This window comes from Microbacterium invictum (assembly GCF_034421375.1).
Classification (GTDB): domain Bacteria; phylum Actinomycetota; class Actinomycetes; order Actinomycetales; family Microbacteriaceae; genus Microbacterium; species Microbacterium invictum_A.
In genome coordinates, this window is the sequence record NZ_CP139779.1 from 3230455 (window position 1) to 3288125 (window position 57671).

The window sequence follows — 57671 nt, forward strand, 5'->3', positions numbered from 1 at the left end:
TCGAGCCCGCCGAGCTCCCCGACGCGTTCGACGAGCCCGATGCGATCCCCTTCGGCATCCGCCAGGACACCATGCAGCCCGTCGCGCTCGACCTGGCCACCGGCGACCCGCACCTGCTCGTCTTCGGAGACAGCCGCTGCGGCAAGACCACGACCCTGCGCGGCCTCGTGCAGGGCGCGATCGACCGGTTCTCGCCCGAGGAACTCGTCGTGGGGCTCATGGACGCGCGCGGCGAGCTGGCCGCCGACGTGCCGGACGCGTACCTCGGCGGCCACGCCACCTCGGGCCGTCAGGGGCGCCAACTGGCGGAGTCGATCGCGACCGAGCTCGAGAAACGCGCACTCGACCGGTCGGCGCCGGGCCCACGCATCCTCGTCGTCGCCGACGACTTCGACATCCTCGCTGCCGGTGGCACCGAGCCGCTCCGCCCCCTGCTGCCCTACCTCGCCTCGGCACGCGACCTGCGCCTGAACGTCGTGGTCAGCCGGCCGGTGGCCGGGGCGTCGCGGGCGATGTTCGATCTCGCGCTTCAGGGGATCCGCGACACGGGCGGGACGGCGCTGATCATGTCGGGCGAGCGCGCCGAGGGACAGCTGCTCCCCAAGCTCTACGCCGAGCCGATGATCGCCGGCCGCGGGCGACTCGCCCGCCGGGGCGAACGGCCGACGCTCGTGCAGGTCGCACGGTTCGACGTGGGCGCCGGGGCGGAGCCCGCGCTGACGCAGCCGGCGGCGCCGTCGGTACCCGCGCCGGCATCCGAACCGCAGCCGGAACCGGGCCGGGAGCCCGAGACTGTCGCCCCGGGCCCCGACGTCGACGGAGGATGTCCGATGCCCCGTAGCAGCGTGGTGCTCACCCCCGACCCGGTCGACGCGGCCGCGATCGGGCGTGCCGCGGCATCCGTTCACGACCGGGTCGCCGGTGATGACAATGTGGTGCTCGAACTGCGGCCGCTGGACGACGGCGCCGTGCTGCAGGTCGTCGCCGACGGGGTCGTGGTGCTCTCGGTGCTGCGCCCGCGTCCCGTGCCGGGCGCCCGTGAGCTGGCGCGCGTGCTGCCCGGGGTGATCCCGCCCGAGACGACCCGCTGGTGGGCCGAGGCCTACACGCCCTGGCATGCCGGTGGCGCGCTCGGGGTGGCGATCCTCGACGCCCTGGACGGCGTCGCGGTGCACGGGGCGGCGCGCGGTGGGGTGGGCCCGGTGCCCTAGCCGGCGCCGGCGAATCCGCACCAGCTCGACACCCAGGTGAGGATGTCGCCGCGGAGCGTGTCTCCGACGAAGAGCTCGATCTCTCCGGGCTCGCCGTCGAGGCTCAGCAGGATGTCGAAGATCGTGCCGCGCTTGTCCTCCTGCACCGCGTGCGGATCGCAGCGCGACGGGACGATCGGCACGTCGACGACGGTCGTGCCCAGGGCACCGGTCACCTCGAGATCGAGCGGGAAGGCGCCGTCGACCGTGGCCGCGCCGAAGTCGAGCAGGTTGGTCGCCTGCACCGCGACGATCGTCGCCGCGCCGCGGCCGGTCGGGGTCACCGTCAGCGCGAGCGTCGCCGGCTCTCCGGGCGGCGACGAGGTGAAGCCGGTGAACGACAGCGTCGCCGCCTCGGCGAGCGCGGCCGCCCGGCACTCCCGCTCGTGGAGGGGCGCGAGGAAGCCGAGCGGGTCGGCGGCGACGACACGCGCCGTGCCCTCGACGCCGCCCTCCGCCGCGAAGGCGAGCTCGACCGTGGGCTCGGCGGCCGCTCCGTCCGGCGCCGGACACGCCGGGTCGGTCAGCTGCACGCGGATGTCGACCTCGCCGCCCGCGGCCACCGTGCTCGTGCGCCCGGCGAGCACGCGGGTCGCCGGGGCGGTGAAGCGGGGATCATCGACGGCGACCTCGCCGATCTGAAGGTCGGTGTCGCCGCCGTTGACGACGTGCACCTGCGCCTGACGCAGCGCGACGTCGGCGCGGAGCTGGACGATCTCGACGGTGACGCCGGCGGGCAGGGCCGTCGAGCCGTCGGACGCAGGCTCACGCGCTCCGCCGCCGCTCCCGCCCCCGCCGACACAGCCGGTCAGGAGGAGCGCAACGGCGAGGGCGACCGAACTCCTGCAGAATCGGCGAGCGCGCCCCCTCCGCACGGCGTGTCGACGCGTGAGACCCTCGATCTGCAGGAGTGGGGGACGCCGCATCAGCGCTACCGCCGGATCTCGACCCGCTCGACGGTGACCTCGTCGAGGAACGCGCGGTCGATGTCGACCCCGAGCCCCGGGCCGGTGGGCACCCGCACGTGGCCGTCCTCGAGCACCGCGGGCTCGGTCACGATGTCGCGGTGGTAGAACCGGCTCGCCGCCGACACGTCGCCGGGCAGGGTGAAGCCAGGCAGGGCGGCGAGCGCCGCATTCGCTGCCCGGCCGATCCCGGTCTCGAGCATGCCGCCGCACCAGACGGGCACCCCCGCAGCGACGCACAGGTCGTGGATGCGCACCGCCTCGAGATAGCCGCCGACCCGGCCCGCCTTGATGTTGATGACCGACGCCGCCGCGAGGGCGAGCGCATCGCCGGCGGCCTTGGCCGAGACGATCGACTCGTCGAGGCAGATCGGTGTGTCCACCCGCTCGGCCAGCACGGCATGGTCGACGAGGTCGTCCTCCTGCAGCGGCTGCTCGATGAGGAGCAGGTCGAACGCGTCCAGGGCGGCCAGCGTGTCGATGTCGGCGAGCGTGTACGCCGAGTTGGCGTCGACCTGCAGCGGCACCTCGCCGAACGCCTCGCGCACCGCGGCGGTGTCCGCGACATCCCGCCCCGGCTTGATCTTGATCTTGATGCGCAGGTAGCCCTCCGCGAGATACCCGCCGACGGCATCGACGAGCGCGGCGGGGTCACGCTGCACCCCGACCGACACCCCCGATGGCACCCGGTCGACCGCCGCGCCGAGGTAGTCGCCCATCGAGCGCCCGTCGGCGCGCAGCGCCGCGTCGACCACCGCGAGCTCGAGCCCGGCCTTGGCCATGCGGTGCCCGATGAACGGGGCGAAGACGCTCGGCACCTCGTGCGGGGCCAGGCGCCCGCGCCCGAGCAGCGCGGGCGCGAGGAACCGCGTCGCGACGTCCCAGGCGCTCTGCGTGTACTCGCTGGAGTAGAGCGGCGCCGCCCCTGTGACGATCTCGCCCCATCCGTCGCCGTCAGCGGTGAGGGCGCGTACGACGATCACCTCACGGACCGTCTCGGTGCCGAACGACGTCGTGAACGGCGACACCAGCGGCAGGTGCAGCACGCGCAGCTCGAACCCGTCGAGGGACACGGATGCCGCGGGCCGAGCGATGGGCATGCTCAGCCGATCGCCCGGTCGAGGTTGACAGCGGCGCTGATGAGGGAGAAGTGCGTGAAGGCCTGAGGGAAATTGCCGAGCTGCGCGCCGTCGAGGCCGACCTCCTCGGCATAGAGGCCCAGCGGATTGGCGTAGGTGAACATCTTCTCCAGAGCGAGCTTCGCCTCGTCGAGCCGCCCCGTCCGGGTGAGGGCCTCGACGTACCAGAAGGAGCACATCGAGAACGTCCCCTCCTCCCCGTCCAGGCCGTCGGGGGAACGGGCCGCGTGGTAGCGGAACACGAGGGTGTCGGTGACGAGCTCCGCCTCGATCGCCGCGAGCGTCGAGCGGAAGCGCGGATCGGAGGGCGAGACGAACTTCACCGCGGGCATGAGCAGCAGCGAGGCATCGAGGACGTCGCTGCGTGCGTACTGCGTGAAGGCTCCGAGCTCGGCGTTCCAGCCGTCGGAGAAGACCTCGGATGCGATCTCGTCCTTCACCCGCATCCACATCGTCTGGTCTCCCGACAGGCCGCGGCTGCGCGCCATACGGATGAGCCGCTCGAACGCCACCCAGCTCATCACCCGGGAGTAGGTGTGCAGCTGCTGCCCGCCTCGGGTCTCCCAGATGCCCTCATCGGGGCGGCCCCAGTTCTCGGCGAGCCAGTCCGCGGCACCGGTCAGCTTGACCCAGTCGTCGTAGCCGATACCGTCGCTGTGCTTGTCGTAGAGGTAGACCGAGTCGATGAGCTCGCCGTAGACATCGAGTTGCAGTTGATCGGCCGCGTCGTTGCGCACCCGGACGGGCGCGCTGTCGCGATGGCCGCGCCAATGGTCCAGGGTGAACTCGCCGCTGGTGGTGTTGCCGTCGATGTCGTACATCGACCGGAGCGGCCCCATGCCGTCGTCGCAGTGGGCTCGGTCTTCCAACCGGTCCATGAGCCATCCAATGAACCCCCGTGCCTCGTCCACGAAACCCAAGCGCAGGAGGGCGTACATCGAGAAGGCGGCGTCGCGCACCCAGACGTGACGGTAGTCCCAGTTGCGCTCTCCGCCGATCACCTCCGGGAGGGAGGTGGTGGGGGCGGCGATCACCGCCCCCGAGGGTTCGTGGGTGAGCAGCTTCAGCACCAGTGCCGAGCGGTGCACCGCCTCGCGCCACCGACCCCGGTAGTGCGACTGCCCGAGCCATGTCTGCCAGAACCGCACGGTGGCATCCACCAGCGGGCGGGTCGGCCCGACCGGCGCATCGGGTTCGTCGGCGGGCGACCCGACGATGAGCACCGACTCGCACTCTTCGCCGACGGACACCGTCAGCTCCGCGACCGCGGTTCCGTCGACGATATCGAGGGCCAGCGGGGTCTGCAGGCTCAGCCTCGTCTCCTCGTCGGCGAAGACCGCGCCGTCGTCCGAGGTGGCGACGTGGTGCGGCCGTCGCCCGTAGTCGAACTGCGGCGCGAACTCGAATCTCATCTCGACGCTGCCGCGAACCCCGACGACGTTGCGCACGAGGCGCTGCCGGTGATGGGGGTCTCGCGCGCGTTCCACGATCATCGCGTCCCACACCTCGACGACTCCGCCCGCGGTGGCGAAGCGGGTGACGAGGACGTTGGTGTCGGGCAGGTAGAACTGCCTGCTGGTCGCATCGGGATCGATCGGACCGATCCGCCAGTGTCCCCCGCGCTCGGGGTCGAGGATCGCGCCGAAGACACTCGGCGCATCGAAGCGGCCGGGACAGAACCAGTCGATCGTGCCGTCGTCGCCGACGAGCGCCGCGGAGCGCATGTCTCCGATCAGTCCGTGCTCACTGATGGTTCGAGGCATGCCCGCGCCCTTTCGTCGTCGTGCGAGTCGATTCTCGCAGGACGACGAAGGTCTCAGGCGGTGCGCGCCGCGGTGAGCGGTCGGAAGGTGGAGCGGGCGCGCCGCGGACGGAGACGTCGCGCCATCCTCGCGGTCAGGCGGCGGCCGGCTCCCTGGGCCTCGGTCGGGAAAAGCGTGGTGCGCAGATTCATGTCGGACTCCCCTGTCGATGACGCCTCCTGCGTCATGAGCAGAGAGTCGCGACCTGCGCCGGTGATACCCGCTGACTACGGCCGCACCAGCAGGTATCCGCGAGGGGCATCGAAGCCGCCGATCACCAGACCATCGGCGAGGTGCGAAAGGAGGGCCTTGCGCACGTGACGGCGCCAGGCGGCCGCCTCGGCCGGAGTGTCAGGGCGAATCGCGGTGATATCAGCGGGCACCGGCACCTCGGCGACCACCCGGTCGTCGGCCGGCGTCGGCACCGGAGGCGCAGCGAGGGCCCACGACACCATGATCCGGTCGGTCTCGTCACCGCGGTTGACGCCGTCATCCATGGCGCCGTAGTGGTTCACCAGGTACTCCGTCACCCGCGTGCCGAGCACCCGGAGGTTGAAGTGGGCGTTGCGGGCGACGAGCGGATCGAAGGTCCACGTGATGTGCCCGACATCGCGCGCGAGCGCCCACTCGCGCTGATGCTGCTTCAGGATGCGGCCGAGACCCTGACTCTGACGCCCGGGCAGCACGCCCGTGATGTGCGAGTGCATCGACCGGGCAGCCGGGGCGGCGAAGAACGCCACTGACGCGCCGACCATCCGGTCGTCCTCGTAGAGACCCATCGCGTAGTTGCCGGCGTGGGCGAGCGCCCGCAGCAGGTTCGGCGGCATTCCCGATCGGTCACCGCCCCACACCTCCGACAGCACCGCCGAGGCGGTGTGCACCTGGGCCACCGTGTCGAGCGGGCGAAGGGCGATTCCGGGCGGGGTGGGAACGGATGCCTCGGGCATGCCGCCCAACATACTCGCGACCGCGAGTAGCCTGACCTGATGCGCGATCGAGCTGAGGACAACCGGAAGAACCTCAGCCGAAAGCCCCGACAGGGTGCGATCGTCGCCGTGTTGGCGATCGCGGGACTGGCGTCATCCTTCATGTTCACCCTCGTGGTGCCCATCCAGTCCAAGCTGCCCGAGCTCCTCGACGCCAGCCGTGAAGACACGGCGTGGGTGGTCACCGCCACCCTCCTCGCGGCCGCCATCAGCACACCGGTGGCCGGGCGCCTCGGCGACATGTACGGCAAGCGCCGCATCGTGCTGGTGCTCCTCGTCCTCCTCGTCGTCGGATCGGTCATCGCGGCGCTGTCGCCAGGCATCGTCGGAGTGATCGTCGGGCGCGCCCTGCAGGGGGCGGTGACCGGCGTCGTCCCGCTCGGGATCTCGATCCTCCGCGACGTGCTGCACGAGAATCGTGTCGATACCGCCATCGCGCTCATCAGCGCCACCCTCGGCGTCGGCGGCGCGCTCGGCCTGCCGATCAGTGCGCTCATCACCGAGCGCAGCGACTGGCACGTGCTGTTCTGGATGTCGGCGGGCCTGGGCGTGGTCGTCTTCGTCCTCGTGCTGTGGATCGTGCCGGTGAGCACACTGCGCACCGCGGGACGCTTCGATTTCGTCGGCGCAGCGGGCATGTCGATCGGTCTCCTCGGCGTACTGCTGGCGATCTCCCGCGGCAACGAGTGGGGATGGACCTCCCCGGCCGTCCTCGCGCTCGGACTCGGCGGGCTCGCGATCCTGGTGGCATGGGGATGGTACGAGTTGCGGATCAGCGACCCGCTCCTGGACCTCCGCGTCGCCGCGCGGCGCCCGGTGCTCCTGACCAACATCGCCTCGATCGCGATGGGCTTTTCACTGTTCGCCTCGAACGTCGTCTACCCGCAGATGCTCGAGCTCCCCGTCGCGACGGGCGGCTTCGGGCTCTCGCTCATCGCTGCGAGCCTCATCGTGATGCCCGCGGGCCTCATGATGATGCTCCTCTCCCCCTTCTCGGGGCGTCTCGCGCGCCTCTTCGGCCCGCGCCTGCTCCTCGTCCTCGGCGCGCTCGCGCTGATCGCCGCCTACGGCTATACGCTGCTGTTCTCGAGCGAGGTGTGGGAGATCCTCGTCGCCAACATCCTCATCGGCGTCGGGATCGGATTCGGCTACGCCGCGATGCCGATGCTCATCATGCGATCGGTGCCGCAGTCCGAGACCGGCGCGTCCAATGGTCTGAACGCCCTCTTCCGCTCGCTCGGCACGAGCACGGCGGCTGCGGTCATCGGGGTCGTGCTCGCCACATACGTCACGCCCTTCCAGGGCGTCGACGTGCCCACGGGTACCGCCTTCCAGGTGTCGTTCATCCTCGGCGGGGCGGCCGCTCTCATCGCCCTCGTCGTCGCCCTCTTCATCCCGCGCCGCCACGACGCGCACGAGCGCCACCCCGCACTCCCCGAGCACGAGCGCGTCACCGGCTGAGACGCGTACGATCGGCCGGGGCGAGGACATTTGACCCTCGGATGTACGCGGCTCGGCCGGGTTTCCTCGTGCCGGCGAAATCGTCCCCACGGTCGGAGCACGCGGGCGTATCGTCGTCGCATGGACAGCGACGACCGCGACCGGGCACCGGAGCAGGTGCCCGTCGGACCCCCGACGGGCGCGACAGCGGCCGCGGATCCCGACGCCCGCACACGCGCAGGACGGCGCGCCGCCGATGACAGCGGTACCGACTCCGCCGCCACCTTCGGACGCGGCGAAGGCGACCGCGACACCCGGTTCTTCGGCCAGCCCTGGGCACTCGCGCACGTCTTCGGTGTGGAGATGTGGGAGCGTTTCAGCTTCTACGGCATGCAGGGCATCCTGCTCATCTACCTCTACTACTCCACGACGCAGGGGGGCCTCGGCCTCCCCGAGACCGTTGCGGCGGGGATCGTCGGCGCCTACGGCGGGTCGGTCTACCTGTCCACCATCCTCGGCGCCTGGATCGCCGACCGCATCCTCGGATCCGAGCGGGTGCTGTTCTACAGTGCGATCGTCATCATGGCGGGCCATATCGCGCTTGCCCTGCTGCCGGGGTTCCTCGGCGTCACCGTCGGCCTGATCCTCGTCGCCCTGGGCTCGGGCGGTCTGAAGGCCAACGCCACCTCGGTCGTCGGAACGCTCTACACCGCCGACGACCCGCGCCGCGATGCCGGCTTCTCGCTGTTCTACCTCGGCATCAACCTGGGCGCGTTCTTCGGCCCGCTCCTCACCGGTCTGCTTCAGACCACGATGGGCTTCCACTGGGGCTTCGGCCTCGCCGCGGTCGGCATGGCCCTGGGACTCATCCAGTACTCCTTCGGTCGCAAACAGCTCCCTCCCGAGGCGAGCATCGTGCCGAACCCGCTCCCCCGTCACCGCTACGGCCTGTTCGCCGGCATCGCCGCCGCCGGGCTCGGGCTCATCGTGGTGCTGCTGCTCGTGGGCGTGATCACGGTCGACAACCTCTCGCTCGTGGTCATCGTGGTGACCCTGGGTGCGACGATCGCCTACTTCTTCGTCATCCTCTCCAGCCGCCGCATCACCTCGACGGAGCGCTCGCGGGTGTGGGGGTTCCTGCCGCTGTTCATCACGAGCGTGGCGTTCTGGTCGCTGTACCAGCAGCAGTTCACGGTGGTGACGATCTACTCCGATCAGAAGCTCAACCGCGACATCTTCGGCTGGACGATGCCGGTGTCGTGGGTGCAGTCGATCAACCCGATCTTCATCATCATCCTCTCGGGGGTCTTCGCCACGCTGTGGCTGAAGCTCGGCACCCGCCAGCCGTCGACGCCGGTGAAGTTCGCGATCGGGACGATGATCATGGGCGTCGCCTTCCTGCTCTTCCTTCCGTTCGCCGGCGGAGGGCCGAACTCCACCCCGCTCCTGGCGCTCGTGGGCATCCTGTTCGTCTTCACCGTCGCCGAGCTGCTCGTCTCGCCTGTGGGGCTCTCGGTGACGACCAAGCTCGCCCCCGAGCTCTTCCACACGCAGATGGTGGCGCTGTTCTTCCTCTCCGTCGCCCTCGGCACCTCGATCTCGGGCTGGCTGGCGCAGTTCTTCGACGTGAACAACGAGGGCCCGTACTTCGCGATCCTCGGCGCACTCGCCATCGTCGTCGGCATCGGGCTGCTGGTGTCGGTCAAGCCGGTGCTGGCCCTCATGAAGGGCGTGAAGTGATCGGATGACTCCGGGCTCGCGTCATCCGGGACTCGCCGGCCGCGTGGTGGTCGTCACCGGCGCCGCCCGAGGGCAGGGGGCCGCCGAAGCGCTCCTCCTCGCCCGCGAGGGAGCGCGCGTGATCGCGACCGATCTCGCCGCGGAGGCTCCCGCTCTGGCGGGATCGGGCGTGATCTACCGCACTCTGGATGTCGCCGACGAGGGCGCCTGGGGTGCGCTGGCGGCCGAGCTCGCCGACGGCCCGCCCGTGCGGGGCCTCGTCAACAACGCCGGCATCACCCACCGCGCGCGTCTCGGCGAGGTCGCCCGCGCCGACTGGGACCGGGTGCTCGCGGTGAACGTCACGGGGGCGATGCTCGGCATCCAGGCGCTCGCGCCTCTCATGGAGCAGGGGTCGTCGATCGTCAACGTCGGCTCGATCGCCGCGGTGAGCGGCCACTATCCCGTCGCCTACACGACCTCGAAGTGGGCGCTTCGCGGGCTCACCCATGCCGCGGCGACCGAGCTCGGGCCCCGGGGGATCCGCGTCAACATCGTGCACCCGGGGTTCATCGAGACGCCGATGACGGCGAGCGCGCCCGCGGCGATGCGCGAGGCGCAGCTCGACCTCACGCCGCTCGAGCGCACCGGCGAGGCGGAGGAGGTCGCCGAGGCGGTCGCGTTCCTGCTCTCGGATGCGGCGGCCTACGTCACGGGCGCGGAGATCCCGGTCGACGGCGGGTTCGCGTCATCCGCGGGGGCCAAGGTGCTCTCCGACCGGCTGCGGTTCGGTGTCGGGCACCCCTGACAGGATGTCGGAGTGCTCACCACCCTCGCCGTCGCCGGGTACCGGTCGCTGCGCGACCTGGTGCTCCCGCTCGACGCGCTGACCGTGATCACCGGCCCGAACGGGTCGGGCAAGTCCAACCTCTACCGCGCGATGCGCCTCCTCGCGCAGTCCGCCACGGGGTCGCTCATCGCGGCGATCGCCCGGGAAGGGGGGCTCCCCTCTCTGCTGTGGGCAGGACCCGAGTTCGGCGGAACCCAGGGCACCGTGCGGCGCGAACCGATCGCCGTGAAGCTCGGGTACGCCTCGGACGAACTCGGCTTCCTCGTCGACCTCGGCATCCCGCAGACAGATCCCCGGAACCTCTTCAGCCGCGATCCCGAGATCAAGCGCGAGCAGGTGTTCGCCGGGCCGGTCGCGAAGCCCGCCGCGCTGCTCATCGACCGCAAGGGTGCGGCGACGCGCGTGCGCGAGGATTCCTGGACGACCCTGGCTCAAGCGCTCGCGCCGTGGGAGAGCATCGTCACCGACCTCGCCGACGGCGACACGGGGCCCGAGCTCCTGACGCTCCGGCGCACTCTTTCGGGCTGGCGCTTCTACGACCACTTCCGCGTCGATGCCGACGCCCCCGCCCGAGCGCCGCAGATCGGCACGCGCTCGCACACCTTGGCGCACGGGGGCGAGAACCTCGCGGCGGTCTGGGCGACGATTCACGACGCGGGGTTCGGCGCGGACCTCGATGACGCCGTCGCCCGCGCCTTCACGGGAGCCCGGGTGCAGATCGAGGCGGTGGACGGTCGATTCACCCTCTCCATGCGGCAGCCGGGACTCCTCCGTCCCCTCGCGGCCGGCGAGCTCTCGGACGGCACGCTGCGATATCTGCTGCTGTGCGCGGCACTCCTCCCCGCCCGCCCGGCGCCCCTCCTGGTGCTGAACGAGCCCGAGGCGAGCCTCCACCCTGACCTGCTCGACCCCCTCGCGGAGCTCGTCGCCGCGGCATCCGGTCAGTCCCAGGTCATCGTCGTCACCCACGCCGACCGGCTGGCCGGAGCGCTCGAGCGGGCGGGTGCGCTCACCCATCGATTGGAGAGCACGGGTCGCGGCACGCAGGTCGCGGGGCACGGGGTGCTCGACCGGCCTGCCTGGAACTGGGGCTCGCGGTCGTGACCACTGACGCCGGTCAGAGAGTGAGCGTCTCCATCTCGATGTCGTCGAAGCCCATCGCGATGAGGAACGACAGCACCGCAAGCACGAGGCAGACCGGCGTCATCGTGAACCGCTCCGGCCTCGAGCGGGACAGCGCGTTCATCACGATCCCGAGCGCGAAGTAGCCGAAGACGACCCACATGCCGACCTCCGACACGACCGGCGCGATGAGGTCGATCGCGCCGACCCGGCTCCAGGCGATCAGCACGATCACGGCATAGATCAGGATCGACACCCCGCTCCCGATACGCAGCCGGGTCGGCAGTACGCGGTGGTGCCCGCCCCAGGCGAAGTGCCCGAGCGGGGCGCCGGCGGCGAGGGCCAGCTGGAAGGCGCCGAGCAGAACGAGCAGGACGGTGAGGGCGACGGCGAAGGACACGCCCTCACGCTAGCGGGGCTCGCGTCTTCCACACGGTCAATGCACGACGACGACCTTCAGCAGCGCCATGATCCCGCCGAATGCGGCTGTCATGGCCGAGCCGGCGAGGCTGCGCGGCACGGAGGCGCCGCGGCGACGGAAGGCGATCCACCCGAGCGCTGCCAGCAGCGCCGTTCCCGACAGCAGAGCCGCCCAGATCGCCAGCTGGTCATCCACGAGGCGCGCGGTACCGAGCAGGAGGATGGCGCACGGGATCAGCGCGGACACCAGCAAGCCGTTCGACTGCCGCACCGCTCGACGGAACGCGTCCGACAGTGGGCGCGAATCACGCCCGAGGCCGTGCCCGGCGACCGTCCCGGCGTAGACGTGGGCGCCCCAGAAGACGATGACGGTGCTGACGACGACGACGAAGACGCTGAGGCTCGTCGGATCTCCCGCGCCGCTCATCACGATCATGCCCGACACCAGGATCACGCCGTACACCGACTGCTCGGTCACGAAGCTCGAGGTCAGTGCGGCCAGGGGAGTGAGCGCCGGCCGATCGGATTCCCCAGGGGTGGATGTCATCGTGTCAGCTCCTCAGGTCACACCGGCAAGAATCCATCCGATCAGAACCAGGCGAACGGCACCAGGGCGGTGAGCACCGCGGCAACGGTGAAGATCGTCATCCCGAATCCGATGAGGATCCACTGGATGCGACGGCGCTTGACGACCGCGGCGATACCGAGGAGGAACAGGGTGATCGCCATCAGCACCGTGTTCAGCTGCAGCCGATCGCCGAAGGTGTTGTACTCCTCGGCCGTCTCGAACAGGGCGATGCTGCGGTCGTCCTCTTCGGCCCAGGCGCCGAAGCGGGCGCCGAAGTATTCCTCCGACTCGAAAGGGCCGACGTAGTCGCCGGTGGTGGTGGTCTCCTCGTCCGACCAGGTGATGGCCGCATCGAAGATCTCGTCGACGAGCACGAACTGCAGCGTGTCGAACTTGGCGCTCGCCGCCTCGGCGACCACGGGATCGGGACTGTCCATGTCGACGGACAGCTCGGTGAGCCGCCCCCAGGTCTGGACGTCCTGCACATAGGTCTGGTTCGCCTCGAGGTAGAGCGATTCGGCCTCGGTCTGGCTGTTCTGCGCCTGCGAATACGACGAGGCGGTGAGCCCGTCGTACAGCGTCGACTGGAACGAGGTGTAGGCGGTGGCGACCGAGACGATGCCGAGGAGGATGACGACGAGCAGCTCCATGTCGCCGAAGAGCCCGGACAGGCGTGGCTGGTCGGGTGGCGTCGCGGTGGCGGGTGCCGGGCTCGGGGCTGGCGCAGTCATCGTGTCAGAAACTCCGCAAGTCCTTCGAGGAGGCGATCGACGTCGTCGTCGCTGGTGTACGCGGCCACGCCGATCCGCATGCCCGCTTCGACGGGGAGGCGCAGCGCCCGGAAGGTCTCCCACGCGTAGAAGCTGCCGGAGGGAGCGAGGATGTCGCGTTCGGCGAGGAAGTCGGATGCCGCGGCGGCGACGCGGTCGCCGAGGGTGACGTAGAGCGTCGGCGTGCGCCTCGCGGCGCGCGAGTGCACCTCGAGTCCGAGCTCGGTGAGGCGGGTCTCGATGCGTTCGCGCAGGGCCGTCTCGTGCCGGTCGATCAGCTGGTGCGCGGCGACGAGGCGCTCGCGACGAGACCGTTCCGGCGGGGCGATCCCGGCGATCACGTCGACGGCCGCGGTGACGCCGGCGAGGGTCTCGTACGGGAGGGTGCCGAGTTCGAAGCGCTCCGGCACCCGATCGGTCGAGGGCACGAGCTTCTCGGGGTGCAGGGTCTCGAGCAGCGCCGGGTCGGCGACGAGCACCGCGCAGTGCGGGCCGAAGAACTTGTACGGCGAGCACACGAAGAAGTCGGCCCCGAGTGCGGTGACGTCGACCGATGCGTGGGCGGTGTAGTGCACGCCGTCGACGTGGACGAGCGCGCCGACCGCGTGGGCGCGCGCCGCGATGCGCGCGACCGGCGGCACGGTACCGAGGAGATTGGATGCCGCGGTCACCGCGACCATCCGGGTGCGCTCGTTCACGATCTCGTCGAGGTGCGACAGGTCGAGGTCGGCGGTGGCGGGATCCAGCGGCAGCCACCGAACCCTCACGCCCCGCGCCTCCGCCGCCTGCACCCACGGCCGGACGTTGGCGTCGTGATCGAGCTCTGACACGACGATCTCGTCGCCCTCGGCCCACGAGGCCGCGAGGGTGCGCGAGAGGTCGTAGGTGAGCTGCGTGGCACTCCGCCCGTACACGACACCGCGGGGGTCAGCGCCCAGCAGATCGGCCACCGCCGCGCGGAACGCGGTGACCGCGTCATCCGCATTCCGTTCGCTCCGAACCGACGAACCCCGGTTCGACAGCGGTGACGTCAGCGTCCGCGTGATCGCCTCGGCGACCGCAAGCGGCGTCTGCGTTCCACCGGGGCCGTCGAAGTGCGCGATGCCGGAGGCGAGGGAGGGGAACTGGGCGCGGAGCGCCTCGACCTCGAGACTCATGAACCCACTATGGCTCAGCGCACCGAGACAGCCTCCGCGCCGCGCAGCTGCTCGATCGCCTTGCGCGCCCCGCGCACCGCGATCGCGGTGCTCATGAGGGTCGGGTTGACGGTGTTGGCCGTCGGGATGAGGCCGTTGCCCCCGACGACGAGGTTGTCGAACCCCCAGACGCGCGACCAGGGATCGGCGACCGAGGTGCCGTCGTCGGTCTCTCCCATCCGCATCGTCCCCATGTAGTGCAGGCTCGATCCGGCCGGAAGCAGCCGCGGCTCGGCGACGAAGTGGCCGAGCGCGTTGCCGGCGCGGCGCAGGCGCTCGGTCGCCGCGGCGATCTCGCGTTCCTCGTCGCCCGTGAGGGCGTACTCGATCGTCATGTTCGGGAAGCCGCGCCAATCGAGCTCGTTGTCGTCGAAGCGCACTCCGTCTTCGACGCGCGGGCGCTTGCGCAGGCCGTAGCCCATGTTCACGTACCCCCACTCGTTCTCGGCGTGCGGAGCACCCGGCTCCATGGGGAAGGGCGTGGTCTCGGAGTACATCACCTGCAGCGAGAAGGGGTGGTCGGGCTCGGAGAACGGGATGCGGTTCACCGCGGCCACCGGATCGACGGGGTTCACCGCACGGCGGGCCTTCTCGTCGGCCAGGTCGGACTCGTCAGCGAAGCGCTGCATCTTCTCGGGGTCCAGGGCGACGGTGGAGATCACGACGGGATGCTCCGTGAGGTACCGGCCGAGGGCCTGCGGCCGGATGCCCGACGCCCACAGCAGCTGCGGTGAGCGGAAGGCGTCCGCGGCGACGACCACGAGATCGGCGTCGACGGTGGAGCGCTCACCGGTGCGGAGATCCTCCACGGTCACTCCGGTCGCACGCGCGCCGTCGTGCTCGATGCGGCGGACGAGGGTGAGGTCGCGCAGCTCGAATCGGTCGGCGAGAGGATTCCCCCGCTCGATGAGCGGTCCGAGCACGACGTCCGCTCCCGCCCATCGCATGGTCCCGTCGGGCTGCGGATCTCCGGCGACCGGCAGGGTGCTCGGGCCGAAGCCGTCGGGCAGCTCTGCGCCGAACTCCTCGTCCAGGAGAGAGCGGATCGCCTCGCCCACGCGCGAGTCGGCGAATGCCGCGCTCTGCACGTGCAGCAGGTGCCCGGCCTCGGCGATGAGCTCCTCCCACTCCGCGTCGCCGATGAACGGCACCCGCTCGCTGAACTGGGGCGCGGGCGTCGCGCAGGTCCAGTGCGCACCCTGCCCGCCGACGTTCGTCGCCGCCGCGACAGCGCCGAACGTCGGCGCATGCGCCGACCCGGGGCCGCCGAAGTCGAGCAGGTGCGTACCCTGGCGTGCCGTGAACATGCCCTCGACGACCACCGACTCGGGGATGCCGAGCTCGGAGCGGAAGGCACCGGCCTGCGGCCCCTGCGACTTCTCGCGCGCCCGCGCCTTCTCGTCGGGGTCGACGATGTTGCGGACGCTCTGACCGGGGATGGGCGTCAGCTGCGGTCCCGCCTCGAACATGACGACGCGAGTGTCGGGCGATCCCTCGAGGATGGTGCGGGCGTAGGCGCTGCCGATGGGGCCGCTGCCCACGATGGCGACGGTGCGGGTGTCGGACATGATGACTCCTGGGTGGTGCGGGGCGGGGTTCAGGGTGTGGAGACGCGTTCGACGTCGACGGGGATGTCGGCAGGCGACTCGTCGGAGAGGCGGCCGCCGGGGAGCAGCAGCGCGGCGATGATCCCGAGGGCGTAGACGACGGAGAGGGCAAGGAAGACGGGGGCGAGCACGTCGCGGTAGATCCCCGCGACCTCGGCCTGGATGAGCGCGGATGACCCGCGCACGACCTCGGGCGTCAGACCGCTCGGGTCGATCGCCTGCGGGAGGCGGCCGGCGACACCGAACCCGACGACCCCGCCGATGACCGCGGTCGCGACGGTCGAACCGACCTGCCGCACGAGATTGAGGGTCGCGGTGATGCTCCCCGTCTGGCTCCGCGGCGCCGCGGACTGCACGACGGCGATGACGAGACTCATGAAGCTTCCGGTTCCGAGGCCGACCACGAACATGACGACCATGGGCACCCACAGCGGCGCACCGACCGGCAGCAGCGACATGGTGAAGAGCCCGGCCGCGCCGAGGATCGTCCCGATGATCGGATAGGGCCGGTAGGTGCCGCTACGGCTGGCGAGCCACCCCGTGCCGAGGTTGGCCACCAGCATCCCGAACACCGTGGCGATCGGAACGAGCCCCGACACGGTGGCCGTCACCCCGTAGGCCATCTGGAAATAGGTGGGGAGGTACGCGGTCACCGAGAACAGTCCGATTCCGATGATCGCCGAGAGCGCCATACCGGCCGATACCGCGCGGTTTCGGAAAGCGCGAAGCGGAAGGAAGGGCTCGGCGACACGGGTCTCGACGACGAAGAAGGCCGCGAACGCCACAGCGGCGATCGCGAACGACACGGTCACTGCGAACACGGCGGCGGGGTCTCCGAGCCAGGTCACGGCGAGGACCAGCGAGACCATCGCCACCGTGAAGAGGATCGCTCCGACGATGTCGAATCCCCGGCGGCCGGACGGTTCGACGTGCGGCACCGCGACGACCGCCAGGACGAGGGCGATCAGCGCCACGGGCACGTTGATCCAGAAGACCCACGGCCACCCCCAGAAGTCGGTGATGAGGCCGCCGAAGAGAGGGCCGACAACGATCGCGACGGGGAAGGCCGCCCCGATGATCGCGAGGTAGCGGGGTCGCTCGCGCGGTGTGGTGACGTAGGCGATGATCGTCTGCGACATGAGCTGGAGCCCAGCCGAGCTCGCACCCTGCAGCACCCGGGCGATGACGAGCTGGGTCATGTCCTGCGAGAAGCCGCACGCGAGCGACGCGACGATGAAGACCACGAGGGCCGTGAGGAACACCGCACGAGGACCGAGGATGTCGCCGAGCTTGCCGATGACCGGAAGGAGCACCGTGGCCGCCAGCGTGTAGCCGACGACGACCCAGCTCATGTGTTCGAGGGCGCCGAGGTCGCCGGCGATGCTGGCGAGCGAGGTCGCCACCACCGTGTGGTCGAGGGCCCCGAGAAAGGCGGCGGTGAGAAGGGAGATGACGAGGAGGCGAAGCCTCGCGCGGGAGAGCGGCATGAACGATGTGCCCGATCGATCGGGCCGTCGACGCGACTCGGTGTGCCCCGTCCGATCCATCACGGCGGGAACGGGTCCAGAGGACCCCGACGTCAGGTCCACTTTATGCCACCTTCAGTCGAAAAGCAACTAAAGTGGCCGGTGTCGCAGCCTTGGACGCGGACGCGCGCTCGGCAGATCGGGCGCGGGCACGTAGTCGCCGACCCGACCGCTCAGCTCGCCCAGGCTCTCGACCGACATCGTCACGACATCGCCGGGCTTGAGCGGCGGGGGTGTCAGGCCGCCGTTGCGTCCCCACAGCTCGCCGAGGCATCCGCCGTTCCCGACCGTTCCCGATCCGAGCACGTCACCGGGGGCGACCCGCGAGTTGCGCGAGGCGTAGGCGACGAGCTCGGGAAAGGGCCAGCCCATGTTGGACACGAGGTCTTCACCGATGAGCTCGCCGTTGACGCGCACCTCGGCGCGGATGGCGAGGAAGCCGTCGGCGTCGACATGGTGGGCGAGCTCGTCGGCGGTGACGATCCAGGGGCCGAGGCTCGTGCCGAAGTCCTTGCCCTTTGCGGGCCCGAGGCGCACCTTCATCTCCCGCGCCTGGAGGTCGCGGGCCGACCAGTCGTTCATGATCGTGTACCCGAAGATGTGCGCCGCCGCCTGCTCGGCGTCGAGGTTCGAGCCCGTCGACCCCGCCACATCCCCGATGACGACCGCGACCTCGAGCTCGAAGTCGAGGCGCTCGGTGACAGGCGGGTCCACCGTCTGACCCGGGCCGAGGATCATGTGCGGATTGGTGAAGTAGAACGTCGGCGCCTGGTACCACTCGTCGGCGACGTTGCTCTTGCCCTCGACCCCGGCACTGACCCCCTCCACATGCTCTTCGAAGGTCACGAAGTCGCGCACCGAGGCCGGCTGCAGGGGCGCGAGCAGCGTCACGTCCTCGATCGGTCGTCCGTGATCGGCGATCGTGCGGCTGTCTGTGACGCGGTGGTGGAGCGCATGCGCGAGAGGAAGCCCGCCCGCGAGCACCCGGGCGACGGTCAGGCCGTCGGGGAACGGCACGACGCGGTCGCCGATGATGAACCCTTCACCGGTGTCACCGGCATGGCCGTCGCCGATCCAGCGCGCGATCCTCATACCTTCACCCGCGTTCGAAGCAGCTCGGCGGCGTTCTCCGACACGATCCGCCGGGTGACCTCGTCGGAGAGTTCCGCGTCGTGGACGAACGAGACGGGGTCGTCGAGGCCCATGTCGAAGGGGTAGTCGCTGCCGAGCACCACCCGCTCGGCGCCGGCGACCTCGACGAGGGCCCGCAGCGTCCTGGCGTCGTGCACCACCGTGTCGAACCACAGCTTCGACAGGTACGTCGACGGCAGGTGCGCGCAGCGGCGCGCGTCGGGGCGCACCCGCCAGGCGTGGTCGGAACGCCCGATCACCGTCGGCAGGTACCCGCCGCCGTGCGCGGCGACGATCTTCAGATCCGGATGCCGGTCGAGCACGCCCGAGAAGATCAGGTGCGACAGCGCCACCGCGTTCTCCACCGGCTGCCCCACCGTGTTGGCGAGGTAGAACCGGTCGAGTCGCTCGTCGAGGCTGCAGCCGAAGGGGTGGAGGAAGATCACCACGCCGAGTTCGGCCGCGCGTGCCCAGAACGGCTCGAGTCGCTCGTCCGACAGCTCGACGTCACCGGCGAAGGAGGAGATCTCCACGCCCGCGAGCCCCCGGCCGAGGACGGCGTCGTCGAGGCACTCGAGGATGCGCTCCGGATGCTGCAGCGGAACGACTCCCAGCCCAGTCAGCCGATCGGGGGCCTGAGCGACGTGCTCGGCGATGAGACGGTTCGCCTCCATCGCGATCCACACCGACAGCCCCTCGTTCGCCCAGGGGTAGAAGTGATTCGGCGACGCGCTCACCCACTGGCGGTCGACGCCGTGGGCATCCATGTCGGCCAGGCGCACCGCGACGTCGGTGAGCTTCGGGATGCGAGAGCCGACCATCGGGCCCGACACCGCCTGGCTCTCGGCGCCGTTGCGGCGCAGGTCGAGCTCGGCGGCGGCGCGCACCTCATCGGGCGCGCGACGCTCGACCTCGGCGTGCAGCGCCGGCAGCAGCACGTGCGCGTGCACGTCGGTGACGGGGTGCCCGGCGCTCATGCGGGCTGGGCCATCTGCTGGGCGATACCGAAGATGAGGCCGCCGGCGTCGGCGTCGCGGTTGCCGTCGATCTGCCACTGACCGAGCTGGACGGATGCCTCGACCACCGCCTTCGCGCGCGGCAGGCGCCGGGCGTGGAAGGTGTCCCAGAGGTCCTGGTCGACCGCGTCGCGGGTGGTGAGGAGCTCGGTCAGCACGAGGGCGTCCTCCAGCCCCTGGGCCGCGCCCTGCGCGATCGTCGGGGGGCAGCTGTGCGCGGCATCACCGATGATGACCACCCGGCCGCGGTTCCACGGCCCGTCGACGAGGTGCTTGGTGAACCAGGTGTAGTTGGCGTGCGCGCCCTTCTCGAGGTCGGCGCGGATCGCGTTCCAGGGGCCGCCATAGGCGCGCGACTCCTCGATCATGATGCGGGTCGCCTCCTCGTCGGAGACGCCCTGGCGGTCCTGGGCCTTCTCGACGAGGAAGGCGTACATCGAGTCCTTGCCGGTGGGGGTGTACCCGGCGATGTACACGGGCCCGCCGTAGTACAGCTCGCTGCGCTCCACCTCCGGCGGCCGTGAGACGAAGGTGCGCCAGATGCCCATCCCGGTCGGCTCGGGCTTGTCGGTGATGCCGATCATCTCGCGGATCGTGGAGTTGAGCCCGTCGGCGCCGATCAGCAGGTCGTACTCGCCCGCGGACTCGCCGTCGACGAAGACCTCGACCGCGTCGTTGGCACGGGCGTCGATGCCGGTGATGGAGCGCCCGAAGTGCACGCGGGCACCGGCCTTCTCGGCGTGCTCGAGCAGGATCCGCGCGAGGTCGGGCCGCGGCATCCCCATGGCCGCCGGATAGTCGGGCCCACCGGTCTTGACGTCGGGGAGGTTCGCGACGACCGGCGCGTCTGGACCAGGGGCGCGCAGCGTCAGCCCCTCGAACGCGAAGCCCGCGGCACGGATGTCATCCCATGCACCGAGGGCATCGAAGACCCGGAGGGCGTTGCCCTGGAGGGAGATCCCCGATCCGAGGGCGGTGAGCTCGGGCTTGGACTCGTAGAGATCGACCTCTACGCCGTTCGCCGCCAACCGGATGGCGGCGGCGAGCCCCGCGACGCCGGCACCGGCGATGGCGACCCTGTGTACTGCGGTCATGTCAGAACCTCCCTGTTCTGTGGGTGTTGCGCGTCGTCTTACACGACGGCGACGGGGTTGACGGGCGATCCGACCGCGCCGGTGATCGGCAGGGTCGGCGCCGCGAGGAAGAAATCGAACCGGTCGAGGCGGTGACAGGCCTCGGCCAGCTCCTCGAGGTTCCACATCTCACCGATCGAGAGTCCCATGTTGGGGATCACGACCTGGTGGAGAGGCTGGAAGGAGGGCACGTCGAACTCGTTCGGCCGCACCTCGAACCCCCACGTGTCGGTGGCGATGCCGGCGATCTCGGTGCGGTGGAGCCACCCGGCCGTGGTGAGCGAGAGCCCCGCCGCCGACCCGCCGGCGTAGCCGTTCCACCCTTCGCGGCGGGTGCGGGCGTAGCGTCCGGTGCGCACCACGACGATGTCGCCGCGGCCGACCACGCTCGACGTACCCTGCGCGGCGATCGTCGCCTCGAGGTCGGCCGCCGTGATGGCGTAGCCGTCTTCGAGCTCGCGGGTCTCGGGGCGGAGGTGTGCGGCGACGTCGAGCAGCACGCCGCGGGTGACGAACGAGGTGCGGGTGTGCTCGATGCCGGTGACGAGATCGCCGTCGCTGGTGACGACGTCACCCGCGCGGCGACCGTTCCACGCCATGCCGTGATCGAAGATGTGGCCGAGGCCGTCCCACTGCGTCGAGCACTGCAGCGGCATCGCGATCACGTCGTCGGCGCCGCCGATGCCGTGGGGGAAGCCCTGATTGCCGCGCTCGGCGTCGGTGCCGGTGTCGGTCATCGTGTGCACCGGGTTGGTGCGGCGTCGCCAGCCGGTCTGGGGTCCGTCGGTGTCGAACGCCTGGGCGAGCGAGACGACGATCCCCTCGCGGACGAGGGATGCCGCGGCGACGCGTTTCGCGGCGTCGATGAAGTTGAGGGTGCCGAGCACATCGTCCTCGCCCCAGCGCCCCCAGTTGCGGTGGGCGGCGGCGCGGGCCGCGATCTCGCCCTCGGGGTCGGTGCGGTCGAGGTCGGCGGGGTTCTCGGACGGACGTGTCGTCATCACGACACCGGTTCCCGAGTAGGCGCGTCAGCGCCGTGTCGAGGGGCCGTGACGCAGCGGACGACCTGGGTCCCCAGGCCCCTGATGGTGCCGGTCATCACATCGCCGTCCCGCAGGAACCGCTTCCAGTGCTGGCCGTTGCCGGCGGGGCTGCCGGTGAGGAGGAGGTCGCCCGGCAGGAGGGGCAGGGTCTGGGATGCCGCCGAGATGAGGGTCGGCACGTCGAAGACGAGCTCGGCCGTCGTCGCATCCTGCATCACCTCGCCGTTCAGCTCGAGCCGGACCGACAGGTCGCCCGGGTCGACGAACGGGGCCGGCACCAGGTAGGGCCCGGTCGGGAGGAAGCCGGGCGCATTCTTCGAGCGGAACCAGTCGGCGCCGATGTCGCCGACGTCGGGCGGGAAGACCCGGTCGCGTGTGGTGATGTCGTTGACGATCGTGTACCCGGCGACGTGGTCGAGCGCGCGCTCGGGGCTCACCCGGAACGCTTCGCGCCCGATCACGACGGCGAGCTCCAGCTCCCAGTCGTGGGTGTCGCTGTACGCCGGAAGCTCCAGCGGCACATCGTCGCCGACGACGCACTGCGCGAGCCCGAGGAAGATGAAGGGCCGACCGCTCGCGGCCCGGGCGTCCATGATCTTCTCGGCCTTCGCGCGCACCTCGTCGGGGCTGAGGTCGGACTCGCCCCCCTTCGTCAGGCCCGCCATGATCAGCTGCACCACGTGGGTGCGGTAGTTCGCTCCCGCCTGCAGCACCTGACGGGGTTCGACCGGAGCGGTGAGGGTCACTTCGTTGAGAGGTCGCCACGCGGCATCCGTCTCCTCAGCCTCTGTCTGCAGCCGCGACCAATCGGGGTCTGCGAGGAAGTCGTTGATGTTCGCCGCGCCGAGCTCCGCCTCGCCGAGCGGCCGGATGCGGTCGCCGGCGACGAGGCCCAGACGCACGGAATCGCCCTCGCGGTAGCGGGCGAGAGCGAAGGGAGCGGGGGGTGGTGTCGTCATGAGTCCTCCTCGAATCCTGACGTGGTGCCCGGGGCGGCCGGTCCTCGGCCGCCCCGGGAATCGAGCACGGATCAGCCGGTCGTGGTGTAGGGGTTGATGAGCGCGTCGCGGATCTCGTCCGGCACACCCTCCTCGGTCGCGCTCGGTCCGTCGGCGGCAGGGAACGACTCCGTCATCGACATCGGCATCGCACCGTTGCGGTACATGTTGCTCGAGCCGAGCGACGGCTTCCAGGTGTTCGGCGTCCAGTCCGGCACGTAGTTGCGGTAGCCGCCGGTGTTCAGCTCGATGCGCATCGAGGACGGCTCGCGGTAGTAGAGGAACGTCTGCTCGCCGATGCCGTGGATCGAGGGCCCGTACTCGATCGGGATGTCGCGCTCCATGAGCGTGTCGGCCGCGATCAGCAGCTCCTCGTAGGTGTCGACCCAGAACGCGTAATGATTGATGCGTCCCGGACGGGTGGAGCCGTCGAGGACCACGCCGAGGTCGTGGGACTTCTCGTTGGTGGTGAGCACGCTGAACACCGAGATGGGGGCCTGGTCGAGAACGGTGCGGGCCATGATGCGGAAGCCGAGCACCTCGTTGTACCACTTCGCGAACTCGTCGACATCGCGCGCCGCAACGGTCACATGGTCGAGCTGGCGCGGAGCACCGGCGACTTTGCTGCGCTTCTCGGGGCGGTCGGGGTAGATCGAGGCGGTGTGACCGGGAGCCTGGTGGCGCGTGACGTTCCAGTGCAGCGTCATCGGGTGGCCCTGCGGTCCGACGAAACGGTAGGCGCGACCGATCTTGTGCGCCTCGAACCACTCGCCCTGCACGCCCGCGGCCTCGATGCGCTTGACGGCCTCGTCGAGCGCCTCTTCGCTCGAGGTACGCCACGCCATCGTCTCCAGCGACGGCTCGTCGCCGGGGACCACCACGACGGAGTAGGCGTAGTAGTCGCCCCAGCAGCGGAGGTAGACCCGGCCGTCGACACGGTCGACGACGGTGAGACCGACCTCTTCCTCGTAGAACTTCACCGACGCCTCGACGTCGGGAGCTGTGATGGAGACGTAGGACAGATGAGAGAGAAGTTTGATCATCTTCGACCCTTTCGGAAGCTGTGGGGCGTGTGACTTCGCCGCCCGAAACCCACTATCGGTCGAAGAAAGACATAAGGGAATCCGAAACTGTGGATGCTGGCTATCAGTCGGCTTTATGACGAGGTGGCACGCGCGAGCAGAGCGTCGGCGCACGCGCGGTCACGCCTCAGCGCATCCAGATCGTCGGCGCCCTGTCCGGCGTCGAGCCGGTCGAGCGCATGGCGCAGAGCAGCGCGAACGGGGTCTTCGAACGACGGCGCCGCCGCGACCGCGCCGAGCTCATCGACGACCGTCGCCGTCCGCGTCCCGGCGTCGAGGTCGATCTCCACCTCCAACCGCGCGGGAGCGAGGGAGGTGGCGCGAAGGACGCCTGTGCCCACGCCCGCGGCGAGTACCGTTGCAGAGACGGTGACGGCGACGCCCGGTGCGCCATCCGCAGACGACGCGGACAGGAGGCCGATCGCACCGTGGTCCGTCACGGTCTGACGCATCGGTCGCAGATCGGCGGTACCGCTGAGGGTCGCCGCCCATCCGACGGCGTCGGCCAGGGCGTCCACGAGGTCGTTCCGCGGCGCCGAGACGGCGACGTCGATGAGCGACGGCAGGGTGGCGGAGAGCGGCGGCGCCGCCAGGAGCTCGGCGACGCGCGCGACGAAGCTTCTCGGGCTCCGATGTCGCTCGACGAAGACCGGACGCGTCCCCGCCGCCGAGCGCAGAGCCTCGAGATCCGAGGCGCCGACCCCGCGCGGGTGCAGCGCGAAGATGCCGCGGGCTCCTGCGTCGAGGGCTGCGTGTGCGTCACCGCACCACCCGTCACCCCCGACAACGGTCAAGGCCCCGGCGGCAGCTCGCGCGGCGACGACGCGCCCGGCCAACGACGACATCGCCGCCGTCATCTGCACCGACACCGGCCGGGCCACGCCCGGCGAGGCCCAGACCGGGATCACGACGATGCTCCGATCGCCGCAGCCGCGGCATCCGCCAGCTCGATCGCATAGCGCGCATCGGCGTGGATCTCGTCGTACTCGACGGCCTCGTCACCCCTCGCAAGAGCAGCGAGGGTCCGCCACTGCAGGAGGTAGCCATCGTCGGGGTCGGGAGCGTACTGCGTCCGGGTGCCGTCGGCGCTCCGCACGGTCACCGTCGCGCTGCCGGCGTGGACGAACGCGGGCGGGAAGGCGATGTCGATGCGGTCGCTGTCCGTCTGCACCGTCAGTCGCCAGAGCGCGTCGGCCCCCTTCGGCAGCATGACGGCCGACGAGCGCACCGTGACGTCGCCCGCTGTCCACCCGAGTGCGACGCCGATCGGCTTCAGGAGGGTGGCGTAGGTCAGGTGCGGGATGCCGCGGGCGAGATCGCGGATCAGCGGGAGGTCGTGAACCACGAGGCCCGAGACGAGTGCGCGCGCGACGCCGGCTGCGACCTCGGCGTTCGAAAGGTCGGGCCGCGGACGCGGCGGTGTCGGCGAGAGGGCGGCGTCGCTCACCGCGTGGTGGTAGCGGTCGTTCGGCGGCAGCGCGAGGGTGACCGTCACGCTGCGCACCTGGCCGGACAGCGCCGTGAGGTGGTGGGTGGTCCGACCCCAGGCGGGATCGAAGAGGTGGTGCGTCCCGACCAGGAGAGCGACGTCGGCCTCGCGACAGCGCTCGACGACCCGCTCGGCGTCGGCGACCGTGGTGGCGAGCGGCTTCTCGCAGAGGATGACGCGGATGCCGGCCTCGACGGCGGCGAGCACCTGAGCGGCGTGAACCTCCGGGGGCGAGCAGATCGCCACGACATCCACGGCAGGATCGGCAAGCAGGTCGTCGAGCCCGGTGGAGCTGCGCGCTCCCGTCCGCGCCGCGATCTCGGCTGCTCGCCCGCTCCCGCCGTCGGCGACGTGGACGAGGCGGAACTCGTCATCCAGTCGGGCGAGGGTCGGCGCGTGCAACGCCCAGCCGCCTGGTCCGGCGCCGATCAGCCCGACTCCCCGCATGGTGACTCCCTCGTACGCCGCGCACTGCTCTTCTGTCCGAACGATACAGAAGATGTCGGGGTCATGGCATTAGTTGTCGCCTGAACCGACGGCATTGCCCACGTGTTGTGTCAGAATCGAGCGTGGCAAGAGACAGCACCCTTCGATTCGCGGCGCAGACCGACGAAGTGACGAGCCTGCTGCGGATCGTGAACCTGGTACGCACCGGCGAGGCGACCACCCGGCCCGAGATCGGGCGCATCACGGGCCTCGGGCGCGGCGTGGTGACGCAGCGCGTGGATCAGGCCATCGACATGGGATTTCTCGCCGACGGCGACTTCGGCCCGTCGTCGGGAGGACGCGCCCCTCGCACCCTGCACTTCCGCGCCGACCAGGGGCGCATCATCGTCTGCGCGCTGGGCGCGGTGCACATCCACGTCGGCGTCGCCGCCCTCGACGGCGACGTCATCGCGGAGGTGCATCGCTCGTGGGACATCTCCCGCGGACCCGCCGACACCCTCGATGTGGTCATGAGCATGATCGACGAGGTGCTCGAACGCACCGGCGACGCACCGGTCTGGGCGGTGTCGGTCGGCGTTCCGGGGCCGGTGGACTTCGAGACCGGACGCCCGGTCGCGCCGCCGATCATGCCGGGATGGAACGGGTTCGACATCCGCCGGCGGTTCGAGCAGCGATTCGGCGCCCCCGTCTGGGTGGACAACGATGTGAACCTCCTCGCCCTCGGCGAGCGGGCCGAGCGGAATCGCCATCATGCCGACCTGATCTACATCAAGATCGGCACCGGAATCGGCGCCGGACTGCTCTCGCGTGGCCGCATCCATCGGGGCGCCAACGGCTCGGCGGGCGACATCGGGCACGTGCGCGTCCCCGATGCCGACGCACCGTGCCGGTGCGGCAAGATCGGGTGCCTGGAGGCGGTCGCGGGCGGGTGGGCGCTCGTTCGCGAGGCGCAGGCGCGCATCGACGCCGGCGAGGCCAGTCGCCTCACCCCGGATGAGCTCACCACCGAGTCGATCGCCCTGGCCGCCGAGGACGGTGATGCCCTGGCGATCGCCCTGCTCCAGGCCTCGGCGAAGGTCGTCGGTGGATCGATCGCGACTCTGGTGAACGTCTTCAACCCCGGCGTCATCGTGATCGGCGGTGCCGTCGCATCCGCCGGCGAGCTCTATCTCGCCGAGGTGAGGCAGCGCGTCTACGAGCTGTCGCTCCCTCTCGCGACGCGCGATCTCGAGATCCTGCAGTCGGTCAACGATCGCAACGCGCCCCTGCGCGGCGGCGCGGAACTCGCCCGCGAGCAGCTGTTCGAGGTCACCTTCGCCCGGTGGTTCGCCGACGGCCGGCCGACGAGCGAGCGGGTCAGCACTCCCGCCTGACACTTTTGCTCTTTAGTGACTAAAGAGTGTATCTTCGGAGTCAAAGCAACCCACGAGGACGTGTCCATGAGCCTGCCCATCCTGCGCGAGGACGCGCTGAGCTCGCTCGGCGACGGCTTCTCGCTGCGGATCTGCCTGCCGTGGATCCGATCGCTCCCGGTGTGGAGTCTGACCGCGATCGAGCTGCACATCGACGACGAGCCCGTCGATGTGACGGCCGTCATGATCGGCGATCGCCGGGTCGCGCCCTCGGTGCTCGCCTTCGAGCGAGGATGGTGGTTCCTCCAGGATCGCCTGCGCCTCGAGGGTCGGCGGGTTCTCGCTCCCGGCGGTCACGAGGTGGATCTCGCCTTCGGTCTCTACGTCCCGTATCTCGAGGCGGGCGGCGACGGCCCGCTCTCCCTTCCCTTCCGTGCGCATCGGACCCTCACCCTCGATGCACCGGTGACTCGAACGGTGGCGCGCGATGTCGCCTGAGCCCGAGGCACCCTCGTCCGGCTTTCCGGTGATCGGCGCGAGCGCCTTCAACTGGACGCCCCAGGTCATCCGGGCCGAGCGGGCCGCGACGGATATCGCGGTCGACATCGTCGCGTCGGGTGTGAGCGCCCTGATCGAAGTCGAGCCCGGACAGCTCTGGCGATCGTTCCCGGCGACGCGAGCGGACGAGGCGGCACTCCTGCGGGAGCGGCTCGCCGCGGCGGGCGGGCGGGTCAGCGTCGTGGGAGCGAGCCTGGACGAGTGGGCATCACCGGCGCGACGTCGCAGCGACGAGGAGCGTCTGAGCTTCCTCCTGCCGCAACTGCGGGTCGCCCATGCGCTGGGGGCGGCGGGACTTCGACTGCCACTCGGGCAGGCGGGCCCCGAGCTGCTCCGCCGGGTGCTGCCGCACCTCCACGAGCTCGATCTCGTGCTGTTCGAAGAGGCCCAGGGCGGGCAGACGCCGGCCGCGACGGGCTCGGCGGCCGCATACGAGGCCCTGGCGGCTCTGGACGATCCCCACGTCCGGCTGCTGATCGACATCAGCATGCTCATGCCCGCGCTCCCGGTCACCTACCTCCAGGAGCTCGAGCGGGGCGGCGTGCCGAGCATGCTCATGGAGCGCCTGCGGAGCGAGTGGTGCGACCCGGCGACCCAGGGCGCTGTGATCGATCTGCTCCGCTCGGGCGGTGTTCCCGGGCCCATCCACACGCTGTACATGGACATGATCGTGCGATCCGGGCGCTCGTCGGTCGACGACATCCGTCCGGTGCTCCCCCTGGTCGGCGGGTTCCACCTGAAGTTCTGGGACCTCGAGGATGCGGACGGACGCGTGTGGCAACCCGTGCGCGACCTCGGAGTCGCGCTCACGACGACCGGATTCGACGGTGTGCTCACCAGCGAGTGGGGCGGGCACGAGTGGCTCGACGCCGACCCGGCCGAGATGACGAGGGCTCACATCGCCGGGGCCCGGGAAGCCCTGGCGTCCGGCTGAGGGGCGGCGGACTCCGTGCTCACTCGTGCTCGGGGAGGATCGGGGTGGACCACCCCGGATCGCGACCGAGCTGGGCCGCGCGGGCGACGGAACCGGCACCGAAGCGATCTCGGAGCCGATCGAGCACGGTGTCGAGGGCGCCGTCGACCTCGTCCTCCCCGGTGAAGTCGAGCGGCAGCTCGGGCTGGACGCTGTCCGCGTGCTCGAGGTGCGACAGCGAGAGGCCGATGAGGGTGATCCCGCGCTCCGCGATCGCGGGATGGGCGGCGGCCAGCAGCATCCGCGCCGTGTCGAGCAGCAGCGACGTGCGGTCCGTCGGAAACCGGAGGGTGCGCGATCTCGTCGCCTTGGTGTAGTCGCCGAAGCGCAGGCGCAACACGACGCTCCGGCACACGCGGTCGCCCTCGCGGAGGCGGCGGCCGAGCCGGTCGACGATCTGGCTGAGAATGACGTCGAGCTCGTCGTGGGTGCGAGGGCGCGTGCCGAGGGCCCGCTGCGACCCGATCGAGCGGCGCCGGCGGGTGGTGTCGACCGGGCGGGGGTCGCGCAGGCGCGCGAGGGCGTGAAGGTGCGCGCCCGCCGCCCGCCCGAGCAGGCGCTCGGCGGTCGCCGCCTCGAGCTCGGCGAGCTGTCCGACGGTGCGGATCCCGAGCCCGTGCAGCTTCTCGGCCGTCTTCACCCCGACGCCCCACAGCCGCTCGACCGGCAGGGGGAGGAGGAAGGCCTCCTCGTCGTCGGGTTCGACCACGAGGAGCCCGTCGGGCTTGCTCACCGCACTTGCGACCTTGGCGAGGAACTTCGTCCGGGCGACGCCCACCGAGATGGGGAGCCCGACCTCCGACCGCACCCGTTCGCGCAGGCGTGCGGCGATGTCGGCGGGATCGCCGGCTATACGACGGAGTCCGCCGACCTCGAGGAAGGCCTCGTCGATCGAGAGCCCCTCGACGAGCGGTGTGGTGTCGCGGAAGATCTCGAACACGGCCTTGCTGGCCGCGGAGTACGCCTCCATCCGTGGGGGGACGACGATCGCGTCGGGGCAGAGCTCACGTGCCTGCCGCCCACCCATCGCGGTGCGCACCCCGCGCGCCTTGGCCTCGTAGCTGGCGGCGAGGACCACGCCGCCCCCGACGATGACCGGCCGCCCCCGGAGGCCGGGCGCATCGCGCTGCTCGACCGAGGCGTAGAACGCATCGAGGTCGGCATGCAGCACGGTCGCGGCGTCGCGCATCGGGCCTCCCTCCCCGCGCGCATCGTCGCACGAAGGGACGACACTCCCGCACCCGTCAGACGAATGCGGCGCGGTGTCGTTGCAGCGCCGCCGCATGGCCGAAGGGCGACCCCTCGTCCACCCACCGCGCGAGTGCGGAAGGCGCGAGCAGACTCTCCGCGGCAAGGTAGGCCGCGCCCATGACGCCCTCGAGCTGATCCAGCGACGCAGCGCGGATGGTCAGCTCCTCTGACGCCATCCGGGTGCTGCGCGCGCGGACGACCGTGGCGATCCGCTCGATGAGCTCGGCACCCGCCCGAAGGACGCCGCCACCGATGACGAGCTCGCCCGGATTGGTGAACGTCACGAGGTTCGCCGCGACCGCGCCCAGCGCCGTGGCGCGCCGAAGCACCAGATCTCGAACGATCGGATCCTCCGCGCGGGCAGCCGCACCGATGTCGCCGAGCTCCACCCGCCCGCGTTCGGCGATCGCCCGAGCTAGGATCGGACTCGCTTCCGCACGCGCTGTCGCTTCGACCAGCAGCGACCAGCCGCCGGCGACGGCTTCGAGGCATCCGGTCTGGCCGCATCGACACACCGCATCGGCATCGTCGGTGACGTGGATGTGTCCGATGTCGCCGGCTGCACCGCGCTGACCATGCAGCACACGCCCTCGCGAGATGAACGCCGATCCGATGCCCGTTCCGGCCTTGATGAAGAGCATGTCGTGCGAACGATCGCCGTCGCCGAAGGCCCACTCGCCGACGGCCATGAGATTCACGTCGTTGTCGACCCAGACCGGAGCGTCGTAGTGCTCGCGAAGCCACGCGCGCGCACTGAAGCCGTCCCAGCCGGGCATGATGGCCGGGTCGATCAAGCGGGCCGACCCGATCTCGACCGGACCTGGCAGCCCGATGCCGATCCCCCACGGCCGGTCGACGACGTGACCGGCCGCGAGAGCGTCGAGATGGGCCTTCACCCGCGCCATGGTGCTGTCCGGCCCGGTCTCGACCGACCATTCCTCGTGGGTCACATCGAGCAGGGTTCCCGCCAGATCGGCGACGCCCACCCGCATCTCCGACGCGCCGACCACGACCGCGAAGACCCGGCCGGCGTCTCGGTTGAACTCCAGCAGACGGGCTTGACGACCGCCCTCCGACGGAGCGAAGCCCGCTTCGCGCAGGAGTCCGCCTTCGCACGCCTGCTCCACGCGCTGGGTGACGATTTTCCGGCTCAGTCCGGTGACCTCGGCCAGCTGGGGACGCGTCCGTGCGCGCCCGGAACGGACCAGGTCGACGATCGCAGCGAGCGGTGCCGCCTCGAGCGAGGGAGCGATGGGATCGGTCGCTCCTGCGTCGCTCGCCCGCGCGCCGACCCGATCGTCGGGAAGCGCTCTGACTCCAGTCGGCACCATCTACCCATTGTGGCGCGCTTCCGCGTCGAGGGCACGAAACCGACTAGGCCCATGATCACCCCGGATATCCCTGCATCGACGGGACGGGGGGTGCGCATCATGAGTACTTATGCCCCTCAGGAACATAAGACGTCAGAATGGAACAGCAGCCGATGAGCCCGCCTCGGCGAAGACGACGACGTCAGAAAGGTCCCCATGCCGAACACGACCCGCTCCGCGCCCACCCGCTGGCTGGCGACAGCCGCTGTCCTCACGGCGACCGCTGTCGTCGCCGGATGCTCCGGCGGCGGTGGCGCCCAGCCCTCCGGGGGGTCCTCCGACGAACTCGCCGGCTTCTCGGTGATGTTCCCGATGGCCAACGACGGCGACGACGTGTATGGACAGCTCGCCCAGCAGTACGCCGAGGAGACGGGCGTGGAGGTCGAGGTCATCTCCTACCCTGCCGAGAGCTACAACAATCAGCTGACCACCCAGCTCCAGGCCGGCAATGCCGCCGACGTGATGGTCCTGATCCCCGGTGGCGGCCAGGCGGTCACCGTTCAGACCATCGCCGAGGCCGACTTCCTCGAGCCTCTCGGCGAGGCCTCCGCCGCGATCGTCCCCGAGGGCCAGGCGGCGCTCTTCAGCGTCGACGACACGCTGTACGGGCAGCCCACGGCACTGTCCCCGACCTCTCTCGTCTGGAACGGCCCGGCAGGGGCGGAGGCCGGTATCGACGAGTACCCCGAGACCTTCGACGAGATGCTCGACGCGTGCGGGACGGCGCGTGAGGCAGGCAAGAGCATGGTGGTCGTCGCGGGGGCGATCTCGTTCAACACCGGAATCCTCGCCTCGATGATCGCCGCCACCCGTGTCTATCAGGGCGATCCCGACTGGAACCAGAAGCGGATCGACGGCGATGTGACCTTCGCCGACAGCGGGTGGCGCGACGTGCTGGAGGACGTCGTCGCGATGATCGACGCCGGATGCTTCCAGAACGGCGCCGCGGGCGGCACCTTCGACAGCATCACCCAGGGGCTGGGCGGCCAGACATCCCTGTCGGCCCCCGTTCCCGGCTCCGCGGCGGCGCAGATCAACGCCAACGCGGGACTCGAGCTCGATGTCCGTTCCTTCCCGCCCGCCGACGGCCAGGAGCCGTACGCGCTCATCTCTGCGAACTACGCCTGGGTGATCAACGCCTCCGCCGATGACGCCGTGAAGCAGTCGGCGCAGGCATTCCTCGACTGGGCCGCTGAGCCGGAGCAGGCTCAGACCTTCGCCGACATCGCCGGACTGGTCCCGATCTCCGGTGCGTCAGCGGACACCGTCTCCGTGGAGTACCAGCCGATCGGCGACCTCCTCGAATCGGGTTCGTACACCGGGTTCCCGGTGGAGACCTGGCCGAACCCCGCCGTCTACGAAGCACTGAGCGTCGGCGTCCAGGGGCTGTTCACGGGCCAGAAGACCGTCGATCAGATCCTCGATGAGATGGATGCCGCCTGGGACGCGTGATCCGGCCCCACCCCGACCGGGGTGCCCGCTCGTTTCGGATCCGAGCGGGCGCCCCGCCCCTCTCACCTAGGAGACGCTCATGACACCCTCATCGCCCTCGCTCCCCGTCGTCATCGTCGGGGCCGGCCCCGCCGGTATGGCGACCGCGCTGGCGCTGCACAAGGTCGGCCATCCGGTCCACCTCCTCGAGCGCTACCGCGAGGCCCGGCCGGCCGGCAACATCCTCAACCTGTGGCCTCCGCCCATCAAGGCGCTCCGCGAGATGGGGGTCGACACGACCGATCTCGGGGCCCCCTGCCACACCACGTTCCGCGGTGTGAGGGGGAACATCCGCGCCGACGTGCGGATCCCCGACGAGGTCGTGCGCGAGTACGGTGGGGGCTTCATCGGTCTTCTCCGGCCGGAGCTGTACCGGCGGATGCTCGCCGCCATGCCCGCCGGCGTCCTGCAGACGAACGTCGAGGTGGCGAGCGTCGAGGACCGCGGCGACCGCGTGAGAGTGTCCCTCGGCGACGGCTCGGTCATCGACGCCGGCGTCCTGGTCGGAGCCGACGGGATCGACTCGATGATCAGGACGCAGCTGTGGGGACCCAGCGAGAGGCGTGAGCACAAGCTCCACATCATCGGCGGCTACACCTTCGCCGACGTCCCCGGCGTCGAACGCGGCGAGGTCGTCCTCACCCACGACCGTTCGGTGCAGGGGACCTACTCCTCGATCCGCGACGACGGTCGCGACGGCATCCAGTGGTGGGTCCTGGAGGCGTGGGACCCCGCGGTCGCGCCTCCCGAAGACCTGAAGGCCCACGCACTTCGTCTCGCCGGCCGCTTCCCCGGCCCTCTGTCGGGTCTCGTCGCAGCGACCGATCCCGCGCACTTCCAGCGATGGCCGATCCGCGACCGGAAGCCACTGGCCCAGTGGTCGAAGGGTCGCGTCACCCTGGCCGGCGACGCCGCCCACGCCACGTCGCCCTACGCGGCGTACGGAGCGGGCATGTCGATCGGGGATGGCTACACCCTTGCTCAGGAGCTCACCGACGTCGATCTCTCCGACACGGCGTCCGTGACCGCAGCGCTGGCTCGCTACGACGGGCGACGCATCTCCCACACCACTTCCCAGGTGCAGCAGGCGTACGTCCTGGGCAAGGTCTTCCACCACGCTCCCGCTCCGCTGCGCCCGCTCCGCGATCTCATCCTGGACCGGACGCCGATGCTGCAGAAGCAGGTCGGTGAGATGAGTCCCGCCGAGATCGTCGCCCAGCTCGAAGAGATGGGAGCCGGTCTTGCCTCACGATGACGCCTCATCCGAAGGACGTCCCGCGCGGGCCGATGTCGTCATCGTCGGCACGGGCCCAGCCGGAGCCGCCGTCGCCCGCATCCTCAGCGAGCAGCGGCCCGATCTCATGATCATCCAGTTCGACGCGGGACCGATCGTCAGCGACCCACCCGGCGCCCATGTGAAGAACCTGTCCGAGGGCGATCGACGGACCGCGCAGCGGCGCTCCGAGGGGCCGGCCCCGGCGGCATCCGACATCAGCACCGACACGCTCGACGGCTACGCATCCCATGACGAGCGCATCGTGCGACCCGGGACCCACCTGCTCGCCGAGGGATACCGGCAGTCGGGCCAGGACGGCCTCCCTGCGCTGGCGTTCTCGACGAATGTCGGCGGGATGGGGGCCCACTGGACCTGTGCCTGCCCGCGACCGGGTGAGAGCGAGCGGATCGCGTTCCTCGACGACCTCGACGAGCTGCTCGACGAGGCCGACCGGCTTCTGGGGGTCTCGGCCGGCCTCATGGCGGACGCGCCTCTGGCCCATGAGGTGCGTGAGCGCCTCAGCCGCGGGCTGGACCACCGCCGGACTCGAGCGGTGGCGCCGATGCCTCTCGCCGTGCGCGAGGAGCCCGACGGAACGCTCTGGTGGTCGGGGTCGGACGTCGTCTTCGGGGAGGCGACGCGGAAGAATCCTCGGCATCGCCTGGTCGCCGAGACGGTCGTCACCGCTGTCCGCACCGAGAGCGGGCGCGTGCTCGGCGTGCGCGTCACCGATAGAGCGGCCGGCGAATCGTACGAGGTCGACGCCTCGATCGTCGTCGCCGCCGCCGACGCCTTCCGGACTCCGCAGCTGCTGTGGGCATCGGGGATCCGGCCGCCGGCCCTCGGCCGGTACCTGAACGATCAGCCTCAGGTCGTGCACGCCGTGAAACTCCGCGACGTCGCGCCGCAGTCGCTCGGCCCGGCCGGTGGCCCGATCGACGTGCTCAGCGGGGTCTCGTGGGTGCCCTTCACGGACGCCGAACCGTTCCATGGCCAGGTCATGCAGCTGGATGCCTCGCCCGTCCCCTACGAGGGTGAGATCCTGCCGGGCGAGGTCGTCGGACTGGGCTGGTTCTGCACCAAGGACATCCGAGCGGAGGACCGGGTCGAGTTCGACGCCGCGGCGGTCGACGAATTCGGGCTGCCCGCGATGCGGGTCTGGTACGAGCTCACCGAACAGGATCGCGACAGCATCGAGCGCGCGCGGCGCGCGATCGTCGACGTCGGCGACCTCCTCGGCGACGCGGTCTTCGGCGAGCCGCTCGAGTTCCCGCCGGGTGCGTCGCTGCATTACCAGGGAACGACCCGGATGGGCGAGGTGGACGACGGCACGAGCGTCTGCGACCCCGACGCCCAGGTATGGGGGATCACGGGACTCTACGTCGCCGGGAACGGCGTCATCCCGACCGCGACCGCCTGCAATCCGACCCTCACGACGGTCGCCCTCGCCGTCCGCGCCGCGCGCGCCATCGCGGCCAGGGCGGATAAGACCGTGCTCACCGAACAGACTCAGGACCTGTCACATGCTTGAACGCGAGATCATCCAGAACCGTGGCGTCGAGAACGTCGTAGAAGGCGGCGAGGTCACCGGGTTCCGGTTCCTCGTCCGCATGCCCAACTATCGCGGCGTCTTCGCCCGTCTGATCGACGGCATCGAGGTGCGCGTCGGTGACCTCACCTGGCCTCGGGAGGTGCCGCTGTGGACCCTCGGCGGGACGCAGTACACGCTGGCCGAGCTCAAAGCGGCGCACCTCGACGTCCACTGGGACCTCGACGAGCCCGCTGTGATCACGATCCCCCATGCCGGCGGGCTGGCCCCCGGCATCCATGACATCGACGTGGAGATCGCCATCCACGCGCCCTACTTCCCGCCGCCCTTCCGGCCGTCCCTGTTCCCCTCCGCACGAAAGGTCACGGTGATCGCGTGAACGCGCCCTCCCTGAAGTACGGCGTCTCGCTGTACAGCTACACCGGCGACATGAACACCGTGCTCACCCTGGACGACGCCATGGCCGAGATCGCCTCCGTCGGCGCGGCGGGGATCGAGATCCTCGGTGAGTCGAACGTGCCGCGCTATCCCGAGCCCGCCCCGGCCTGGATCGACCAGTGGCATGGACTGCTGGATCGACATGGCCTCGAGCCGACGAACTACTGCTCCTGGGTCGACATCGGCCACACCGGCGGTCCCGACCTCACGACCGAAGAGGGCGTCGCGGTGCTCCGCCGCGACATCGAACTCGCCGCGACATTGGGCTTCACCACGATCCGGCCCAAGTTCGGGGTGGTCAGCATGGAACTCGACCCCCACCCTGCCTGGGAGCCCATCGTCGAAGCGAACCTGGATCTCGCCGCAGACCACGGCGTCGTCATCTGCCCCGAGATCCACGCGCCGACGCCCATCAAGCATCGCGTCGTCGACGACTACATCGCCTTCATCGAACGCACGGGTTCGCCGAACTTCCGTCTGATGATCGACACCGGCATCTTCCAGCGCGAGGCGTCGACCGCCGTGCAGCCCGGGGTGAGCGAGGAGGGACACAAGGGAGGATGGATGACGCCGCTCGCCGTCCCGATGAGCGACCTCGTCGACGTGCTTCCCTACGTCGGGTTCATCCAGGCGAAGTTCTTCGACATCGACGACGACCTCGTGGACCCGCAGATCCCCTGGCGCGAGATCGTCGAGACCCTGGTGACCCACGGCTACGACGGATGGCTTTCGAGCGAGTACGAGGGGGAGCGCATCCCCTATCGCGGGCAGGAGCAGGTGCGACGTCAGCACGCGCTGCTCCGGTCGCTCGAGGCCGAGGTGCGGGCGGACACCGGATCCGCCCAGGGAGGTCAGCGCCCCCGCACGTGATTCCACTGCAGAACGACGGGGCGCGCGTGCTCGAAGCCGAGCTCGTTCACCGCGGAGGTGCCGAGCCAGAAGTAGCGGCCGCCCGACGCGGTGAGCCCGAGCCAGGTGCCGGTCAGGGCGCGGATGAAGTGGGCGTGCGAGAACATCAGCACGTGCTCGCCACGCTCCAGACGCGGACGGATGTCGCCGAGCAGCGACTCCGCGCGCGCGGTGACCTCGGCGACGCTCTCACCCGGAGTCTCGCCGGAGGGCGCGCCATCGTCCCAGATCGACCAGGGGTGCCCGAGCTGAGCGATGATCTCCGGCGTCGTGAGTCCCTCGTAGGCGCCGTAGTCCCACTCGTGCAGGCGCGCGTCGGGCTCGGCGGCGGGGAAGCCGGCGTGCCGGGCGGTGTCGACGGCGCGTTGCAACGGGCTCGTCAGCACGAGCTCAAAGCGGCGGGTGGCGAGGAGGGTGCCCGCCAGCTCGGACTTGTAGACCCCGGTCTCGGTGAGCGGGATGTCGGTGAGCCCGGTGTGGCGACCGTTCTTGCTCCACTCGGTCTCGCCGTGCCGGACGAGGACCATGGTCCCCCGGGGTTCGGTGTTCGCGGTGCTCGTCACCCCCTCATCCTGCCGTGGCTCAGCCCTGGCCGGGAGGTCCGAGCGTTCCCCCGTCGGGCAGCTCAGGGCACTCCGCCGCCTCGGTCAGGGCGACGACCTCCGCGCGTACGGCGACACCGTCGGGCGTGCGGACGATCGTGTAGACGACACCCTCCTGCGCGCCGTCGGCGGGAATGTAGCCGACGGCGAGGTTGTCCAGCAGAGGGTCCTCCGCGTAGGGACCGATCGCCGTCGTCACGAGGTCGGCCGTCGGATGGGCCAGCAGCCAGTTCGCCGCCGCGGCGACCGTCGTGTCGGGGATGGTCCAGAAACCCTCGAGCTCTTCGATCGGGGTGCAGGGCCAGCCGGTGAAGGAGAAGAACTCCCCCGCGCCGTCGTCCGCGGGCACGGCTCCGGGTGGAAGGGCGGCAGCCTCGAGCCACGCCTCGGCCTGGGCACGTGCGGCAGGGTCACCCGTCGCAGGGGACGGAGTCTCCGGCGGGTCGGGCGACGCTCCCGAGCACGCCGTGAGCGCGGCGGCGCACAGGATCACGACGAGCGCGCGGGGTGACCGACTCGGCATGCGCCCACCGTAACCCGGTCAGCGCGGGTGCAGCCCCGCAGCGCGGTAGACGTCGTCGACGAGCTCCATCGTCCGCACCGCGTCGGCGGCGCGGAACGGCGATGGCCCGTCGGGCAGCGTCTCGACGAGATGCCGCAGCTGCGCCGCATAACTCGACTCCGTCACGTCGGCCTTCTCGTCGATGAGGATGTCGTCGTCCGCCGTGACGCAAAGCGTCGCGCCCCACTGGGGGACGATGACGCTCGTCGCGTGCAGCGTCGCCGTGGAGCCCACGACGTGCAGGTGCATCCGCCCCTCGTCATCGCCGAGGAACGACGCGCGGACCCGGGCCGTCCCGCCCCGATCGAAGGCCAGCACGAAGTCGGTCTCGAGATCGACGCGCGGGTCGGCGTCGTACCGTCGCGCCATCGACGAGACCACCTCGGCGTCGCCCCATGCGGCGCGGAGAAGGTCGATGGCGTAGCAGCCGACATCCATGACCGCCCCGCCGCCGAGATCGCCGTCGAGGCGGATGTTGCCCGGCTTCACCACGAAATGAGGGATGCTGAAATCGACCTCGATGTCCTCGATCTCTCCGAGAACGCCCGAGGCGAGCACCTCCAGAAGCCGACGGGTGAAGGAATGGAGCCGGTAGTGGAATCCCACGAACGCCGCGCGCCCTGCCTCGTCCGCCGCCTCGGCGATGCGGCGCGCATCAGCGCCGTTGGCGGAGAGTGGCTTCTCGCAGAGCACGTGTGTGCCGGCGCGGAGCGCCGCCGTCGCCCACTCGGCGTGGACGGCAGGCGGAAGCGCCACGTAGATCAGATCCACCTCGGGATTCGCCATGACGTCGGCGTAGCTTCCGGCCGCCGCGATGCCGAAGCGGTCGGCGAAGGCGCGCGCACGCTCCGGGTCCCGGGATCCGACAGCGACGACCTCGACGCCGTCGATGGATGCCGCAGGCTCTGCCATCGCCCGTTCGGCGATTCCGCCCGAACCGAAGATCCCCACTCGCAGGGGCATGGTCACCGCGTTCACCCCTCGCGGTTGTAGTACGGCCAGGGGAGGAAGCGGCGCTCACCACGGCGATCGGGGCCCTCGAGGCCGACCTCGCCGGTGGCCGCCCATTCGACGCCGCGCGGGAACATGCGGATGAACTCGATGCGGCGGAACGTGTCGATGTCATGGCCGATCGTGATGGTGAACGAGCGGCCGGTGCCGTACTCGTTGATCCACGCGATCGGCTGGTCGGTGTTCATGCCGTTGAGCGCAGCGATCCCCCCCTCGGGGATCTCGACCGGGTAGTGCGACATGGGCCACATCGGCGCCTTCTCGTAGGCCTCCAGGTCGTCGAAGGTCGTCAGCAGCACCTGCGCGCCCTCGTAGAGGTCGACGCCGGTGAGGATGTCGTCGCCGGTCACCGTCCAGCGCGCGCTGATGCCCTCCGTGATCGGATGCCGCGGCTCGACCGTGTCGAGCTGCGCCTCTCCCCACGGGCGCGGCCGAAGCCCCGTCTCGTAGGCGCTGAGCTTCGCGCCCCGCATGACGTTGTACTCCTCGGGGTATCCCCAGCGATCCTCCTGCGCAGCGGAGCCGTGGAACCAGACGATGCCCTTGCCGTCGTCGTGCACGAACTTCAGGATCGCGGCATCCGTTTCGGGTCCGAACCCGACGGCCTCTTCGAAGAAGCCGTCACGGCCCTCGAAGACGACGATCAGCACGTCGTACTTGTCGATGATGTCGGCGCCGAGGCCCCGCGGGTCCTCCACCACACGGACCCGGAAGCGTCCGGTGTCTTCGAGGAGGGTGGTGATCCACTGATTGTGCAGCCGGAAGCTGCGGTGCTCGTTGTCATGCTCGCGGGTCATATGTCCCGAGAGGATCAGAACGTCGAGGATGTCGGTCACGTCTCAGTCGGCCTTGGTGGAGAAGGCGGCGTCGAACGCCGCGGCGGGCGGGGTGATCGCGTTGAGTGTGCGGACGAAGGCAAGAGCTTCGGGCGCTCCGGCGAGACGGTCCATGCCGGCGTCCTCCCACTCGACGCTGGTGGGTCCGGTGTAGCCGATGGCGTTGAGCGCGCGGAACAGCGGCTCCCACGGCACCTGGCCGTGGGCGGTGGACACGAATGTCCACCCGCGGCGAGGGTTCGCCCATCCCAGGTGCGAGCCGAGCACGCCGTTGCGCCCGTCCAGGTTGGTGATGGATTCCTTCACGTGCACGTGGAAGATGTGATCGGCGAAGTCGAGGACGAACGCCACCGGATCCAGCTGCTGCCACATGAAGTGCGACGGGTCGAAGTTCAGCCCGAAGCTCTTGCGGTGGCCGATCGCCTCAAGCGTCCGCTTGGCCGTCCAGTAGTCGTAGGCGATCTCGGACGGGTGCACCTCGAGCCCGAAGCGCACGCCCTCCTCCTCGAACACGTCGAGGATCGGGTTCCAGCGGTCGGCAAAATCCTGGTAGCCGGCGTCGATCCACTCGTCCGACGCGGGCGGGAACATCGCGACCGCTTTCCAGATGGATGACCCGGTGAAGCCGTTCACCTGCGTCACACCCAGCTTCGCCGCCATCCGCGCGGTGTCCTTGAGGTCCTCCGCGGCCCGCTGACGCACCCCCTCGGGATCGCCATCGCCCCAGACACGGTCGGACAGGATGTCACGGTGCCGCTGGTCGATCGGGTCATCGCACACTGCCTGACCGGTGAGGTGATTCGAGATCGCCCACACCTTCAACCCGTTGCGCTCCAGAATGTCCTTCCGCGACTGCACGTACTCCGCGTCATCCCACCGCGCCACATCCAGATGATCGCCCCAGCACGCGATCTCCAGACCGTCGTACCCCCACTCGCCCGCCAGGCGCGCCACTTCCTCGAACGGAAGATCCGCCCACTGGCCGGTGAAAAGAGTGATCGGTCGGGTCATTTCAGTCTCCTTTGTTTCACGGGTCGTTGAGCGAGGGAGCGAAGCGACCGAGACGAAACGCCTCGGCGCCGCGCGCATCAGACCGGTTCCGGGCGTTTCGACTCGCTGCGCTCGCTCAACGACCGAGGGCTGCGTTCGCTCAACGACTGGGGGTGAGGACGTTCGCGGCCACCGGCGTCCAGGCGGCGTCGTTCTCGCTCGATCGCTCGACGGCGTCGAGCACCCGCTGGACGCTCAGGCCCTCGGCGAACGTCGGGTGGGGCTCCTTGCCCGCGGCGATCGCGGTGACGAGGTCGACGACCTGGTGGCTGAAGCCGTGCTCGTACCCGAGCATGTGCCCCGCCGGCCACCAGGCGGACACGTAGGGGTGGACGGACTCGGTGACGAGGATCTGGGTGAACCCCTGCCGCCCCTCGGGTGCTGTGCGGTCGTAGAAGCGCAGGCTGTTGAGGTCTTCGAGGTCGAACGCCAGCGCGCCCCGGTCGCCCGAGACCTCGAGGGTCAGGGCGTTCTTCCGACCCGTCGCGAAACGCGAGGCCTCGAACGAGGCCAGCGACCCGCCGGCGAGCCGGCCCGTGAAGATCGCGAGGTCGTCGACCGTCACCGTGCCGGTGCCGGCACCGGCCTCGCCGCTGAGCCCCGAGCCTGCGGCCTGCAGCGGCCGCTCGGTCACGATCGTCTCGAGCGTGCCGCTGACGCGCTCCACCGTCTGCCCGGTGACGAACTGGGTCATGTCGATGATGTGGGCACCGATATCGCCGAGCGCACCCGAGCCGGCGTGCTCCTTCTGCAGACGCCACGCCAGCGGCATCGCCGGGTCGACGAGCCAGTCCTGCCGATAGGCCGCTCGCACCTGCTGCACGGTGCCGACGGCACCTTCGGCGATCATGTCGCGCATCAGCGTGACCGCGGGAACCCGCCGGTAGGTGAACCCCACCATGGCGCGCACCCCTCGCGCGGACGCGCGCTCCGCGGCATCCGCCATCGCCTCCGCCTCGGCCACCGTGTTGGCCAGCGGCTTCTCGCAGAGCACGTGCTTACCTGCCTCGAGGGCGGCGATCGCGATCTCGGCGTGCGAGTCGCCGGGCGTGACGATGTCGACGATGTCGATGTCGTCCCGGGCGATGACCTCCCGCCAGTCGGTCGCCGACTCCTGCCAGCCCCACTGCGCCGCGGCATCCGCCACCGCCTGCGCGTTACGTCCGACGAGGACCGCCATCTCGACGGCCTCGGGGAGCGAGAACACGCGCGGCGCCTGGCGCCAGCCGACCGAGTGCGCCGCGCCCATGAAGCCGTAGCCGATCATCGCGACGCGCAGCGGGCGTGTCATGCGAGCACCAGCTCCCGCTCCACCGGCACACGGTTGGTCACATACCGGCCCGGTCCGCCGTCCACGCCCGGCATGATCTGCATGTACAGCAGGCGCATCGTGAGCACGACCCCGACGGTGATCTTCTCACCGGCGGCCGGCGGGTCATCGAGGCGGATGCGGACGTCGGGGCGCTCGGCGACGAACCAGAGGGTGTCCCACTGCTCGGGGAGCTCCTCGATGCGGTACTCGCGTCCTTCGAGAACGAAGCTCAGGTCCTCCTTCGGGACCTCCACACCGTTGACCGTCGCCGCGACATCGTCGACGGCCGACAGCCACAGGCTCCGGTACCAGGGGATCTGCAGAGAGACGGCCAGGCCGTCGTCGGTGCGACGGACGTCGTCGTCACGGAAGAGCGAGTCGTGCGTTGCCATGGTCGTTCCTCAGGCGTAGGTGTCGGTGAAGGTGTCGTGCGGAACCGGCGGCGCCGGCTCGAGCTTCTGCACCGTCTCGGGGCTGTAGGGGTGGTTGGTCGACGGCACGGGCTCATCGGCGGGGGGCATGAAGACGGGCTTGCCGTCGTCGCCGAAGTACATGAGGTCGAGGTCGAACGCGCCCTGGTTCTTCAGGCCGAAGCTCACCCAGTTCTCTTCGAAGGGCGCGCGGGCGAGCTCGTAACAGCGGAACTTCCAGAACCTCCACTCGCCGTCCTGCTTGAGGAAGTCGATCGCGTACTTGCACCACACCCAGTGGGCCCAGACCTTCTTGCCGAGTACCTCCTCGGGCGAGTACATGTCGGGAAAGGCCTCGGCGACCTTCGGGTCGGTCAGGCCCGACTCGGTGCCGGCCATCATCCACACGCCCTTGGCGGTCCTCCCGTCGGCGGCCACTTCGATGACGGGGGTCGTCGTGGCGTGCAGGATGAGCTTGCCCTCGGGGTGGGGGCGTCCGCGGTGATAGTCGGTGACGCTCTTCCACGTCGTGTACTGGCCGGCGTTGGTGTACCGGGCGCGGATGCCCTCCGTACCTTCCTTCACCCACAGCGGGATGATCTGCTCGTCCTCGAAGGCGTTGTGCAGGTACATGTAGCGGTTGAAGAGGTTCTCGACCTGTCCGCGGTCCTCCGCGCGCTGGGCGAGGGCACGGGCGGCAGAGACCTCTTCGCGGAGCGCCGTGAGCTGGGACTGCAGCTCGGCGAGTGAGAGGTCGGTGGCGGTTGCGGTGTCAGACATTCGCGGTCTCCTTCGACTGCTCGGCGACGGTGTCTTCGATCGCCTTGCGCATGAGCGCGTGCTGCTTCTTCACGAGGTCGATGGGGTCGGCCTCGCCGAGGTCCTGGAAGGCGTGGCCCTCCCACTCGCTGGAGAGATACCCCTGGTAGCCGCCCACGACGAACTGCTTCACGATGCGCGGGATGTCCATCGCCGGCTCTTCGCCGTCGGCGCCGATGTCGTAGAACTTGGCATGCACGTGGAACATCTGCGGCATGATGTCCAGCCACTCCTCCGGCGGCACGAGTCCGTGCATGTTGAAGGCGAGCCGAGTGAACGGGCCGAAGGTGAGCGGGTCGACGCCCTCGCCGACGAGGTAGTCCTCGAACTTCTGGTTGCGCACGTGCATGGGGGTCGGCTCGTGCCAGATCTCGTCCATGACGGGGAAGTGCTTCTCGTCCATCCCCATGCGCGCGAGCGTGGTCAGCAGCGTCGGCGAGAGCGAGTGCATCGTCGAGGAGAAGTCGGCGGTGAACCCGAGGCGCTCGGATTGCAGCTCGTCGTACATCTCGCGCATCTGCAGCACCTGGGGGTTGTTCGGACCCGACGGCGCGTGGATCTCGTACCCGAGGTACTGGTCGTACTTCTCGGCGAGCGGCAGGAGGCCGCGCAGCAGTTCCTTGCCGTGCGAGCGGATCACGACCTTCTTGAATCCGAGCGTGTAGGCGGTCTTCAGCTGCCGAGCGAGGAAGTCGTGCTCCTCGTCCGGTGTCATGTCGCGGTCCTTGCGGCGCCCCATGTCGAGGTTCGTCCCGATCGCACTCGCCTCGAGTCCGTACTTCTCGAGCGAGTCGAACCAGAGCTTCACGAAGTCCTGGTCGACGTCGGGGTAGGTGCGCAGCAGCTGCGCGATGTTGAACTCCACGCCCGGGCCGATCCCGAAGTCGTGCACCGCCTTGATGAGCGTCTCGGGGGTGAAGAGGCCGGCAGCGAACTCGCTCGTCATGGAGTAGAGGGTCGTGCCGAGCTTGATGCCGGTTCCGGCGATGCCGTCGCTCATGCGGATGCTCCTTCGGTGGTGGGAAGCCAGGCCGCGAGCTGAGACCTCGCCTCGGTGAGATCGGTGGTCATGCGAGACCCCGCGTCGGCTGCGGCGGAGCGTTGCACGGCCTGCTCGTCGCGGATGATGTCGAACGGGCTCTGCCAGGAGTTCCAGTGCCAGCCCTCGTACTCGCTGGAGATCGCGCCGTTGTAGCCGTTCTCCACCAGCAGTCGGATCAGGTCGCGCACCGGAACGGACGGTTCCTCGTGATCCTCGTCGATCCCGAAGAACTTCCCGTGCACATGGCGGATCCAGGGGAAGATCTCGAGCCAGTCATCCACTCGTGCCGGTCCGAAGAGGCCGGTGGCGTTGATGCCCATGTCGATCCCGAGGTCCGGGCGACCGTGCTGCGCGGCCAACCCGATGAAGCGGCCGAAGCGCTGGCCGTGCTCCGCCTGGTCGGCGGGCGGGCCCTGCCGGTAGAACTCCTCCCAGAGCCCTGTGGCGGCAGCCAGCAACTCCTCCGACGCGCCGCGGCGCCGATAGGCCTCGATCAGCGAGGGCGCGAAGCCCGACACCGTCGCGCCCCAGTCCATCGTGAAGCCGAGGAACGGCGACCCGACCTTCTCGTATCGGTCGCGGAGCGCCAGGATGCGCGGGTGCGACGCGTACTGGTCGGCGTGCACCTCGAGCGCGAGCGTGACGCCGTATTCCTCCGCAATGGGGGCGAGGGCCTCCATCGAATCGGGCGTGATCGAGATCTGCACGCGCGCAATGGGGAAGCCGAGCTTGGCCGCGGCGGCGATCTGCCGGCGCATGTACTCCAGCAGCTCGTCCTGAGTGAGAAGGCGATCCCGGTGGATGCCGATGTCGGCGTTCACCGCGAGCGAGGTCTGCATGAGCCCGACCTCGGCGACGAGGTCGGTGAACCAGCCGGCGAAGTGGTCGTCGATCTCAGGGAAGCCGCGGAAGCTCGAGAAGCCGATGACCTCCAGGCCCGGGCCGAAACCCTCGGCCGCGGTCTTGCGGATGAGCTGCTCGAGGTCGTACTCGCGACCGTGGAAGGCGCGGGTGAAGCTGTAGAGCGTGACGCCCTGAATGGGGGTGCCGAGAGTGGTCATGCCGCGACCGCCTTCCGTACGGACATCGTCTTGGTGTCCTTCTCTTCGATATGCAGCACTTCGTCGGCGCCGATGACGATGTAGGGGATGTACAGCACGAGCTCTACCCCGACCGTGTGCTCGCCCTCATCTGTCACGGCGATCTCGCCGGAGAGCACCGCGGAGTCGGTGGGGAACCACCACTGCTCCGTGTTCGGCGCGAGCTCCGCGAAGGTGAAGGTCTTGCCGTTCATCTCCCAGCGGAGCGACTCGGTCGGAGCCTCGACGCCGTCGAGAGTGAGCCTGGCTCCGGCGATGCACGAGGCCGGCAGGGCGCGGTACCACGGCAGACGGACCTCCACCGAGGTGCGGATGCCGTCGGTCGTGAGTGTGCCCTGTTCGATGATGCGGTCGGGGATCATCGTGGCCTCCTTGCCTCGGCGCTGGACGCCGTGCACGTCTTTGTCATGATTCCTGCATTCTATTGTCTTTTTCCCGCATAAGCAAGAATTCGGTGTCGAGGCGCCGCGCGATGCTGCGCGCGCCGGCCACTGCGAGGGCGACCGAGGTCAGCGTCGGGTTGCACGCCGTCGCGGTCGGGATGACACCGTTTCCCGCCACGAACAGGCCTTCGACGCCCCAGACCTGACTGTCGGGACCGCAGACGCTCGTGCCGTCATCCGTCGGACCCATGCGCGTCGTGCCCTGATAGTGCAGCGACGAACCGAGCGGCAGGGTGAAGGGACGACTGTCCAACGGGTCTCCGATGGCCTCCCCCAGCCGCACGATCTCGACACGGGCCCGCTCCATGACGTCGTGGTCGCGCTCGGTGAGCCGGTAGTGGATCCGCGGGGCCGGCATGCCGTATCCGTCGCTGGCCTCGTCGGCGAAGTCGACGCGGTCATCCGCCTGCAGGTCCTTCGCGCAGAAGAGCCCGAGGCCCACGATCGACCCCGGAACGACGGGGTCGTCTTCGGCGAGCGGGATCGGCGAGGCATCCAGCTGCATGATCTGCCCGTGGAAGGGAATGTCGTCGGTGAAGGGCACCCAGCTGACCCCGCTGTACTCCGCAAGCCCCGTGGTCGGCGCGTCGGCACCCAGGGTCTCGACACCGCGCAGACGCGAGGCGAAGACGATCTGCGCCTGGTCGTTGAGGTAGCGCCCGAGGGCCTGAGGACGGATGCCCGAGGCCCACAGCAGCTGCGGGGTGCGCAGCGCGTCGGCGGCCACCACCACGAAGCGGGCTTTCACCTCGTGCGTCTCGTCGGTGCGGAGGTCCCGCACCCGGATGCCGACGACTCGGTCGCCCTCCGTGAGCACCCGGGTGACGAGTGAGGAGTCGAACAGCGCGAAGCCGGGATTGTCACGGGTGACCTCGCCCAGCACGACGTCCGATCCCGACCACACGAGTCGGCCGTCGTCGCGGCGGTGGGCGGCCAGCGGCATGCGCTGAACCCGGGTCTCGGCGGTGCGGCCCTCGTCGACGGCCACCGCGAGACGCTCGCGCACGATCGCGCCGAACGGCGCGGCATCGAAGGCGTCGGTGGTGACCCCCAGCAGGCGCTCCGCCTCGGCCAGCAGATCGTCGAGGCCGGGGAGGAAGGCGATGCGTTCGCTGCCGCCGGGTCTCGGGCAGGCACCGGTCCAGTGGGCCGCCATCCCGCCGACGTTGCTCGACATCGCCGCCACCGGCATCCCGTCCTCGCCCTCGAAGCGGAAGCCGTCTTCGAGGAGGAAGGTGCCCGGTCGCGCAGCACGGACGCCCGCTTTGGCCTGCCCGGGGTTGGCGACTTTCTCGCCCCGCGCACCAGGCCCCTCCGAGGCCGCCTGCGCGCGGGCGCGCGCCTCGGGGTCGGCGATGTTCTTCACGTGCGCGCCCGGCGGGTCGGACACGGTCGGTCCGACCTCGAACATCGCGATGGTGGTTCCCGGCGCCTCCTCGCTGAGGATGCGCGCGTATGCCGCGCCCGTCGGGCCGCTGCCGACGATGGCGACGTCGACCTCCGAGGGGTACCGCGTCATGCCGTTGCCGCCAGGTCTCGGATGAGGGCGACGGACGCCGCGGACGCGACGGTGGGGTAGTACTCCAGGCCGATCGGGCCGTCGTATCCCGACGCGCGCAGGATGCCGAGGCGCTCGGCCCAGTCGAGGGAGCCGGCGCCGGGCTCGCCTCGTCCGGGGGCGTCCGCCAGCTGCACGTAGGCCACGAGGTCGCCCGCGTTCGCGAGCTCCGCGGCCATGTCCTCGCCCTCCACGGCCGAGTGGTAGATGTCGTACAGCACGCCGAAGAAGGGCGAGTCGACGCCCCGGGCGACGTACACCGCCTCGGCGGTGCGGTCCAGCAGCGAACCGGGATGATCGACGCGGACATTCACCGGCTCGAGCGCGAGGGTGATCCCCGACCCGTCGATCTGGGCGATCGCCTTCTGGTAGATCTCGATGAGCTTGTCCAGCTGCACCTGGCGCTTCCATCCGCCGAACCCGGTGCCGCTGCCCACGACGATGCGCGGGCAACCCAGATCCTGAGCGATGGCAACACCCTCGTCGAGCTTGCGGAAGAACTCCGAGTGGTCCCACGGCGGGATCATGAACTGGGTCCGGGGCTCGGACAGCTGCGCAGTGAGCTGCGTGCCGGTCTCCTCCAGAGCCGCCTTCAGCGCCGGCAGGTCCTTCGGCTGCGCCGGGGCGTCAGCGCCGGTGGGGCCCCACATCTCCACCGCGGTGAACCCGGCGCCGGCAGCGGCGCGGACGCGGTCGTGGTAGTCGCCGGCCTCGGTGAAGAGGAGTTCGATGTTGGGTGCCAGTTGGTACATGACGTCTCCGATGTCGGTGTTGATGAACGAGGTGGGCGACGTGCAGCGGGCGTCCACCCTCTGCTCGACGATCCGGCCGCCCCCGAATCGGTGCGGGCCTCAGCCCTTCAGCCCTCCCGCGAAGCCCTGGATGAAGCGCTTCTGGGCGAACATGTAGAACGCCAGGATCGGGATCATCGAGATGATCACGACGGCGAAGATCTTGTTCCACGCCGAGACCAGACCGCCCACGTACGTGTACATGGCCACCGGGAGCGTCTGAGTGGTGGTGCCGCCGAGGAAGATCAGCGAGTTGAAGAAGTCGTTCCAGATGATGAGGCCGGTCAGGATCGCCACCGTGCCGGTCGCGGGCGCCATGAGCGGCAGCACCACCCGGAAGAAGGCCTGGGTGGGCGAGGCGCCGTCGATGACGGCCGCCTCCTCGTACTCGGTCGAAAGTCCCCGGAAGAAGCTGGCGTAGAGGAAGACCGACAGCGGCAGGAGGATTCCCGTCCACAGCAGGACCATGCCGATCACCGACCCGGTGAGACCGACGCTGCGGGCGCCGATGTACAGGGGAACCGTGCCCAGCTGCGCGGGGAGGATGATCGCGATCAGCACGAGGTAGTAGGTCAGGGTCGTCCACGTGCGCGTGCGTCGGGCGATGACGTAGGCCGAGACCGATCCGAAGAGCACGAGCAGGAAGATCGAGCCCGCCGTGATGAGGGCGCTGTTGACGATACTGAGGGGGATGCTGTTGCGCCCGGTCGTGGTGAGCACCTCGACGAAGGCGCCGATCGTCGGCGCGGTCGGTGGCGCGACGGCGCTGGAGGTCAGGGCCTCCTGGTCGGACTTCAGCGAGGTCATGATGAGGATCCAGAAGGGGAGGAGCCCGAGGAGGGTCACCACCCAGACGAAGACCTCGCGCACCGCGGTGAGCTTGGTGTAGCGGAACATGTCTCAGGCCTTTCCGACCGAGCGGTCGCGGGTGAGCCACTGCTGGAAGATGGCGAAGACGAGGATGATGACGGTGAGGACGAGTGCGAGGGCCGACCCGAACCCGAACTGACCGAGCGAGAACGCCTGCTTGTACACCTGGGTGGCGAGGGTCTCGGTGACCCCCGCCGGACCGCCGCCGGTGAGGGCGAGGATCTGGTCGAACACCCGGAGTCCCTGGATGATGCCGAGGGTCGTCGCGATCGCGATCGAGGGACGGATGGCCGGCGCCACGACGTGCCAGAAGCGCTGCCAGAGGTTCGCCCCGTCGAGGGCCGCCGCCTCTTCGACCTCGACCGGCACCGACGCGAGCCCGGCGAGGTAGATGACCATCGTGAAGCCGGTCTGCTGCCAGACGATGACGATGAGGATCGCCCAGATCGAGAAGGTGGGGTCGGCCAGCCAGACCTTCTGGAAGGACTGCAGGCCGATGAGCCCGAGGAAGTCGTTGAGCGGTCCGTCGAACTGGAAGATGAACTTCCACACGTACGACACCGCCAGCGGGCTGAGGACGACCGGCATGAACAGAAGGGTCCGCAGAATGTAGCGGGTCTTCAGCATGCGGTTGATGGCGAGGGCGTATAGGAGCCCCAGGACGTTCGTCAGCACGACCGAGCCGATCGCGAGGAACAGCGTGTTCCAGACGGAGCCGAGCAGGAGCGGGTCGCTGAAGATCCGGACGAAGTTGTCGACGCCGATGAACTGCCAGTCACCCAGTCCCGTCCAGTCGGTGAAGGCGAAGAAGCCGCCCGTGAGGGTGGCGACGTAGTGCACGCCGATCACGAGGACGATGGCCGGGAGCGCCCACCACCAGTGGCCGTAGCTGATGAGCGCCCGGCGGCCCTTGATCCGGGTGCTCGCTCGGCGGTTCTTCGGCGGCACGGTCACCGCCCGGGTGCTCTGGTCGTCCTGCATCGTCGCTGTCATTCGCCCTGACCTCGTCGTCGTCTGCACGCCCGCGGCAGTTCGGGGCGCTCTGAGTTCAGGATCACACGCTTGCGTCGAAACCGCACATTAGTCTTTGCGATATCGGATATAAGTGGGCGCGAGGCGCCGGAGGGTGCCGCCGAGGCCCGACACGATGGCAGGATCGGCGCGTGCTCCCGCCCGCCGACGATGCCGTCGCCCGCCTCCGCCGGGTCTTCCTCGACCCACCCGACGAGGCTCGCCCGCGCGTCTGGTGGCACTGGATGGACGGGAACGTCGACATCCCGGGGCTTCGTGCCGACCTCGACTGGTTGCACGAGGTGGGGATCCGAGGGGTGCAGATCTTCGACGGTGGCATGGGCCTCCCGCTCGTCGTTCCCGCACCGGTGCGGCCCGGAACCCGCGCGTGGGACGACGCGATGACCGCAGCGACCTCGCACGCCCGCGCACTCGGTCTCGAGGTCGCCGTCACGACGTCATCGGGGTGGAGCGCCTCGGGCGGGCCCTGGGTGGCGCCGGCCGACGCGATGAAGAAGGTCGTGTGGTCGGACGCGACCCTCGTGGGCGGCGCGCGAATCCGACTCCCCCTCCCGCCGCTCCCCACCGCGGTGGGCGCCTACCAGGATGTGGGAGAGGATGACCCCGCGCGACGGTTCACGGCGCAATGGCGGGTCGTCGGGGTGCCGGACGATCCCGCGCGCCGCCCGCTGGAGCCCGACGACGTCGAATGCGTCCCCGACGGCGAAGGTTCGCCGTCGACCCTCACCGACGGCTCGTTCGCCGCCGGCCTCCGGCTCCCCCGCGACCCCGATCGCCCCTCGGAGGCGACCGTCCTCCAACGATTCGCCGAGCCGGTCACGGTGCGCTCCGTCGTGGTGGGGCTTCCCGGCCCGCGCGGTTTCGGAGCCGCGCCGCCGGCGCGCGCATCGCTCGAGGCCGAGTCGGCGGATGGCGGCTGGGTCGAGGTGGCCGAGCTCGTCGACACGAAGGCTCCCGTGCGCTCGGCGTCCTTCGCCCCGGTGACCTCCCGCGCGTTCCGGCTGCGACTCGCCGGACTCCCGGCCTCCGCGGCGCTGCCACCGATGGCCGACGGGCTCGCGACACCGCCCGTGCTGCGCCCCGCCCGGAGGTTCGAGGTCACCGAGTTCGCGCTCTTCACGGCGTCGCGGGTGCACGCGGGCGAGGCGAAGGCGGGCTTCGGCGTGGCATCCGACTACTACGCCCTCGACTCGCCCGAGGCGACGGCCGGAGCGATCGATCCCGCGAGCGTGATCGACCTCACCGGTCACGTGCGCGGCGGCATCCTGGAGTGGACTCCGCCGCCCGGACGATGGCGGATCCTGCGGCTCGGGGCCTCGACGACCGCCGCGGTCAACGGCCCGGCACTCCCCGATGCGACGGGCCCCGAAGTCGACAAGCTCGACGCGAAGCGGGTGCGCACCTATCTCGACGCCCATCTGGCGCGATTCGCCGGGCCGGCCGAGGGATCGGTCTCGGCCCTCGTCAGCGACAGCATCGAGGCGGGGCTGCAGAACTGGACCGACGCCATCGCGGAGGAGTTCGCCGCGCGCCGTGGCTACGACCCGACGCCGTGGCTGCCCTGCCTCCTCGGCTGGGTGGTCGGCGACGCGGCGAGCGCCGACGGCTTCCTCTTCGACTACCGGCGGACTCTCGCCGAACTCCTCGCGGAGAATTACTACGGCACGCTCGCCGAGGTCGCGCATCGGCGCGCGTGGACCCTCTACGCCGAGGCCCTCGAAGATGGGCGTCCGCAGCTGGGCGATGACCTGGCCATGCGGGCGGGAGCCGACGTCCCCATGGGGGCGATGTGGACCTTCGCCCCCGAGAAGGGCCCGCGGCCGACGTACGTCGCCGATCTGCGGGGCGCCGCGTCGGTGGCGCACGTCTACGGGGCCGCGCGCACCGGGTCGGAGGCGTTCACCGCCTTCGAGGATCCGTGGACGGCGACGCCGGGGACCCTCAAGCACGTCGCGGATCTGCAGCTCACCCTCGGGGTCACCCGATTCTGCATCCACTCCTCTCCGCACCAGCCGTCCTCGGTGCCGGCCCCGGGCATGGCCCTGGCCCCGTTCCTCGGACAGACCTTCTCGCGGAGCGAGACGTGGGCCTCGATGGCCAGGCCCTGGATCGACTACCTGGCGCGATGCTCCACGCTGCTCGCCGAGGGCGAGCCGGTCGTGGACATCGCGGTGTTCGTGGGCGAGGAGGCACCGGTGACCGGGCTCTTCGGCGACGAGCCGGATGACTCGGTGCCGCCGGGGTACGGGTTCGACTACGTCGGCGCCGATGCCCTCGAGCAGGTCCTCGACGTGGCGGAGGGGCGCGTCACCGCGCGCGGTGCCTCGTATGCCGCCCTCGCCCTCGGCGGCTCCTCGCATCGGATGACCCTCCGCGCTCTGACGCACATCGAGCGCCTCCTCGCCGCCGGGGCGACCGTCATCGGACGGGCGCCGGAGTCGTCGCCGTCTCTCGGTGACGACCCCCGGGCCTTCGCCGCCGCCCGAGACCGGATCTGGGGGTCGGATCACGGCGGACGCCTCGTGGTGACATCCGATCTGGCTGGTGCCCTCCCGACGCTCGGGATCGCCCCCGCCGTCGACGTCGGCGACCCGTCCCTCCGCACCGTTTCGCGTCGGATCGACGGGCGCCTGGTGACCTTCGTCGCGAATCCCCGTGACACCCCCGCGAGCACGACGGTGTCGATGGGAGGCGCGGCCCGGATCGCCCGGTGGGACCCGGTGACGACCGTCGAGGTCGGGCTCGAGGCCGTATCGAGCGCCGAGCCGGGGGTCTTCGCCCTGGAGCTCGACCCCTTCGGATCCGCCTTCCTCGTCGCGGACGTCGCCGCCCCCGCGACCGCTGTCGGCGGGGAGCGGGTGGTCGGCCTCGCCGGCCCCTGGCGGTCCACGCTCCCCGGATTCGACCCGTGGGAGACCGCCGGTGAGCCCGCGATGTGGACGGGTGACCCCCGGCGGGCGGGGTTCTCGGGGGTGGGCGTGTACGACACGACGTTCACCCTCACCGAGACCGACCTCGCGGGGCGTGTGCGCCTGCAGTTCGCGCAGGTGCGCGACATCGCCGAGGTCGTCGTGGGGGGCGTGTCCGCCGGCGTGGTGTGGACGGCGCCGTGGCGGATCGATGTCACCGACCTCGTCCGCGCGGGCGAGAACCGGCTCGAGGTCCGGGTGGCGACGGGGTGGCGCAATCGGCTCGTCGCTGAGGCGCAGCTGCCGACCGGGCAGGTCTACGCGCCGATGGCGGGACTCTTCACATCCGACGCCGCATTCCGTCCGGCGGGTCTTGCGGGGCCGGTCTCCCTCGTTCTCGACGCCGATCGGCGGATCACCAGGACTATAGCCGTACATAAGCACTAGTTATGTCGAAAAGCGGCATATCGTGCCAGGCTGAGGGTGCGGCAGATCCGAAGCCGCGCCAGTCCTGCACTGGCGACAACGACGTCACGAAAGGTCGACATGTCACAGCATTCCGACATCCGGCGCCTCCGTTGGTCCCTCCTGGCAGTGAGCGCCGCCGGCGCCCTCGTCCTCGCGGGCTGCTCGGGCGGTACCGACAGCGGTGGGTCCGACAGCGGAGGCGACTCCGGCGACGACGCCTCGGCGAACTTCAGCCTGATGGTTGCCCAGGCCAACGATCAGGACGACTACTGGGCCGAGACCGCGGCCAAGTACACCGAGCAGACCGGTGTCGAGATCGAGGTCATCCCCTACCCCTCCGATGCCTACAACACCCAGGTCACCACGCAGCTGCAGGCCGGCAACGCCGCCGACATGATGATCCTCGCCCCCGGAACCGGGCAGCCGATCTCGGTCGTCAACCTCGCCGAAGCGGGCTTCCTCGAGCCGCTGAACGAGACCTCGGCGGGCACCATCCCCGCGGGAACCGAGGCGGAGTACTCCTTCGACGACAACGTCTACGCCCAGCCCGCCGCCCTCGTGCCCGTCGGATTCATCTACAACACCGCCGGGGGCGAAGAAGTCGGCATCGACAGCTACCCCGAGACCTACGAAGACCTGCTCGAGGCCTGCACCACCGCGCGCGACGGAGGCAAGAGCTTCACCGTGCTCGCCGGCAGCGTGCCGTTCAACACCGGCCTGTTCTCGATGCTGATCTCGGCGACGCGCGTGTACGCCGAGACCCCCGACTGGAACGAGCAGCGCGCCGCGGGCGACGTCACCTTCGCCGACAGCGGCTGGCGCGACGTGCTCGAGGACATCGTGGAGATGAACGACGGCGGCTGCTTCCAGGACGGCGTCGCCGGCGGCACGTTCGACTCGATCACGCAGGGCATCGGATCGCAGGCATCCCTCACCGCTGCGGTTCCCGGTTCCGCTGCCACCTCGATCGCGGCCGGCACCGGTCTCGACCTCACCGTGCAGGCCTTCCCGCCCGCCGACGGCGGGGACGCGTACACCCTCGCGTCCGCCAACTACGCGTGGGCCGTCAACGCCTCGGCCGACGACGCCGTCAAGTCCTCCGCACAGGAGTTCCTCGACTGGCTCGCCACCCCCGAGGAGTCGCAGGCCTTCGCCGACCTGTCGGGCTTCGTCCCGATCTCCGGTGCCACCGCCGACAACCTGCTGCCGATCTACGAGCCGGTCGGCGACCTGCTCGAGAACGGCGACTACGCGGGCCTGCCGAACGCCACCTGGCCGAACCCCGACGTCTACGACACCCTCGGCGTGGGTGTGCAGGGGCTCCTGACCGGCCAGAAGACGGTCGACCAGGTGCTCGATGAGATGGATGCCGCCTGGGGCGACTGACCCACGACACATCTGACGACACCGCCGCCCGGGTCCTCCTCCCGGGCGGCGGTTCTCGTCATCGGTCGAATGACAGCATCGCCGCGGCCGATATGACGTAGCCGGAACATCGAACGCATTGATACGCTGAGATCCCGCCCTCACCGGAAGGGTCACACCGCCGTGATCGATCAGATGCCGCTGTCCCGCCTCGACCTGAACCTGCTGGTCTCGCTCGACGCGCTCCTCACCGAGCGGAGCGTCACAAGGGCCGCTGAGCGACTGCACCTGAGCCAGCCGGCCCTCAGCGCCTCTCTCGCGCGCCTGCGCACCCACTTCGGCGACCCGATCCTCGCGCGGCGCGGGAACACCTACGAGCTGACCCCGTTCGCGGTGCGGCTGAGCGAGCACACGACGTCGGCGCTGGAGGCCGCGCGCCGGGTCTTCGAGTCCCAGGCCACCTGGTCGCCCGAGGAGTCCACCCGGGAGTTCTCGATCTACGGCTCCGACTACGGGTTCGTCACGGTCGGCAGCGTGGTGTCGCGCCTGGCCGCGGAGCGCGCGCCCGGCGTGCGCTTCCGCTTCATGCTGCACAATCCCACGATCGTGGATGATGCCGCCACGCGGCTGCGGTCGGTGGACGGCATGATCATCCCCCACGGGCCGATCTCGGATCATCCGTTCGTCGACCTCTGGCACGACGATTGGACGGCGCTCGTCGCCACCGGCAACGACGAGGTCGGAGACGAACTGACCCGCGGCCAGCTTGCCGACCTCCCCTGGGTGATGACCTATCAGACCCGGTCGGCGTTCACCTCGGCGGGCCGACAGGTGCAGCAGCTCGGGATCGAACCGCGCATCGAGGCGATCGTGGAGAGCTTCCTCGCGATGAGCCACTTCATCGCCGGCACGCGGCGCATCGGCATCATCCAGAAGGCCATCGCCCACCTCGCCACCCGCGCCGGGGGTGTGCGTGCCGTGGGGCTGCCGTTCGTCCCGACACCTCTGACCAATGCCCTGTGGTGGCATCCGGTCCACGGGCGCGACCCCGAGCACGGGTGGATGCGCGACCTCTTCGTCGAAGCCGGGCGGATCGTCGATTCCGGCGCGCACGTCGCGTCGATGCCCGAGGCGGTCGCGGTCGGCTGACCGCGGTTCGCCGTCCGCGCGTCAGTCGAGGCGCCGGTAGCGCAGGTCGCGGAAGCGGGCGGATGCCGCCCCGGCCACGTAGAGGGCAGGCCGGAGGCTCAGCAGGTCGCCGATCGTGTTGGCGTGGTAGCCGGAGGTCTCGTACCGGACGCCGTGCCGCACCCATTCACCGCCGGGCTCCCGCCACCAGCCGGTGACGACGTGATGGTCGTTCTGCAGGCGCAGCGACAGACGGCGCATCGCCGGCGCCGGCTCGCGCCAGTGCGTGCGGATGCCTCCGGAGTAGCTGCGCATCCCGTGGCCGTCGATACCCATGCCGCAGAAGAGCCGGCCGTTGAAGAACAGCAGCACCCCGGCCTCGCCGTCGCCGTCGAGCTCGACGTCGGCCTCCACCTGGTAGGCGTGGTCGCCGGTGACGAGCGCCAGGGGCGACGAATCGGCCGGCCCCGTCCCCTTCCCGTGGAGAACCAGCTGGTCGTCTTCCACGGTGAGTCGTCGGAACTCGCCGCGCGAGGGGGCATGGAAGTTCCATCGCTCTCCCAGCCGGAATCCGGTGATCTCCTCCGTCGCTCGCTCGGGTCGGCGCTGCGGCACCGCTTCCGCCGGCGCGGAGAGGGTGCCGCCGATATCCGAGGCGGGCGCCACGGGCCATCCGTCCTCCGTCCACGCGATCGGTTCGAGCAGAATCTGCCGACCCAGCGTGCGATAGCCGTTCTCGTAGCCGTGCGACACCATGTACCACTCGTCTCCCGGGCCCTCGAGGATCGTGGCGTGCCCCCGCGACCACCACTTCTCGTCGGCGCTCGTCGTCCGCGCGATCGGGTTGTGCGGGTGGTTCTCCCAGGGCCCGTTCACCGAGCGCGAACGCGCGACGATCACCATGTGGCCGGTGGGTGGCCCCGCCGTCCCGCCGACGGCGCTCACGAGGTAGAGCCAGCCGTCGCACCAGAACAGCTTCGGCCCCTCGAGGGCGTAGGCCTCGGTGACCCAGTCGTCCGGGTAGCGCCAGCCGTCGTAGACGTGCTCGAGGTCGCCGACGGTGGAAAGCCCGTCGTCCGTGAGCGCGATGCGCCGGATGCCGTTGACGAACAGGTACCGCGTGCCGTCCTCGCCGACCACGTGGCCGGGGTCGATCGCTCCCCGGATGCCGAGATCGATCGGCTCGGACCACGGACCCGCCATCGCCTCGGCGTGGATGACGAAGATCGACGGCTCGGTGAGTTCCGACCAGGGCGCGGGGATGAACGGGATGTAGATGAAGAACCGGCCGTCATGCTCGGCGATGTCGACGGCGAAGGTGTTGCCGATCGGCTCGGCGAGCGCGGACCCCTCGTACACCCAGTTCACGAGGTCGGTCGAACGGAACAGGAGGAGTCCGGGTGCCGCCTCGAAGGAGGAATAGGTCAGCCAGTACTCGTCGCCTACTCGGATGACGGCGGGGTCGGGCCGGTCTCCCCCGAGGATCGGGTTGGTGAA

At 70.1% G+C, this 57671-nt stretch carries 53 protein-coding genes (2 of these 53 only partly in view); 16 read left to right on the forward strand and 37 right to left on the reverse strand.

Annotated features, from left to right (window positions below; genetic code table 11):
• A protein-coding gene (eccCa, locus tag T9R20_RS15515; RefSeq protein WP_322410236.1) for a type VII secretion protein EccCa crosses the window boundary here: on the forward strand, nt 1–1211 show its final stretch. The gene continues 3217 nt to the left of window position 1, outside the view; only the last 1211 of its 4428 coding nucleotides appear in the window; its start codon lies off the left edge, out of view; its stop codon occupies nt 1209–1211.
• On the opposite strand, the gene T9R20_RS15520 is transcribed toward eccCa, so the two are convergent.
• From T9R20_RS15520 to T9R20_RS15540, 5 genes are all read right to left on the reverse strand, one after another.
• Nucleotides 1208–2176, reverse strand: coding sequence for a hypothetical protein (locus T9R20_RS15520; RefSeq protein WP_322410237.1), 969 nt, complete (start codon nt 2174–2176; stop codon nt 1208–1210). The two genes, eccCa and T9R20_RS15520, sit on opposite strands and share 4 nt — an antisense overlap.
• Nucleotides 2177–2181: 5 nt before the next feature.
• Nucleotides 2182–3315 (reverse strand): o-succinylbenzoate synthase, encoded by a 1134-nt coding sequence (menC, locus tag T9R20_RS15525; protein WP_322410238.1) that lies wholly within the window; start codon nt 3313–3315, stop codon nt 2182–2184.
• Nucleotides 3316–3317: 2 nt separating this feature from the next.
• On the reverse strand, nt 3318–5117 hold the full coding sequence (locus T9R20_RS15530) for a glycoside hydrolase family 15 protein (protein WP_322410239.1): 1800 nt from the start codon (nt 5115–5117) through the stop codon (nt 3318–3320).
• A gap of 53 nt (nt 5118–5170) precedes the next feature.
• Nucleotides 5171–5308, reverse strand: a complete 138-nt coding sequence (locus T9R20_RS15535) for a hypothetical protein (protein ID WP_322410240.1) — start codon at nt 5306–5308, stop codon at nt 5171–5173.
• A gap of 75 nt (nt 5309–5383) precedes the next feature.
• On the reverse strand, nt 5384–6103 hold the full coding sequence (locus tag T9R20_RS15540) for a GNAT family N-acetyltransferase (RefSeq protein WP_322410241.1): 720 nt from the start codon (nt 6101–6103) through the stop codon (nt 5384–5386).
• A 39-nt stretch (nt 6104–6142) separates the two neighbouring features.
• On the opposite strand from T9R20_RS15540, the gene T9R20_RS15545 reads away from it, so the two are divergent.
• The 4 genes from T9R20_RS15545 to T9R20_RS15560 all read left to right on the forward strand — a co-directional run bounded on the left by T9R20_RS15545 (nt 6143) and on the right by T9R20_RS15560 (nt 11255).
• Complete coding sequence (locus T9R20_RS15545; protein WP_322410242.1) at nt 6143–7603, forward strand: MFS transporter; 1461 nt, start codon at nt 6143–6145, stop codon at nt 7601–7603.
• Nucleotides 7604–7723: 120 nt separating this feature from the next.
• Nucleotides 7724–9322, forward strand: a complete 1599-nt coding sequence (locus T9R20_RS15550; RefSeq protein WP_322410243.1) for a peptide MFS transporter — start codon at nt 7724–7726, stop codon at nt 9320–9322.
• Between the two features lie 4 nt (nt 9323–9326).
• On the forward strand, nt 9327–10109 hold the full coding sequence (locus T9R20_RS15555) for an SDR family NAD(P)-dependent oxidoreductase (protein WP_322410244.1): 783 nt from the start codon (nt 9327–9329) through the stop codon (nt 10107–10109).
• 12 nt (nt 10110–10121) lie between these two features.
• Nucleotides 10122–11255, forward strand: a complete 1134-nt coding sequence (locus T9R20_RS15560; RefSeq protein WP_322410245.1) for an AAA family ATPase — start codon at nt 10122–10124, stop codon at nt 11253–11255.
• 13 nt (nt 11256–11268) lie between these two features.
• Here T9R20_RS15560 and T9R20_RS15565 read toward each other — a convergent pair whose 3' ends face one another.
• The 14 genes from T9R20_RS15565 to T9R20_RS15630 form a co-directional block, all read right to left on the reverse strand.
• Nucleotides 11269–11673 (reverse strand): hypothetical protein, encoded by a 405-nt coding sequence (locus T9R20_RS15565; protein ID WP_322410246.1) that lies wholly within the window; start codon nt 11671–11673, stop codon nt 11269–11271.
• Between the two features lie 36 nt (nt 11674–11709).
• Complete coding sequence (locus T9R20_RS15570; protein WP_322410247.1) at nt 11710–12240, reverse strand: hypothetical protein; 531 nt, start codon at nt 12238–12240, stop codon at nt 11710–11712.
• Nucleotides 12241–12281: 41 nt separating this feature from the next.
• Nucleotides 12282–12992 (reverse strand): hypothetical protein, encoded by a 711-nt coding sequence (locus T9R20_RS15575; RefSeq protein WP_322410248.1) that lies wholly within the window; start codon nt 12990–12992, stop codon nt 12282–12284.
• Entirely contained in the window at nt 12989–14188 is a 1200-nt protein-coding gene (locus tag T9R20_RS15580) for a cysteine desulfurase-like protein (protein WP_322410249.1), read from the reverse strand. The genes T9R20_RS15575 and T9R20_RS15580 overlap by 4 nt, the downstream gene beginning before the upstream one ends.
• Nucleotides 14189–14202: 14 nt before the next feature.
• The gene (locus T9R20_RS15585) at nt 14203–15795 is read right to left on the reverse strand and encodes a GMC oxidoreductase (protein WP_322410250.1); all 1593 of its coding nucleotides are present in this window, start codon (nt 15793–15795) and stop codon (nt 14203–14205) included.
• A 29-nt stretch (nt 15796–15824) separates the two neighbouring features.
• Complete coding sequence (locus tag T9R20_RS15590) at nt 15825–17321, reverse strand: MDR family MFS transporter (RefSeq protein ID WP_322410251.1); 1497 nt, start codon at nt 17319–17321, stop codon at nt 15825–15827.
• A gap of 129 nt (nt 17322–17450) precedes the next feature.
• Nucleotides 17451–18452, reverse strand: coding sequence for a fumarylacetoacetate hydrolase family protein (locus tag T9R20_RS15595; RefSeq protein WP_322410252.1), 1002 nt, complete (start codon nt 18450–18452; stop codon nt 17451–17453).
• Nucleotides 18449–19468 carry an amidohydrolase family protein gene (locus tag T9R20_RS15600; RefSeq protein ID WP_322410253.1) on the reverse strand — a complete coding sequence of 340 codons (1020 nt, stop codon included), beginning with the start codon at nt 19466–19468 and terminating at the stop codon, nt 18449–18451. Before T9R20_RS15600 ends, T9R20_RS15595 begins: the two co-directional genes overlap by 4 nt.
• Entirely contained in the window at nt 19465–20601 is a 1137-nt protein-coding gene (locus T9R20_RS15605) for an FAD-dependent monooxygenase (protein WP_322410254.1), read from the reverse strand. The genes T9R20_RS15600 and T9R20_RS15605 overlap by 4 nt, the downstream gene beginning before the upstream one ends.
• Before the next feature lie 38 nt (nt 20602–20639).
• The gene (locus T9R20_RS15610) at nt 20640–21641 is read right to left on the reverse strand and encodes a cyclase family protein (RefSeq protein ID WP_322410255.1); all 1002 of its coding nucleotides are present in this window, start codon (nt 21639–21641) and stop codon (nt 20640–20642) included.
• Nucleotides 21641–22642, reverse strand: coding sequence for a fumarylacetoacetate hydrolase family protein (locus T9R20_RS15615; protein WP_322410256.1), 1002 nt, complete (start codon nt 22640–22642; stop codon nt 21641–21643). Before T9R20_RS15615 ends, T9R20_RS15610 begins: the two co-directional genes overlap by 1 nt.
• A 71-nt stretch (nt 22643–22713) precedes the next feature.
• Entirely contained in the window at nt 22714–23724 is a 1011-nt protein-coding gene (locus tag T9R20_RS15620; RefSeq protein WP_322410257.1) for a VOC family protein, read from the reverse strand.
• A 113-nt stretch (nt 23725–23837) separates the two neighbouring features.
• Nucleotides 23838–24671 carry a hypothetical protein gene (locus T9R20_RS15625; protein WP_322410258.1) on the reverse strand — a complete coding sequence of 278 codons (834 nt, stop codon included), beginning with the start codon at nt 24669–24671 and terminating at the stop codon, nt 23838–23840.
• Nucleotides 24668–25699, reverse strand: coding sequence for a Gfo/Idh/MocA family oxidoreductase (locus T9R20_RS15630; RefSeq protein ID WP_322410259.1), 1032 nt, complete (start codon nt 25697–25699; stop codon nt 24668–24670). The genes T9R20_RS15625 and T9R20_RS15630 overlap by 4 nt, the downstream gene beginning before the upstream one ends.
• A 122-nt stretch (nt 25700–25821) precedes the next feature.
• On the opposite strand from T9R20_RS15630, the gene T9R20_RS15635 reads away from it, so the two are divergent.
• The 3 genes from T9R20_RS15635 to T9R20_RS15645 all read left to right on the forward strand — a co-directional run bounded on the left by T9R20_RS15635 (nt 25822) and on the right by T9R20_RS15645 (nt 28543).
• Nucleotides 25822–27072, forward strand: a complete 1251-nt coding sequence (locus T9R20_RS15635; RefSeq protein ID WP_322410260.1) for an ROK family protein — start codon at nt 25822–25824, stop codon at nt 27070–27072.
• Nucleotides 27073–27138: 66 nt separating this feature from the next.
• On the forward strand, nt 27139–27549 hold the full coding sequence (locus T9R20_RS15640; protein ID WP_322410261.1) for a hypothetical protein: 411 nt from the start codon (nt 27139–27141) through the stop codon (nt 27547–27549).
• A complete protein-coding gene (locus T9R20_RS15645; RefSeq protein ID WP_322410262.1) occupies nt 27539–28543 on the forward strand; it encodes a restriction endonuclease subunit R in 1005 nt (334 codons plus the stop codon). The genes T9R20_RS15640 and T9R20_RS15645 overlap by 11 nt, the downstream gene beginning before the upstream one ends.
• 19 nt (nt 28544–28562) lie before the next feature.
• Here the strand turns inward: T9R20_RS15645 and dinB are convergent, their stop codons facing one another.
• Both dinB and T9R20_RS15655 read right to left on the reverse strand, forming a co-directional pair.
• Nucleotides 28563–29771: a DNA polymerase IV gene (gene dinB, locus T9R20_RS15650; protein WP_322410263.1), complete on the reverse strand. Its 1209-nt coding sequence runs from the start codon at nt 29769–29771 to the stop codon at nt 28563–28565.
• 55 nt (nt 29772–29826) lie between these two features.
• Nucleotides 29827–31164 (reverse strand): ROK family protein, encoded by a 1338-nt coding sequence (locus tag T9R20_RS15655; RefSeq protein ID WP_322410264.1) that lies wholly within the window; start codon nt 31162–31164, stop codon nt 29827–29829.
• Nucleotides 31165–31359: 195 nt separating this feature from the next.
• On the opposite strand from T9R20_RS15655, the gene T9R20_RS15660 reads away from it, so the two are divergent.
• From T9R20_RS15660 to T9R20_RS15680, 5 genes are all read left to right on the forward strand, one after another.
• Nucleotides 31360–32655: an ABC transporter substrate-binding protein gene (locus T9R20_RS15660; protein WP_322410265.1), complete on the forward strand. Its 1296-nt coding sequence runs from the start codon at nt 31360–31362 to the stop codon at nt 32653–32655.
• Between the two features lie 79 nt (nt 32656–32734).
• Entirely contained in the window at nt 32735–33949 is a 1215-nt protein-coding gene (locus T9R20_RS15665; protein ID WP_322410266.1) for an NAD(P)/FAD-dependent oxidoreductase, read from the forward strand.
• Nucleotides 33936–35501 (forward strand): GMC oxidoreductase, encoded by a 1566-nt coding sequence (locus T9R20_RS15670; RefSeq protein WP_322410267.1) that lies wholly within the window; start codon nt 33936–33938, stop codon nt 35499–35501. The genes T9R20_RS15665 and T9R20_RS15670 overlap by 14 nt, the downstream gene beginning before the upstream one ends.
• Nucleotides 35494–35898 (forward strand): C-glycoside deglycosidase beta subunit domain-containing protein, encoded by a 405-nt coding sequence (locus tag T9R20_RS15675; RefSeq protein WP_322410268.1) that lies wholly within the window; start codon nt 35494–35496, stop codon nt 35896–35898. The genes T9R20_RS15670 and T9R20_RS15675 overlap by 8 nt, the downstream gene beginning before the upstream one ends.
• Nucleotides 35895–36827, forward strand: a complete 933-nt coding sequence (locus T9R20_RS15680; RefSeq protein WP_322410269.1) for a sugar phosphate isomerase/epimerase family protein — start codon at nt 35895–35897, stop codon at nt 36825–36827. The genes T9R20_RS15675 and T9R20_RS15680 overlap by 4 nt, the downstream gene beginning before the upstream one ends.
• Here the strand turns inward: T9R20_RS15680 and T9R20_RS15685 are convergent.
• From T9R20_RS15685 to T9R20_RS15755, 15 genes are all read right to left on the reverse strand, one after another.
• A complete protein-coding gene (locus T9R20_RS15685; protein WP_322410270.1) occupies nt 36809–37429 on the reverse strand; it encodes a histidine phosphatase family protein in 621 nt (206 codons plus the stop codon). The two genes, T9R20_RS15680 and T9R20_RS15685, sit on opposite strands and share 19 nt — an antisense overlap.
• 19 nt (nt 37430–37448) lie before the next feature.
• Nucleotides 37449–37991, reverse strand: a complete 543-nt coding sequence (locus tag T9R20_RS15690; protein ID WP_322410271.1) for a hypothetical protein — start codon at nt 37989–37991, stop codon at nt 37449–37451.
• 18 nt (nt 37992–38009) lie between these two features.
• Complete coding sequence (locus tag T9R20_RS15695) at nt 38010–38993, reverse strand: Gfo/Idh/MocA family oxidoreductase (protein ID WP_322412202.1); 984 nt, start codon at nt 38991–38993, stop codon at nt 38010–38012.
• A gap of 11 nt (nt 38994–39004) precedes the next feature.
• Nucleotides 39005–39877, reverse strand: coding sequence for a ThuA domain-containing protein (locus tag T9R20_RS15700; RefSeq protein ID WP_322410272.1), 873 nt, complete (start codon nt 39875–39877; stop codon nt 39005–39007).
• Between the two features lie 3 nt (nt 39878–39880).
• Entirely contained in the window at nt 39881–40888 is a 1008-nt protein-coding gene (locus tag T9R20_RS15705; protein WP_322410273.1) for a sugar phosphate isomerase/epimerase family protein, read from the reverse strand.
• A gap of 139 nt (nt 40889–41027) precedes the next feature.
• Complete coding sequence (locus T9R20_RS15710) at nt 41028–42218, reverse strand: Gfo/Idh/MocA family oxidoreductase (protein ID WP_322410274.1); 1191 nt, start codon at nt 42216–42218, stop codon at nt 41028–41030.
• Nucleotides 42215–42631 (reverse strand): C-glycoside deglycosidase beta subunit domain-containing protein, encoded by a 417-nt coding sequence (locus tag T9R20_RS15715; protein WP_322410275.1) that lies wholly within the window; start codon nt 42629–42631, stop codon nt 42215–42217. The genes T9R20_RS15710 and T9R20_RS15715 overlap by 4 nt, the downstream gene beginning before the upstream one ends.
• A 9-nt stretch (nt 42632–42640) precedes the next feature.
• Entirely contained in the window at nt 42641–43429 is a 789-nt protein-coding gene (locus T9R20_RS15720; protein WP_322410276.1) for a nuclear transport factor 2 family protein, read from the reverse strand.
• Nucleotides 43422–44468 (reverse strand): sugar phosphate isomerase, encoded by a 1047-nt coding sequence (locus T9R20_RS15725; protein ID WP_322410277.1) that lies wholly within the window; start codon nt 44466–44468, stop codon nt 43422–43424. The genes T9R20_RS15720 and T9R20_RS15725 overlap by 8 nt, the downstream gene beginning before the upstream one ends.
• Complete coding sequence (locus T9R20_RS15730) at nt 44465–45571, reverse strand: sugar phosphate isomerase/epimerase family protein (protein ID WP_322410278.1); 1107 nt, start codon at nt 45569–45571, stop codon at nt 44465–44467. Before T9R20_RS15730 ends, T9R20_RS15725 begins: the two co-directional genes overlap by 4 nt.
• Nucleotides 45568–45972 carry a C-glycoside deglycosidase beta subunit domain-containing protein gene (locus tag T9R20_RS15735; protein WP_322410279.1) on the reverse strand — a complete coding sequence of 135 codons (405 nt, stop codon included), beginning with the start codon at nt 45970–45972 and terminating at the stop codon, nt 45568–45570. The genes T9R20_RS15730 and T9R20_RS15735 overlap by 4 nt, the downstream gene beginning before the upstream one ends.
• 43 nt (nt 45973–46015) lie before the next feature.
• The gene (locus T9R20_RS15740) at nt 46016–47572 is read right to left on the reverse strand and encodes a GMC oxidoreductase (protein WP_322410280.1); all 1557 of its coding nucleotides are present in this window, start codon (nt 47570–47572) and stop codon (nt 46016–46018) included.
• Complete coding sequence (locus T9R20_RS15745) at nt 47569–48363, reverse strand: TIM barrel protein (RefSeq protein ID WP_322412203.1); 795 nt, start codon at nt 48361–48363, stop codon at nt 47569–47571. The genes T9R20_RS15740 and T9R20_RS15745 overlap by 4 nt, the downstream gene beginning before the upstream one ends.
• Nucleotides 48364–48462: 99 nt before the next feature.
• Complete coding sequence (locus T9R20_RS15750) at nt 48463–49299, reverse strand: carbohydrate ABC transporter permease (protein ID WP_322410281.1); 837 nt, start codon at nt 49297–49299, stop codon at nt 48463–48465.
• A gap of 3 nt (nt 49300–49302) precedes the next feature.
• Entirely contained in the window at nt 49303–50265 is a 963-nt protein-coding gene (locus T9R20_RS15755) for a sugar ABC transporter permease (RefSeq protein WP_322410282.1), read from the reverse strand.
• Between the two features lie 170 nt (nt 50266–50435).
• Here T9R20_RS15755 and T9R20_RS15760 point away from each other — a divergent pair, with 170 nt between their 5' ends.
• The 3 genes from T9R20_RS15760 (at nt 50436) to T9R20_RS15770 (ending at nt 56195) form a co-directional block, all read left to right on the forward strand.
• Nucleotides 50436–53660, forward strand: coding sequence for a glycosyl hydrolase (locus T9R20_RS15760; protein WP_322410283.1), 3225 nt, complete (start codon nt 50436–50438; stop codon nt 53658–53660).
• Nucleotides 53661–53759: 99 nt separating this feature from the next.
• Nucleotides 53760–55067, forward strand: a complete 1308-nt coding sequence (locus tag T9R20_RS15765) for an extracellular solute-binding protein (protein WP_322410284.1) — start codon at nt 53760–53762, stop codon at nt 55065–55067.
• A 162-nt stretch (nt 55068–55229) separates the two neighbouring features.
• On the forward strand, nt 55230–56195 hold the full coding sequence (locus T9R20_RS15770; protein WP_322410285.1) for a LysR family transcriptional regulator: 966 nt from the start codon (nt 55230–55232) through the stop codon (nt 56193–56195).
• A 21-nt stretch (nt 56196–56216) separates the two neighbouring features.
• On the opposite strand, the gene T9R20_RS15775 is transcribed toward T9R20_RS15770, so the two are convergent.
• Nucleotides 56217–57671: the 3' portion of a family 43 glycosylhydrolase gene (locus T9R20_RS15775; protein ID WP_322410286.1), read on the reverse strand. The gene runs 9 nt beyond the window's last position; only the last 1455 of its 1464 coding nucleotides appear in the window; the start codon falls outside the window, past its right edge; it ends in the stop codon at nt 56217–56219.

Coding starts and splice junctions, on each gene's coding strand:
- T9R20_RS15675 (WP_322410268.1), top strand. CDS start 35,494: ATGCTTGAACGCGAGATCATCCAGAACCGTGGCGTCGAGAACGTCGTA.
- T9R20_RS15620 (WP_322410257.1), bottom strand. CDS start 23,724: ATGATCAAACTTCTCTCTCATCTGTCCTACGTCTCCATCACAGCTCCC.
- T9R20_RS15575 (WP_322410248.1), bottom strand. CDS start 12,992: ATGACTGCGCCAGCCCCGAGCCCGGCACCCGCCACCGCGACGCCACCC.
- T9R20_RS15555 (WP_322410244.1), top strand. CDS start 9,327: ATGACTCCGGGCTCGCGTCATCCGGGACTCGCCGGCCGCGTGGTGGTC.
- T9R20_RS15640 (WP_322410261.1), top strand. CDS start 27,139: ATGAGCCTGCCCATCCTGCGCGAGGACGCGCTGAGCTCGCTCGGCGAC.
- menC (WP_322410238.1), bottom strand. CDS start 3,315: ATGCCCATCGCTCGGCCCGCGGCATCCGTGTCCCTCGACGGGTTCGAG.
- T9R20_RS15720 (WP_322410276.1), bottom strand. CDS start 43,429: ATGTCTGACACCGCAACCGCCACCGACCTCTCACTCGCCGAGCTGCAG.
- T9R20_RS15655 (WP_322410264.1), bottom strand. CDS start 31,164: ATGGTGCCGACTGGAGTCAGAGCGCTTCCCGACGATCGGGTCGGCGCG.
- T9R20_RS15605 (WP_322410254.1), bottom strand. CDS start 20,601: ATGACCGCAGTACACAGGGTCGCCATCGCCGGTGCCGGCGTCGCGGGG.
- T9R20_RS15535 (WP_322410240.1), bottom strand. CDS start 5,308: ATGAATCTGCGCACCACGCTTTTCCCGACCGAGGCCCAGGGAGCCGGC.
- T9R20_RS15645 (WP_322410262.1), top strand. CDS start 27,539: ATGTCGCCTGAGCCCGAGGCACCCTCGTCCGGCTTTCCGGTGATCGGC.
- T9R20_RS15765 (WP_322410284.1), top strand. CDS start 53,760: ATGTCACAGCATTCCGACATCCGGCGCCTCCGTTGGTCCCTCCTGGCA.
- T9R20_RS15530 (WP_322410239.1), bottom strand. CDS start 5,117: ATGCCTCGAACCATCAGTGAGCACGGACTGATCGGAGACATGCGCTCC.
- T9R20_RS15660 (WP_322410265.1), top strand. CDS start 31,360: ATGCCGAACACGACCCGCTCCGCGCCCACCCGCTGGCTGGCGACAGCC.
- T9R20_RS15695 (WP_322412202.1), bottom strand. CDS start 38,993: ATGCCCCTGCGAGTGGGGATCTTCGGTTCGGGCGGAATCGCCGAACGG.
- dinB (WP_322410263.1), bottom strand. CDS start 29,771: ATGCGCGACGCCGCGACCGTGCTGCATGCCGACCTCGATGCGTTCTAC.
- T9R20_RS15600 (WP_322410253.1), bottom strand. CDS start 19,468: ATGAGCGCCGGGCACCCCGTCACCGACGTGCACGCGCACGTGCTGCTG.
- T9R20_RS15725 (WP_322410277.1), bottom strand. CDS start 44,468: ATGAGCGACGGCATCGCCGGAACCGGCATCAAGCTCGGCACGACCCTC.
- T9R20_RS15545 (WP_322410242.1), top strand. CDS start 6,143: ATGCGCGATCGAGCTGAGGACAACCGGAAGAACCTCAGCCGAAAGCCC.
- T9R20_RS15750 (WP_322410281.1), bottom strand. CDS start 49,299: ATGTTCCGCTACACCAAGCTCACCGCGGTGCGCGAGGTCTTCGTCTGG.
- T9R20_RS15690 (WP_322410271.1), bottom strand. CDS start 37,991: ATGCCGAGTCGGTCACCCCGCGCGCTCGTCGTGATCCTGTGCGCCGCC.
- T9R20_RS15715 (WP_322410275.1), bottom strand. CDS start 42,631: ATGGCAACGCACGACTCGCTCTTCCGTGACGACGACGTCCGTCGCACC.
- T9R20_RS15630 (WP_322410259.1), bottom strand. CDS start 25,699: ATGCGGGGAGTCGGGCTGATCGGCGCCGGACCAGGCGGCTGGGCGTTG.
- T9R20_RS15580 (WP_322410249.1), bottom strand. CDS start 14,188: ATGAGTCTCGAGGTCGAGGCGCTCCGCGCCCAGTTCCCCTCCCTCGCC.
- T9R20_RS15740 (WP_322410280.1), bottom strand. CDS start 47,572: ATGACGCGGTACCCCTCGGAGGTCGACGTCGCCATCGTCGGCAGCGGC.
- T9R20_RS15590 (WP_322410251.1), bottom strand. CDS start 17,321: ATGCCGCTCTCCCGCGCGAGGCTTCGCCTCCTCGTCATCTCCCTTCTC.
- T9R20_RS15610 (WP_322410255.1), bottom strand. CDS start 21,641: ATGACGACACGTCCGTCCGAGAACCCCGCCGACCTCGACCGCACCGAC.
- T9R20_RS15665 (WP_322410266.1), top strand. CDS start 32,735: ATGACACCCTCATCGCCCTCGCTCCCCGTCGTCATCGTCGGGGCCGGC.
- T9R20_RS15735 (WP_322410279.1), bottom strand. CDS start 45,972: ATGATCCCCGACCGCATCATCGAACAGGGCACACTCACGACCGACGGC.
- T9R20_RS15540 (WP_322410241.1), bottom strand. CDS start 6,103: ATGCCCGAGGCATCCGTTCCCACCCCGCCCGGAATCGCCCTTCGCCCG.
- T9R20_RS15570 (WP_322410247.1), bottom strand. CDS start 12,240: ATGACATCCACCCCTGGGGAATCCGATCGGCCGGCGCTCACTCCCCTG.
- T9R20_RS15755 (WP_322410282.1), bottom strand. CDS start 50,265: ATGACAGCGACGATGCAGGACGACCAGAGCACCCGGGCGGTGACCGTG.
- T9R20_RS15730 (WP_322410278.1), bottom strand. CDS start 45,571: ATGACCACTCTCGGCACCCCCATTCAGGGCGTCACGCTCTACAGCTTC.
- T9R20_RS15705 (WP_322410273.1), bottom strand. CDS start 40,888: ATGACCCGACCGATCACTCTTTTCACCGGCCAGTGGGCGGATCTTCCG.
- T9R20_RS15585 (WP_322410250.1), bottom strand. CDS start 15,795: ATGTCCGACACCCGCACCGTCGCCATCGTGGGCAGCGGCCCCATCGGC.
- T9R20_RS15595 (WP_322410252.1), bottom strand. CDS start 18,452: ATGAGGATCGCGCGCTGGATCGGCGACGGCCATGCCGGTGACACCGGT.
- T9R20_RS15550 (WP_322410243.1), top strand. CDS start 7,724: ATGGACAGCGACGACCGCGACCGGGCACCGGAGCAGGTGCCCGTCGGA.
- T9R20_RS15615 (WP_322410256.1), bottom strand. CDS start 22,642: ATGACGACACCACCCCCCGCTCCCTTCGCTCTCGCCCGCTACCGCGAG.
- T9R20_RS15710 (WP_322410274.1), bottom strand. CDS start 42,218: ATGACACGCCCGCTGCGCGTCGCGATGATCGGCTACGGCTTCATGGGC.
- T9R20_RS15520 (WP_322410237.1), bottom strand. CDS start 2,176: ATGCGGCGTCCCCCACTCCTGCAGATCGAGGGTCTCACGCGTCGACAC.
- T9R20_RS15745 (WP_322412203.1), bottom strand. CDS start 48,363: ATGTACCAACTGGCACCCAACATCGAACTCCTCTTCACCGAGGCCGGC.